The sequence below is a fragment of the Chryseobacterium sp. GQ58 genome, assembly GCF_059758895.1.
Genome location: NZ_JCAXEH010000005.1, coordinates 57672 through 115342, shown reverse-complemented (window position 1 = coordinate 115342; position 57671 = coordinate 57672). Strand labels below are relative to the sequence as shown.

The window sequence follows — 57671 nt, the reverse complement described above, 5'->3', positions numbered from 1 at the left end:
TTCGGATTGATTGATTTTCTTTAAAATATTCAATCTTTTTTGCCTGATTTTTTCTTCAAACGACAAGTCATTTCTCAGCACACCGGAAATTTTATCGTTTATATAACATTGATAAAAAATATTTTTCCGATGCAAATACCTCGCATAATCAAACTGAAAATCATGTTCGGGCGATTGAGGTTTTCCGACATAGGCTTTTGCTTTGTAATAATGCTCAAAATCAAGCTCTTCATGATCTTTGGGAATATACAAAACAGCATCGAATACGTTTTTCCCTGCTTGAACAACAGTTTCGTATTTTTTATTTTTCTCGTTAGAATTCAATTTTTTTGAAATCTTAAAAACAATTGTTTCGTTGGGTTGAAAAGAAAAATCAGGCTTAACAGAATCGTTTAAATAATGCAGACAAACTCCTACGCCAAAAAAGAAAAGCGACAAAAAAACTGATCTTAATTTAGATAAAACAAAAGATTTGAAAATTGCAGAAACAACAATTAAAGAACAAAGGAAAATTATACTAAAAATTACATTTTCCCGAAAAGAAAAATAATCCTGAAACAAAATTCCAAGAATAAAACAACTGGCGAGAACAAAAAGCGGCTGGCGATTCAATTTATTTCAACAAAACACCAAATTACAAAATAATTTACAGTAAAAATGAAATAAAAATTAATAAATTAACTGGTAATTCGTAAAATTATATTCGCTGCATTGTCACTTGCTCCTTTTCCGCCAAGCTTTGATTTTAGAACATCATATTCTTGCAAGATCTGATCTCGTTTCGAACCTTTGATAATTAAATTAAGTTCTTCAACAAGATTTTTTGTATTTAATTCACTTTGAATCAATTCCTTAACCACTTCTTTATTCATGATAAGATTTACAAGTGAAATGTATTTTATATGTTTTACAAGTCTTTTGGCAATTGCGTAAGAAATTTTGCTTCCTCGGTAACAAACCACTTCCGGAACGTTAAGCAAAGCGGTTTCGAGCGTTGCAGTTCCCGAAGTTACCAAAGCCGCTTTTGAGCACCTCAGCAAATCGTACGTTTTATTGGATACAAAATGCACATTTTCGTCAACATATTTTTGATAAAAATCTTTTTCAAGACTCGGCGCTCCGGCTATAACAAACTGATAATCTTCAAAATAAGGTCTTACGGAAAGCATAATTTCCAACATTTTTTCAACTTCCTGTTTTCTGGAGCCTGGTAAAAGTGCTATAATTTCTTTTTCGTTTAAGTCATTTTCCTTTTTAAAACCCTCAACGTCAATATTTTCAAGACTTGAAATAGCATCAAGCAACGGATGACCGACAAAGTGAGATTTTACCTGATGCTTTTTATAAAATTCTTCTTCAAAAGGAAGAATTACCATCATTTCGTCAACATATTTTTTGACAATCTCAACCCGTCCTTCCTTCCATGCCCAAAGTTGAGGCGAAATATAATAAACGACCTTAATGCCGAGTTCTTTGGCAAATTTTGCTATTCTTAAATTAAAGCCCGGATAATCAACCAAAATTAATACATCGGGTTTATTATTTTTAATATCTGTTTTGCAGAATTTAATATTATTTAAAATGGTTCTTAAATTCATTGCAACTTCAAGAAAACCCATAAAAGCAAGTTCACGGTAATGTTTTACCAAAGTTCCGCCTTGTTTTTCCATGAGATCTCCACCCCAAAACCTGAAATCGGCGTTGGGATCTTTCTTTTTTAAAGCTTTCATTAAATTACTTCCGTGCAAATCTCCGGAAGCTTCACCTGCAATGATGTAATATTTCATGAACGATAATTGATAAACGATGAATGATTTTATCTATTGAAACAACAGTCTCAAACATCAAAATTCAAATTATAATTGAGTAAATTTGCTTCAAAGATAATGATAAAAAATGTCAGAAGAATTTGAAATAAAAAATAAAGTAGCATCAAGCGGTTTGGTCAATTTTGATCTTACCGATCTTGTTCCGAAGGGTGCCAGAAAAGGAATCGACCTGAAAGATTTCCTTTTTGAAGGAATCATTTTAAAAGAAAAAGATTTCAGGGAAAAAGTAGCAGCACTCAATCCTGAAGAATTTCAGGGTGATTATGTTTATATTTATAATTCTGCCGATTCAATTGTTCCGCTTTGGGCCTATTTTTTAATTACAGCAAAATTGACTGATGTTACTAAAAAAATAATTTTCGGAAGCAAAGAAGATCTCGAAGTTATATTGATGCATAATGCAATCCAGACGCATGATTTTGATGAATTGAAAGGCAAAAGAGTTTTGGTAAAAGGCTGTTCCGATAAAGAAATCCCGGAAAATGCTTACATTGAATTGGTAGAACAGCTGAAGCCGATTGTAAAATCTCTGATGTTTGGAGAAGCTTGTTCGAATGTCCCAATTTTTAAAAATTAAAACAAAAACTTACAAATACAAAAGGAGTTTTTTAAGCTAATTCATTTTTTGTGTAATAATTTTCAATAACTTTGAGGTACTAACCAAATATTTAACACAAAATGAATTTAATTGACCTACTTACAGGAAACACAGGAAATCAGGTTGCGGAAAAGGCTGAAAGCAAATTCGGGATCAGTAAAAATCAAATTATTGCACTTTTGGCTGTAGCTGCGCCACTTGTTATTTCTTATCTCAGAAACAAATCGCAGGATGAAAAAGAGGCTGAAGCTCTGAATAATGCTTTAGATAAAGATCACGACGGAAGCATTCTGGATGACACTTCTCAAATTGAATCGAGACAAAACGAAGGAGGTTCTATACTTTCACACATTTTTGGAAATGATAAAAACGTTGTAGAAAACAAATTATCACAAAATACGGGAATTTCTATTGACAAAATAGGACCTATTTTAGCGATGCTTGCTCCTGTAATCATGGGTTATATTGGCAAAGAAAAACAGCAGAATAATGTCGGAGCCGGAGGTTTAGGAGATTTATTGGGTGGAATTTTAGGCGGTGCACAAAATCAGGCTCAACAGCAGCAGTCTAATCCTTTAAACGATATTTTAGGAAGTGTTTTAGGCGGCGGACAATCACAATCTTCGGGCAATCCTTTGAATGATATTTTAGGAAGCGTTTTAAACGGCGGCGGCCAGCAGCAGAAACAACAAGGTGGTCTTGGTGATCTTCTGGGCGGCATTTTTGGAAAATAATTTAAATAAAATAAAAAGACCGAAACTATTTTCGGTCTTTTTTTGTCTAATTTTTTGCTTTTTCAGCAACAGGATGAGATTTTGAAGATTTTCTTGGTCTTCTTTTACCATAACTTCCGTTAGTGATTTTTCCTCTCCTTGATTTTTTGTCTCCCTTTCCCATAGTAAATTATTTTTTGGTTAATGACGAAGTTAAGATTTACTGATTAAAAATCAAAGCATTACCGTTAAAATTTTATATTTAATTCATCAAACCTTTACTTTTTTCCATTTTCCTTTTTTAAATAAAATAAAAGCGACGATTGTAATAACTGTTTCTGCAACCGGTATTGAAATAAATACGCCTTTCGGTCCCATCTCTAAATATTTTGAAAGAAAATAAGCCAAAGGAATCTGAAACATCCAAAAACCGAAAAAATTCAACCAGGTTGGTGTCCAGGTATCGCCCGCACCATTGAAAGCGTTGATGGTAACCATTCCGATTCCGTAAAAAACAAAACCAATGCTCATAATGTGAAGTGCATTTTTAGCAAAACTTTTTATGCTTTCATCTTCAGTAAAAAAGCCCACTAAAAAATCGCCTAAAAGAAAAAATATAAGACTTACACAAAGCATAAAAATCACGTTGTATTTTACTGTTTTCATTACAGATTGTTCGGCACGGATCATTTCACCGGCGCCCATATTCTGGCCTACTAAAGTAGAAGCTGCATTACTCAAACCCCAGGCTGGAAGCATAAAAAACATCATCAATCGAAGTGCGGTCTGATATCCGGCAGAAGCATCTTCACTCCCCGTTGTCGCTACAAGTTGAGCCAGAAAGATCCAGCTGCAGGATGCAATCACAAATTGGAAAATTCCGGGTGTTGCAATTTTTACGATAGCTTTTATTCGCTTGAAATCAGGTTTGAAATAACTTAATTTTATCCTGATATCTGTATTGGCCACCAAAAGATAATATAATTGATACAAAACTCCAATACTTCTGCCGATTGTGGTGGCGATTGCAGCCCCCGTTAAACCCATTGCAGGAACGGGACCAAAACCTTTTATTAAAACCGGACAGAGAATAATATTGGCGATATTGGCGATCCAAAGACTTTTCATAGCAATTGCAGCATTTCCGGCTCCTCTGAAAATTCCGTTAATTAAAAATAAAAGCATGATAATAATACTGCTTCCCATCATGATTCTTGTAAAATCTTTCCCGTAAGCTGCTGCATCCGGTTTAGAACCCATCAAGATCAGGATTTCTTCAGCATAAATTACTCCCAACAAACTTAAAACAGAAGTTATTATCAACGAAACAGCAATAGCCTGCGCAGCACTTCTTGAAGCCTGTTCGGGATTTTTTTCACCTATTCTTCTTGCCACGACAGCCGTAGCAGCCATACTCATTCCAATCGCAATTGAATAAATAATGGTAAGAACAGATTCCGTCAAACCAACAGTTTGTATAGCAAAACTGCTTTCTTTAAGATGGCCTACAAAATATAAATCTACCAATGCAAATACAGATTCCATCGCCATTTCCAGCATCATGGGAATCGCTAAAAGAAGCACAGCACTTCTTATGTTGATTTTGGTATAATCTATATTTTCTCCGCCTAATGCTTTTTTCAGGAAATCAATATATTTGGTCATAATCATTTATCTGTGCCAAAAGTATAACTTCAGAAAAGATAAATAATTATCATATGAAAAGTTTTACAAAAAATTTAGATTAATTTTATTTGTAGATTCTTAGGAAATCAGCTATTAATAGAAAACGGATTAAATTCTTTAAATAAAGTCCAGCATTCATCAATCTTTGTAAAATGATGACCTTTTTCTTTATTGATTTTTGCGATTTGATACATATAATCCCAATGTGTGGTAATTTCTTTTACAGCTGAAAAATACGATCTTTTAGGATCATAAATAAAAGTGGGCTCCGAAGCAGCGCCATTGAGTTCGATAATTTTAAAATTCTCACCATTTTCCAACTCTTCCCACGAATTAAATTTCACATCAAACCTTCCGTAATAAAATCCTTCAATATGAGAACAAACATCATTAAATACTTCTTCTAACTGATTTGATATTTTATGCGAACTATCAAAAAAAGTAGCGCCTCTTGCATGGTTTCCGATACTGCTTAAAAGTATTTTTTCATTTGGTTTAGGAATATACTTTTCATCAAAATCACTGTTAAGAAAAATATTCGGATAAAAGTGGTGATACCTGAAATTGTATTTTACCAGCTCACCCAAATTTTGTTTACCGTCGCCGAAAACCTCAACACCTTTTTTCTCAACAATTCCGCTGATAAAACCTGTTTTATTATTTGGGAATCTGATATAAAAAACACCTATTTCATTATGAAAATTAATATATTCTTCCAATAAAAGATCTTCATTATCAAAGTTTTGCAGGTAATTTTCCAATTGATTTTGGCTTTTGATCAATTCTACATTTCTTCCTCTGCAGCCGCTATTTGGTTTTAAAATAACAGGAAAATTCAGATTATTTTGAGCAATAATATTTAAAGCATCATTTATATCTGTTTTTTTATGCAGAAAAAAAGATTTTGCCCTGAATTTTTGAGGAATAAGCTGATTGACAAAGTTTTTATTTTCTAAAGTCATTCCGCCATGTGGAATTGCTGGATTTACCGCTTTAAAAAAACCGAAAGACCTGGATTTTAAACTAATCCAAAAATAATAAAAGATGCAGGGAAAATAGATTGCCCACATTGGCCAATATTCCCAATGTGTAATTCTGTGCCATTTGTATTTGAGCTTAAACCAAAGTTCTTTTTCCAATTTTCTTGATCTGTTTTGTGTTTACAATCAAATCATTGTAACAAAATTCTATATCCTGATTTGTGATAATAAGTTGTGTAATGCTTACCGTGATAAACTTTTCTTTTATAATTTCTTCAATATTGGGTTCTTTTTCTATCTGATGATTTTTATGGAATTTTAAAATTTCATCTGCATTGATATTTTCTTTTTTTTGAAAATTTTCAAATATATTTTTTCTTTCATTTACAATTTGGTCATTATAAAGCGTTTTGGAAGACAATAAATGGTTTTCATCTTTATTCAAAACAATTTCATGTTTATCTTTTCCATCCCAAAGCAATCTGAACAGTTTTTTTTGAGAAAATACAAGCAGTTGAAAAGGTTCAATTTCGAAAAGGTTATAATATCGGAATTCATCCAGAATATTTTTGCTTTTGGCTAAATCTAAAAGAATAATTCCTCTGCTTTTCCTGTAAGAAGATTTGTTTTCGTGCTTTTGAAAAGCTCCGTTTAAAAGAATAGCGACATCTCCATTTTCATCTGCTACAAACCAGGTTCCGGTGGCTTTTTTATCTTTTGGGAAATACAAGACGTTGTTTTCCAGCGCAAAAATTTCCGGAAAGACAGCCTTTTTTCGATCTTTTTTTTCATCTCTGCTTGACGTGAAAATCAGAGAATTACCGGTATTAAAAAAACTTACTGTGCACATTCCAAACGAAATTTTATTGTAGACGGAGCAACCCCGAAATCATGCGGAATATTTTTCCATTCAAATTCTTTCAAAGCAACTTTTATTAAAGCCTGATGATGAATCCCATGCTCAAAACAGTATAACATTTCCCTGAAATAAGTGGTTTTAAGATGTTCTAATTCTCCGTTATGATTTGAAACCACACACAAAAGTTCCTTATCTTGTTTTTTGATTTCAGAAATAATTTTATTGATCATATTTTGCATTTCCTGTACATTCTCTTCCAGATATTGATTCCTTTCTCTGTGGTCAAACGAAAATTTACCTTCAGAATATCCTGCAAGCAGCACATCATAAATTTCAAGAATATGACGAATATGTTTTCCAATTGTGCTTCCAAAAAGGTAATGACTCTTTCGGCTATATAATTCGTCTGACATTCCGTTTAAAACGCCAGCCATATCTTTCAGATTTTTTTCTATATCGTTTATCATTTAGACGGTAATATCTTTAAGGATTGATAAAAAGGCTTTTTTTGAAAATTTTAAACTGCAAAAACAACACCATAAAGTATCGCAAAAACATGAAGATATGCAAAAATTATTTACTGAAAGTTGATATTTACGAGTTTTTTTTCAAACGTCACTGCTTATCTATTCTTTATTTATAAATGTATAAACATTGTTTTTAAAAAATTTATATAAATTCGTATGAAAATATTATAATGTTCACATTAAAATCTTAATTTTGAAGTTTATTGAATTTTAATTTATATTGCTTTATATACAAAAGAAAAATTATGAAAAGAATAATTACTACAACCTTTATTTTCGGAATATTCGTTTTTTCAAATATTTTATTTGCACAAGAAGTTTCTAAAGAACAGAGAAGAGTTTTCCAAACAGATAACTTAGAGGCCTTCAAAAAAGTTTTTAAGAAAGATGATTTAAATAAATGTCTTTCTATGAAAGAAAATTCTTACGACCTTCTTGCATTAAGCGTAAAATTTGAAAAGAAAAATATCTTTAATTTTATGCTGGCAAATAGCACAGACATCAACCGCGTTTGCAACAATCAATCTCCATTGATGGTTGCGGCCAGATACGGTAAACTGGACATGGCAAAATCTTTACTCAAAAAAGGAGCAAATAAATCATTGAAAAACGCAAACGGCGAAACTGCAAAAGATATAGCCGTTAAAAACCAAAAATCTGATCTTGCAGCAATTCTGTAATAAAAAGATTTCAGATACATTTAAACTTCTTTCGGGAAGTTTTTTTTGTTTTTAAACCCCTCAAAAATCTTATCTTTGCAAACGAAAATTCAAGGCTCAAGACATTGAACCTTAAATATAGAACTTTAAACAAATAATTATGTTTCGATCGCACACCAACGGAGAATTGTCTCTCAAAAATCTTAATGAAGAAGTTACACTTTCAGGATGGGTACAAACCATTCGTGATAAAGGATTTATGATTTGGATAGATCTTCGAGATCGTTACGGGATTACTCAGTTGGTTTTCGACCAAGACCGTTCTTCAGCGGAATTGATGGAAAATGCTAAAAAACTGGGACGTGAATTTGTAATTCAGGTGACAGGAAAAGTCATCGAAAGAGTAAGCAAAAACCCCAATATTCCAACAGGAGAAATTGAAATTTTAGTTGAAAAATTAGGAGTTCTTAATGAATCTCAGCTTCCGCCTTTCACGATTGAAGATGAAACGGACGGTGGTGAAGAATTGAGAATGAAATACCGTTACCTGGATATAAGAAGAGCTCCGGTAAGAGATAAATTAATCTTCCGTCACAAAATGGCGCAGAAAGTGAGAAATTATCTTTCAGACGAAGGATTTATCGAGGTTGAAACTCCGGTTTTAATCAAATCTACTCCGGAAGGAGCAAGAGACTTCGTTGTACCAAGCAGAATGAATCCGGGCCAGTTTTATGCATTACCACAGTCTCCGCAGACTTTCAAACAATTGTTGATGGTAGGTGGAATGGATAAATATTTCCAGATCGTAAAATGTTTCCGTGATGAAGATTTAAGAGCAGACAGACAGCCGGAATTTACACAAATCGACTGTGAAATGGCTTTCGTAGATCAGGAAGATGTGATGAATGTTTTTGAAGGAATGACGAAAACATTGATAAAAGATATCACAGGTCAGGAATTCGGAGCTTTTCCAAGAATGACTTTCGCTGATGCGATGCAGAAATATGGAAACGACAAACCGGATATCCGTTTCGGAATGGAATTCGTGGAGTTGAATGACTTAGTAAAAGGAAAAGATTTCAAAATATTTGACGACGCAGAATTGATTGTCGGAATTAATGTTGAAGGTTGTGCAGATTACACAAGAAAGCAAATCGACGAGCTTGTTGATTGGGTTAAAAGACCTCAAATCGGAGCTTCAGGAATGGTTTGGGTTAAATTCCAGAATGATGGTGTGAAAATTTCTTCTGTAAATAAATTTTACAACGAGGAAGATTTAGCGAAAATCATCGAGAAATTCGGAGCGAAAGAAGGCGATTTAATGTTGATCCTTTCCGGAAACGAGCACAAAGTAAGAACTCAGCTTTCTGCTTTAAGAATGGAACTTGGAAACCGTTTAGGATTAAGAAAAGGAGATGTTTTCGCACCACTTTGGGTTGTTGATTTCCCGTTATTGGAATTTGACGAAGAAAGCGGGCGTTACCACGCAATGCACCACCCTTTCACCTCTCCAAAACCGGAAGACATCCATTTATTGGAAACTGATCCCGGAAAAGCAAGAGCCAACGCTTACGATATGGTTCTTAACGGTAACGAAATCGGCGGAGGTTCAATCAGAATCTTCGATAAAGATCTTCAATCAAGAATGTTTGATTTATTAGGGTTCTCGAAAGAAGAAGCAGAAGCTCAGTTTGGATTCTTAATGAATGCCTTTAAATACGGAGCTCCGCCTCACGGTGGTTTGGCTTTCGGATTTGACCGTTTGGTAGCAATTCTTGACGGAAACGAAGTAATCAGAGATTATATCGCTTTTCCTAAAAATAATTCAGGGCGTGATGTAATGATCGATGCACCAGCTGCAATTGCTGATGAACAGCTCGATGAACTGGAATTGAAATTGAATTTAAAAGCATAAATTAGAAGCGGGGATTTTTTCTCCGCTTTTTTGTTAAGTACAATTCCATAAGTGAGAAGTGGGTTTGAGTTCTCTTTCATGTTCAACTCCTAAGAACTTTTGTAAATATGCAAATCTCTTTGCGGAAACGGGATTTCAATTCCTGCATTATCAAGTGCTCTTTTGCAATTAATGATTAGCTCTTCATTCATTGTCCAGAAATTTTCCAAAGAAGTCGTTGCTCTTATCGATAAATTTATAGCACTATCGCCCAATTCCGTTACTACAACTTGAGGCGCAGGCTCATCAAATGCGTACTCGTTATTTCTAATTACTTTTAAAAGAATGTCTTTCGCTTCATTAAGATTTGCATTATAAGAAACACCGATATTAAACCATGTCCGTCGTGTGCCCAAATGAGTGTAGTTTGTAATGCTGTTATTTGAAACATCACCGTTGGGAATTATAACCATTTGATTTTGTGGGGTAATAAGCCTTGTGTGAAAAATATCAATCATATGTACCGTTCCGGATTCTCCGGATTTTACTTCAATATAATCACCTACTTTGAAAGGTTTGAGCAGTAAAATTAAAATTCCTCCGGCAAAATTAGCCAACGAACCCTGCAAAGCTAAACCAATAGCCAAACCTGCAGCACCAATAATTGCCACAAAAGCGGATGTCTGTACGCCAAGCTGCGTAACCACAATGATGAAAAGCAAAATATTAAAAACCCAAGTAATAACATTTAGCATAAACTTTTGCAAAGAAATTTCTACATCTTTCTTTATGAACGCTTTTTTGATCAGCTTTTTCAGCAAGCTTATAATCCATCTTCCAATTATAAATATAAGAATGGCCGAAATTAAAGCTGTAATAATTCTCGGTGCCATGGCGACAGCCGACGTTATAAAATTTTCCCAATTGTCTTGTACATTTCTTAGATTTAAATCTTTCATTAAAAAAATCTTTAGTATTATTAAAATTCGAATTGCAGATAATTTTCAACATTACTAAAAATAAACGTCGTCGAAAATTTGGCTATTAAAAAGAAGACTGACTTCTTTCAGAAATAGAAAAAACAAAGGTAGTAAATTTTGAAAAACTGAAAGATGATCGCTAATCCAGATATATTAGGCGAACAATTAACTGAAAAAATAAAAATTTTAATTGTAAAATTCTGATCGAAACCAGCTTCATTAATTATGTTAAATCACTCGGCACAATCATTGCAGAATCTTACCCAAAATGTAAGACAATGAAAGCAATTTGGAATGGTGCCATTGGTTTTGGATTAGTTAATATTCCTGTAAAAATTTATTCGGCTGTCGAAACCACAAAACTGGATTTGGATATGCTCGATAAATCTGATTTTTCGAATATAAAATTCAAAAGGGTAAATGAAAATACAGGCAAAGAAGTAAAGTGGGAAAACATTGTAAAAGGTTATCTCATGGACGACAGATACATCATTCTCGAAGATGAAGATTATGAAGCCGCAAGTCCCGAAAAAAGCAAAATTCTTTCTATCGATCAGTTTGTAAAAGAGGATGAAGTTGACAGCGTTTACTTTGAAAACCCCTATTTTCTCGAACCTCAAAAGAATGGTGAAAATGCTTACAGACTTTTATTAAAAGCGTTGTCACAAACAAAAATGGTTGGTGTCGGAACGTTTGTTCTTCGTGAAAGTGAAGCGATCGGAATGATTCGTCCTTATAATGATGAAATCCTTGTTTTAAACCGAATGCGTTTTGCACAAGAAATCAGGGATTATAAAGACTTAAAAATTCCTGCTAAAAAAGCTCCGAAACCTGCTGAACTAAAAATGGCCGTAAGCCTTATTGAACAGCTTTCGCAAGAGTTTGATCCTGAAATGTATAAAGATACTTATTCCGAATCTTTAATGAAAATCATCAAGCAAAAAGCGAAAGGTAAGAATGTAAAAGCTAAAAAAGCTGAGCCTGCAAAAGAAGGTAAAGTGATTGATCTCATGGCGCAATTAAAGGCCAGTTTACAAAGTCCAAAATCTAAAAGTGCATCGTAATGGCTCTCAAAAATTATAACGAAAAACGGAAATTCGACGAAACAAGCGAACCAAAAGGCAAAAAGAAAAAAAGTAAAGACAAACTTATTTTTGTGATTCAGAGGCATGCTGCGTCACGCCTTCATTATGATTTCCGTTTGGAAATGGAAGGAGTTTTAAAAAGTTGGGCAGTTCCGAAAGGTCCGTCTTTAGACCCGAAAGACAAACGTTTGGCTATGATGGTTGAAGATCATCCTTACGATTATAAAGATTTTGAAGGAAATATTCCGGAAGGAAATTACGGAGCCGGACAGGTGGAAATTTGGGACAGCGGAACTTACGAACCTTTAGAAGAAAATTCTAAGCTTTCTGATGAAAAAGAATTACTTAAGGAGCTTCACGCCGGATCTTTAAAATTTATTCTACACGGAAAAAAACTAAAAGGCGAATTTGCTTTGGTAAAAATGAAAAATACCGAAGAAAATTCGTGGCTTTTAATTAAGCATAAAGATGAATTTGCGGTAAGCGGATATGATGCAGAAGAAAATACTTCACCGAAATCATTAGTTACAAAATTTATCGAGGAAAAAAAAAGCCTAAAAAGCGCCAAAAAGAAGCCGTAACGTCTGAAACAAAACCCAGATTCCAAAGATTTAATTCTTTAGTTGACGAAAAGAAACTGAAAAGTTTCATCAAACCAATGCTTGCCAAATTATCCGGAGAAGCATTCGATGATGAAAATTGGGTTTTTGAGATAAAGTGGGACGGTTACCGGGCAATTGCAGATCTTAGCAACGATGAGCCGCTTTTCTATTCCAGAAACGGAATTTCTTTTTTATCAAAATTTGAAAAAGTATCCCAAGATTTTGATAATCAAACCCACAAAATGATTATTGACGGTGAAATTGTAGCTTATGATGAAAACGGGAAACCTAGTTTTCAATTGCTTCAACAAATTGGCGACAATCCAAATTTAGCTTTAGTTTATCAGGTTTTTGATTTGCTTTGGCTGAATGGACATTCGACGGAAGAGCTTCCTCTTTTACAACGAAAAGAACTGTTAAAAGAAGCTTTAATTGAAACCGATGTCATTAAATATTGCGATCATATTCCCAAAAAAGGCATCGATTTTTTTAACCAAATGAAAAAAATGCAGCTTGAAGGCATGATCGCCAAAAAAGCAGACAGTCAGTATATTCAAAATCACAGAACTTCCGATTGGCTGAAAATAAAATTTACCAATACCGAAGAGGTTATTATTTGTGGATTTACGGAGCCAAGAGGTTCAAGAAAAGGTTTTGGAGCTTTAATTTTAGGAAAATATACTGATGGAAAATTAATCTATGCCGGACATACAGGAACCGGTTTTAATAAAGAATCTTTGAATCTGCTTCATCAAAGATTATTAAAATTGGTTGTAAAAACTTCTCCTTTTGAAAAAAGGCCTAAAACCAATATGCCTGTAACATGGACAAAACCTGAATTGGTCTGCGAAATAAAGTTCTCTGAAATTACCAAAGACGGAATCTTCCGACATCCTGTTTTTGTAGCAATTCGTGAAGATAAAGATCCTGAAGAGACTGAAATTACGACGAATGAAAAGAGTCAGATTAATGAAAAACCTAAAGAAATGAAAGCTAAAACTTCTCCAAAAAAAACAGCTAAACCTTCTGAAAAAGAAAAAGAAGTAACTCTAAATCGACATTCTGTAAAATTAACAAATCAGGATAAGATTTATTTTCCGAAAGATGACATTACAAAAGGTGATGTGGTAGAATATTATCAGTCTGTTGCAGAATATATTTTGCCTCATTTGAAAAACCGTCCTCTTTCCTTAAACCGTTTTCCAAATGGAATTGAGGAGCAAAGTTTTTATCAAAAAGATGCAAGTGACAATATTCCGGAGTGGGTAAAAACAACGCAGGTTTATTCGGAATCCAACGATAAATATATTGATTATATTTACTGTAACGACAAAGCTACTTTGGCTTATTTGAATAATTTGGGATGTATTGATCTTAATCCATGGAACAGTTCGCTTCCCGATTTGGATCATCCGGATTTCTTGGTTTTAGATCTTGATCCATCGAAAAAAAATACTTTTGATCATGTAATTGAAACAGCTTTACAAGTGAATGAGGTTTTAAATTCAATTAAAATCAAAGGTTATTGCAAAACTTCGGGAAGTACGGGAATACATGTTTATATTCCGATGGGTGGAAAATATGATTTTGACCAAGTAAAAGATTTTGCGCATATTTTGATGAAGCAGGTTCATGAAAAACTTCCAAAAATCACCACTTTAGAAAGGAGTTTGCAGAAAAGAGATGATAAGAAAATTTATCTCGATTATCTTCAAAACAGGACAGGCCAGACTTTGGCGAGCACATACAGCTTGCGTCCAAAAGAAGGAGCCGCCGTCTCAATGCCTTTGGAATGGGACGAAGTGAAACCCGGTATGAAACCAACTGATTTTAACATTCATAATGCTTTGGAAAGAATTAAAGAAAAAGGAGATTTGTTTAAGCCTGTTCTAGGAAAAGGAATAGATATGATAAAGGCTTTGGAAATGTTGCAGGATTTGGAGTAAATCTATATTTTTGCTCAAAACAAACATGATGAAAAGTACTTTACAAGTATTCATAAATTTTAATGAAAAAATTACAAGGAAGCAGCTTGAAAAATATTATTTTTTTTCATGGAAGAGAAAATTACCATCGCTATTAAAGAATTTTTTCTTTATTACATTATTTCTTGTTATTATTGATAGCTTTTTCAACGAGAATAGAAGTAGAATAGACTTTGTGAAATTTCTCGGATTTTTTTTGGTAATTTGTTGTGTTTTATACTTTATAATATTTTATTTCAACAAAACAACTTATATTTCTAAAATAAATAAACATATATCAGAACTTAAAAAATTTAGTCCGGTTTCAGAGTTATATTTTGATGAAAATTCTTTCTATCTTAAAACTGAGCAGTATGATATTAGAAGTATTTGGAAATATGTTTCGTACGAGATTTCAGGAAAAACACTTTATATTACAGCTAAAATGGGCACACCTTTTAATATATTGTGAATGAAGAGGAGACTGATCAGTATCAAAATATTATAGACTTTTTAAATAAAAAGTCTATAATGAAAAAATAATTATGGCAACTTCGCCACTAAATTTTCCGGTAAAATTTTCAAAATAAAATAAATCAATTTCCATTTAAAATTAGGAACAATGGTGAAAGAATTTCCGGCATTGACAATATGTTTTGCAACATAATCCGGTTCCATGATTAATGATTCGTTCAATTGTAATCCTTCATTAATTTTCGTACGGATATATCCGATTACCAAAGCATTAACGACTATTTTTCTTGAAGCCAATTCCTGTCTTAAGCCTGCTAAATATTGCGTAAAAGCTGCTTTTGTACTTCCGTAAACGAAATTGCTTTTTCGTCCTCTTACTCCTGAAAGTGAAGAAAGTCCAATGATTTTTTCTAAGTTTTTATTGTTTTCGTCCATCGCAATAATATTCAGGATAGAAACTGCGCCCATGTAATTAACTTTCACCATTTGCTGAGCTCCTTTAAAATCTCTCAACGCTTTTTCGTTATCAACTAAAAATCCTGCTGCGTAAACTACAATATTAGGTTTTACCGGAAGTTTATTATAAAATTCTTGATGTGAATCAAAGTCTTCTGCATCAAAATGTAAAACTTCAATTTTTGATTGTCCTAAATTATTTTTATCAATAAAATCTTCCAAAGATTTTGTATTTCGAGAAGCTGCAATTATTGAAAATCCTTTTTCTGAATATTGCTTGATGCATTGTTTTGCAACATCTGAATTTGCGCCCAGAATAAGAACGGTTTTGCTTGTGTATTGACTCATTAGGCAAAGATATTTTATTTAAAAATAAATTTGAACCATTAAGTTTGAAGTTAAGGTATTAAGATTATTAAGTTGTGTTCTTCACTTTGTTCAGAATGACAAATTGATTGAATGATTATTGTTAAAAGACCGGCGCGGTGAACTTCGTTCACCGCGCCGGTCTTTACATCTTAAAACTAAAAAAATTATTTCTTTTCAGTTTCGATTTCTTTTTTCTCTGTAGTTTTTTCGGCAGCTTTTGCTTTATCACCGAAACGCGTATCTGTAAATTCTCTTGAAACAGCCGCTTTTTCGAATTTCAGTTTACCTGATAAAGTTTCAATAACAAAACCATCATCCTGAATCTGAGCAATTCTTCCATGAAGGCCCGAAGTAAGCACTACTCTGCTTCCAACTTTTAATTCTTCCTGGAATTTTTTCTCCTGCTTTTGTTTTCTCATTTGTGGCCTTATCATTAAAAAATAAAAACCGACAAACATTACACCCATCATGATAAGCATCATCGGAGATGAACCTCCGCCAGGTGCAGCCTGTAAAAATATTGTTAACATATTCATTATATTATGGTTGAATGTTAGCTGAGAAAGTTAATTTTATAGGAGCTTTATCTACATTAGCATAAACGTCCGCAAATTTTTGAACACTTCCGTCAAAGTTTGTAGAATCGAAGCTTAAAGTGATCTTCCCTGTTTTACCAGGTAAAATAGGATCTTTTGTAAATTCAGGAGCTGTACAACCGCATCCAGGTTTTACTTCAGAAATCACCAAAGGATTTGTTCCAGTATTAGTTATTTCATACACGTGGTCTACTTTATCTCCTTTTTTAATATTTCCGAAATCGTAATTACTTTGAGATAATGCAATTGTTGTAAGTGGCTGGTTGGAAGCGGCAGGTGTTGTAGCTTCCGAAGATGTCGGAGCCAAAACTGAATCTGAAGGTGTTCTGTCCAGACCTACAGTATCCATCCCAAAAACTTCCTGATTTTGAACTTCTTTATTTTCTTTCTTACAAGAAACTAAACCAAAGCCTATGATAGACAAAGCGATAATTGATAACGTCTTTTTCATGTTATATTTTGTTTATATTCTATTTAAATCTTTACAATATTTATCTAAAATTCCGTTGATGAAAATATTGGATCGGTCTGTAGCAAACACTTTTGAAATCTCAATATATTCATTAATAATGACTCTTGAAGGCGTGAAAGGAAAATTATCAAGTTCCGAAATGGCTGTCGTCAAAATAACTTTATCCATCAAACAAACCCTTTCCAAATCCCAGTTTTCTAATCTTTCTGAAAGTTTTTTCTCGTTGATTTCCCAGTTATTAAGCGTATCTCTTAGCAGCTTGCTTGCAAAGTTTTTATCTTCTTCATCTTTAATCATTTTGATCAAAGTTCTGCTGTCTTCGTTTTCTTTTATAAAACCGATTGTCTTCTGAACCATTGAATTAGCAATATGAATATCATCGGACCAAGTCAATTCCCTGTCGCTGATATAATCATGAAAGTCTTCATTTTCAGCAAGATATCTTAAAAACAATTTCCCGATAAATTTCTGATCTTCTTCAAAAGAATAGCCATCCTCTTTCATAAAATCCTGATATCTTTTTCCGGCCGTCATTCTTTGGAAAGTTTTCACAAGCATATCGTCGTGTAGATCCCACTTCAGATCTTTATGCTGTCCTGTGAAAAAAAGTCTTTCAGGGTTTTCTTCAAGCTTAATTAAAACCTGATTATTAATAAATTTTTGATTGGGATTGATCTCGGAATCTGTTTTCAGGTATTTATTCTTACCAATTTCCATTTGATTTTCGGCAAGATTTTTAAGAGCTACCAAAAAGTTGAGTTCATAAATATAAAGATTATAGATCTTTTCTATTCCTGAAAACATGTTTTTTTCTAAAACATCAAATTTAATAGGATTTTGATAGTAAGAATATACACTTTCTACTACTTTTTCACGGATTTGTCTTCTTCCTAACATTCAAAGAGCTTTTTATGGGTGCAAAGATAAGCAAAATTGTTTGAAGATGGAAGATGTACAATTTGATAATGAACTTAAAAACCAAAAACATCATCTCTATCTGCATGAAATATGAAACATTTTTTCCGTAATTTTGCAGCAGTTTATGAAAGCTTTAAAAACTCTGAACCCTTACTTCTGGAAGCACAAAATATTATTGTTTTGGGGGTTGTTATTTATTATTGCCAGCAATTTTTTCAATACTTATAAAGTTCAGTTTGTCGGGAAATCTGTCGATGAGCTTACTAAAGGCGGACAAATGGGCTTCAATAAACAAGTCCTGATTTATGTGGCTATTATTGTAGGCTGTTCCTTGCTTACCGGCTTTTTTACTTTTATGATGAGACAAACCATTATTGTTGCATCAAGAAGAATTGAATACGAACTAAAAAATAAAATATACAGACATTATCAGGAATTGTCTCTCACCGACTATAAAAAAACCACTATTGGAGACCTTATGAACAGGCTAAGTGAAGACGTTGTTGCGGTAAGAATGTATCTTGGGCCGGGAGTAATGTATGTTGTCAATTTAGTCGTTCTTGTTATCATCACGAGTATTTATATGATAACAACAGATGTATCAATGACGCTTTGGACGTTATTGCCGCTTCCGATCTTATCTTTTATCATTTATAAAGTAAGTTCAATTATCAATAAAAAGTCGAAAATCATGCAGAAAAGCCAATCTGCAATTTCAACTTTTGTACAGGATAGTTTTTCGGGAATCAGGGTTGTGAAATTTTTTGCTAAAGAAAAATACATCAAAAAGAATTACGGAATTAAGGTTACCGATTATCAAAACAAAGCATTAGATTTAGCGAAAACTGAAGCATACTTTTTTACAATTATTTTATTTGTAATTGGATTATTAAACGTAGCAATTATTGTAATTGGCGGACAAAAATATATCGACGGAGAATTAAGCATTGGTAAAATTGCCGATTTTTTCATGTACATCAATACTTTGATCTTTCCATTTTCTATGGTCGGTTGGGTAACATCAATTAATCAACGGGCAGAGGCTTCAATGCAGAGAATTAATGAATTTTTAGATAAAAAGTCTGAAGTCATCAACAAAAGCTCTGAAAATTATCCTATAAAAGGTGATATTGAATTCAGAAATGTTTCATATGTATATCCAAACACGGGAATTAAAGCTTTAAATAATTTAAGTTTTAAAATAGAAGCTGGACAATCACTCGCTATTATGGGAAAAACCGGAAGTGGGAAATCTACAATAGCCCTCCTTCTTTGCAGATTAATCGATCCGACGGAAGGTGAAATTTTGATCGACGGGAAAAATCTTAAAGAACATAATCTCGAAAATTATAGAAAATATATAGGTTATATTCCGCAGGAAAGCTATTTGTTTTCAGATACTATTGAGCATAATATAGGCTTTGCTATCGATAATCCTTCGCACGAAAAAGTTGTCGAATACGCAAAAATTGCAGACGTTCACAAAAACATTGTTGGTTTCAAAGAACAATACAAAACCATGGTTGGCGAGCGCGGAGTGATGCTTTCGGGAGGCCAGAAGCAAAGAATATGCATTGCCAGAGCCTTGATAAAAGACCCGAATATCATTATTTTTGACGATTCTCTATCTGCTTTGGATACAGAAACCGAGCAGAATATTCTGGAAAATATAGATACCAAAATACATAACGCAACCTCTATAATTATCACGCACAGAGAGTCTAGCGCTCAAAGGGCAGATAAGATCATCAACCTTACAGAAATTACCAATTCTGTAACCGCTTAGCCGTTTCTTTTAGAATTGTTAAATAAATCATAAAAAAAATTTTGTGATTAAAAGAAAACTTTTATATTTGTTCTTAACAAGATTAAAAAAATATCTAACAATGAGTGAATACAAGGAACGCCATGAAAATGAAATTTTCACGAAGGTGTTAAAAGCAGGAAGAAGAACTTATTTCTTTGATGTGCGTGAGACGAAAGCGGGGGATTATTATCTTACGATTACCGAAAGTAAAAAGAATTTCGGAGAGAATGGAGAAGCAACATTCGAGAAACATAAAATTTATCTTTATAAAGAAGATTTTAAGAGTTTTCAAGAGATGTTTAATGAATCTACAGATTTTATCATTAATGAAAAAGGCGAAGATGTAATATCTGAAAAGCATGATAAAGACTTTAAAAGCAAAACCTATACGATAGATTCTGACGAAGAAGTTTAAACCTAAAGAACTAAACCGAATATATAGAAAAAAACATAAGCATCTCTTCAGATGCTTTTTTTGGGAAATAAAAAACACATCTTCAAAGAAAATGTGTTTATCTGGGTGAATGAGGGGTCTCGAACCCCCGACCTTCGGAACCACAATCCGACGCTCTAACCAACTGAGCTACAATCACCGTTTTGTGAGTGCAAATATATGGAAGATTTTTTAATTACAAAATAATTCCTTCAAAATTTTTCAGAGCAAGTAACTTTTCCGTGGTAAAGCCCTCTGCAAAGGCAACACCAGACAATCTGCCCAAGTCCTGAGCTCTATAAGTAAGGCTTTCATAAAAGTCTTTTGTAGCAATTGGCGTTACCGGTTCTGTGGACTTAGGATCGTAAAACTGAGTTTTAAAAGCCATACAAGCTTCCAGTTTTTTTTCAAGGTGTTCTGAAATATCAATCACAAATTCAGGCTGAATATTCTTCCATTGAATGTAATGAAAAATCTGCTTTGGCCTCCAGACTTCCTGAACTTCACCTTCCACTACAGTTTCTATTTTTCTTAAGCCTGCCAAAAAGCATGCATCTGATACTAATTTAGCAGCTTTTGCATGATCAGGATGTCTATCATCGATTGCATTGGCTAAAACGATTTCCGGGCGGTATTTACGGATCATTTTTACAATTTCCATTTGATATTCTTCAGAATTGACAAGAAAACCATCTTTCATTCCTAAATTTTCTCTAGCCGAAACTCCCAAAATCTTCATTGCTGCTTCGGCTTCTTCTTTCCGGGTTTCATCTGTTCCACGCGTACCCAATTCTCCTTTCGTGAGATCTACAATTACGCATTTTTTTCCTTCCGAGACCAATTTGGCAATAGTTCCGCCACATCCTAATTCGACATCGTCCGGATGAGCACCAAAAGCAAGAATATCTGTTTTCATAGCTTCAAATATAATGTTTAAAATAAAAACTTCCCAAACATTGTGTATGGGAAGTTTTAATATCTATAATTTAAATTATTTATTGACCTTCTGCAGGTTTGTTGAGTTCTGCAGGTTTGTTGAGTTCTGCATTAAGCTTAACTGCATCCTGATATGTCGGATCAAGCTGTAACGATTTTGCAACATAATCTTTTGCTTTTGCCAAATCTTTATCTTTTTCAAGATATGCAACTGCAAAATAAGCATAGGAAAGTGTTTGCTTGTTTGCTTCAACTTCAGCCGGTTTTACTGTACTGATGTACTTTTCGTAAGAAGTTTTTGCAGCTTCATTGTTTCCTTTTTGTTGGTAAGCGTACCCCTGACTGTAATAAGCCGGCGCCCAATCCGGAAGCAATGTACTCATTTTCTGCCAAGTAACAATAGCTCCATCCCAGTTTTTAACATCCTGATAAGCAGTTGCAAGCTTATACAAAGCGTCAGAATCTTGTGGATTTGCAGCTACTTGCTTTTTCAAAGCTTCAATTTCCGGAGAAGTTGCTCCTGCATCAATAGACGCTTGATTAGCTCCTCCTCCATTAAGTTTTATCAGCTCCATATCCCACTTCAAGGTCTCATCTTTAGCAGCTTTAGCAATAGCAACTTTCTGTTGAGATTCTGTCTGAAGAGCGGCTTTTTTGGCTGCATCAGTTTCAGTTTTGGCTAATCCGGCAGCAATAAGCCCCTGTAAACCTTGATCAGCCGGCAATACTCTTGACTTTTCAGCCTGAGAAACAAAAGTGTCCATATTTTGTTTTGCTTCTGCATATTGACCGTCTGCATAATTTATATAAGCTCTTAATTTAAACTTGATAGGATCATTTATCTTATCAAAGATTTTATCTAAAGTTGCTTTTGAATTGGCATAATCTTCATTTGTAAAATAAAGTTTTGCGATTTCCAATTGTGTATACGGATCTTCATCAGCATATTTTGTATAATTGATCAAATCCTGAGTTGCTTTAGCATTTTCCTGATACTTTATGTCGTAAGCCGCTAATGCTTTGTAAGCAGGTGCATAAGTCGGATCAGTCGCAATTGCTTTATCTATACTTGTTTTAGCCTGTTGCCATTGTTGTGCAGCCATCCAAAGTGTTCCGATCCTTGTGTATACAGATGCTTTATTTTTAGCCAAAGGTAATGCTTTATCGTAAGCTGACATTGCATCACCAGGCATTCTCTTTAATCTGTAAGCATCTCCAAGCGTATAATAATAATAAGCAGGAACATCTTTTTTAGCTCTTTCAATCGCTTTATTCAAATACTGAATTGCTAAATCCGGAGAATTATTCTTTTCAAATAACGTTAATGCTTCTGCAGCTCTGAATAGCACTTCAGCATCTTTTTCACGAGAATCTGACACAATTGCCTGAATTTCAGCGATAGCGCTTTTGTCTCCTTTACCTAGCTTTACAGTAGCTAAACCTAACTTATTTAAATAACTTTTTCTGTCTGCTGCAAGTCCTTTATTAAAGCTTTCAGTTGCTGTAGCAAAATCTGGATCTGCTTGTCTTAAATATGTATTTCCTAAATAAAAATGGTTTTCCGCAGTATTGTCTTTAGCAACCATTTGAGTGAAATTATTTTTTGCCTGAGCGTATTTATCACTATCAATACTGTTTATTCCATCCTGCAATGTCTGCGCAATCGCAAAATTGCTAAAAAAAACAACCGACGCTCCGAGAGCAATCTTCTTTACATTCATAATCATCATATCTTTCATTATATATTTCTAAAAATTGAATTATTCTAAATTGAATTAATCTAAACACAATTTCTGGACCAAAATAAAAAAAATATTTCGGGATAAAGATTAATTTAATATTATTTAACGTATTTGAACTTCTCTTCTGTAAATATTATAAGGCTGAAGTCCCTCTTTCTGAACAATCATCTGTCCCAATTGTGTGCATGAATATCTTATAAAGCCATTAGCAATGTTAAAATTTCCTTCATTTGTTAAGAAATAGAGAACTCTTGTAAAAGGATATTTCATCTCACGTAAACCATCAAAGTTTGGAGAATACAATTTTCCATCTTTTTGCACAGGTAAGATCTTTATTAATTCTCTCAATTGTTCTGACTTTTTATCATAAGGCCGGCTTATTGTGTTTAAACCAATAACTCCGATTTTATTCGGGTATTTACTTAGCTCTTCAATCACATTTGCACTTCCGGGAATAATTGAAAATTTCAAGTCTTTTGGAAGCTTGTTTAGTTTTTGAGCTACAAAATTCAAATTACTGGAATTGGCTCCGTCAAAAATAAAATTTTTGTCTTCAGATTGCATTCCTGCTTTTATTTCATCCATTGTAATGCTTGTTTTGGATGAACTTTTAGGAACAACAAAAACTACGGCGTCAGCAGCAAATTTCGCAGGTAAAAATTTCAAATCAACTTGTTCTTCATAAGCTTTTATCTCTTCAGCAGACAAATCTTTAGACATTACTGCAATACTTGTTTTTTTATTCAGTAGATCCAAAAACCCTAAATCCTCCTTTTTGGTAACTACATTAATTTTTGTTTCGGGATAAGTAATCATATATCCGTCAGCTAAGGCATCTGTAACACTTTTGAAAGATTCGTCTGTTAAAATCGTAAGTTCTCCTTTATGATAAGAAGGAGTTACATTTTCTTTTTTCGAACAGCTTACAATGACAGCAAACAAAAGAGTGAATATGTATTTAAAATTATTCATTATCTCCTGTATTTTTAATTTTTGAAATCGCTCTCCAAATTCTAAATACACCATAAAGCATTACCAACGCACCAAGTGGGTAAGCAACTGTAGGCTCCAGAATAGTAAAAAAGAATTTGTAAACAATAATTACTACTCCCAAAACTATATAAAACAATCCTGTAACTAAGGATAACCAATTGAACATCATACAACAAAAGTATTAAAAAAAATAAAAAGAGAAGCATGAGCTTCTCTTTATTAATTATTATTTAAAGATAAATTAGCCTTCAAAATTCATCGTTAACGGTAATCTAAATCTATAACGAACAGATTTACCATTGATTTTTGCCGGAGTCCATTTATTTTTAATTGACTTAATCGTTCTAATAGCTTCAGAATTAAAGTCTGAATTTTTACCATTAGCTTTTATATCTGTAATCGATCCGTCTCTTTCAACTACGAAAGTTACTTCAGTTTTTACAGTTCCTTCATCACCATTCATTGCTGAACCATCAAAGTTACTAGAAACTTTATTTCTAAAGGCATTGATTCCTCCAGGGAATTCTGCTGTCTGCTCAACTTCTGTATAAACCTGAGTTTCACTTACCTGAGGTTTTACTTCAGCTGTAGAAGTTTTAGTCCCTGTAGATGGCGGTGGTGGCGGTGGTACATAAGCCGGAGCTTTTACCCCTTCCTGATTTACCAACCCTGTTGTAGTTTCAATTTGTTTAGAAATTGGCGGTGGCGGTGTCTCAATTTTCGGAGCTTTCACCGGTTCCGGTACAACATTCTGGATAATCTCAATTTTTTCCTCTTCCTTTGGTGGAGGTGGTGGAGGTGGTTCATCTGGTTTAACCTCTTCTATAATTTTATCCTCTTCTAATATTTCTACTAAATCTGCCTTAACCTCTTGTGGAGGTGGAGCATTTAACTTTTTAATAGTGATATAAATTAAAGGTGATAAAGCAGCCAATAAGAATATTGAAGTTCCGATAAGAAAAGACTTGGTCAGCATTCTAGGATACTGATGTCTTATATCATACGCACCATATTCTTTGTTTCTATTCTCAAATACAATCTCATCTAATTTAAGACTTTGATTGTAAACATTTTCATCTGCCATTGTTTGCAAATTTTTAGTTAATTTACTTTGTTGCAGGAGTCGGAGTACCGGAATTTCCTACTTTCTTGTCGTAAATAGCTTTTTCATAAGGCTTAAGATCGGTTACCCCGTATCTTTCACTTTTTGTAATTGCCATTTCATCAAGAATATCTACAAAGTTTTTATATACTGCATCATCAGTAGGCTTAATAATCACTGTAAACAGATCTTTCTTTTTAGCCCTTGTTTTTGCTTGCTTAATAATCTCTCTAATGCCCTCTCTATCTAAGGTTGTTTCAATCAAAGTTTGGTCATTAAGACCTGCTTGGTCTTGCTGATGCCAAAAAATTCTATTGTCTTTACCCAATAACAAAGTTACTGAATTTGAAAGGTCTATCTCTGTTGGAGGTGGTTTTGGAGCATTAGGATCCGGTTTTGCCGGAAGCCCTAAATCCATCACATTTGGTTTGCTAAATGTCGTCGTGAACATAAAGAAGGTAATCAATAGAAAACCCAAGTCCACCATCGGAGTCATATCAACTCTGGTACTCTGTTTCTTGGAGCGTACCTTGCCGCCTTTGGCGCCTTTTTCCTGTACTTGTACTTCTGCCATTTCTAAACGATCTTATTCATTAGGGTTACCTTCTTGTGACGTTATCAACCAAAAGTTTAGAAATTTGATATCTCTTAAACCTTCAAATAAACTTTTAACTTTAGGGTATTCTGTCGTAACGTCTCCTTTAATAGCTAACTTGTAGTCAGGATTTACGCTTAAACTTTGTTGTACCCAATCGATTAATTGTCTATTTACACTATCCATCGGAATCCCTGTAGGACTCTTAAAATTTTTCTGCTCATCTTCAGGTAAAGCAAGATAGCTTTTCAACTGGTTCATAGGAACTCCAATTGCCTGAACTCTCTGAAATGCAGCTTTCTGATTGTTGTCAAAAGTAACGTTGTACTTTTCACCCATTTTATCCAAAAGCTGTACTCTTTCTGATGCATTATCTACGGGCTGGAAATAAAATTTTCCGTCCGGTGTAGCGTTGATAGTCATTAAACTAGCATCAGGAAGTATTTTTTCTGAGATTGAAGATGGCGGTTTGATCTGTTCCACATCAGGTTTTTTAAACTGAGTGGTCAATATAAAGAACGTAAGTAGTAGGAATGCAACGTCACACATTGCCGTCATATCCGTCACTACCCCGTGTCTTTTTGGTTTGACTCTCGCCATTATTTTTATTTATTTTTAATTAAACTTCTTTTACAATGCAAATATCTTGCTACAAAATTCTTAGTTGAATTCTGCAAAAGACTGCTGGATGCTCATTGCGATCTCGTCGATCTTATAAGTCAATCCATCAATTTTAGATGTAAAATAGTTATAAAGCATAATCGCAATTGCTGAAGTACCAATACCTAATGCCGTGTTGATCAAGGCTTCTGAGATACCGATTGATAAAGCTGCAGCATCCGGAGTACCACCACCAGAACCTAAAGCGAAGAATGCTTTAATCATCCCGATTACCGTTCCAAGAAGTGCAATTAGCGTAGCAACTGTACCTAAAGTTGAAAGAATCATCATGTTTTTCTCTAGCATTGGCATCTCAAGAGTTGTAGCCTCTTCGATAGCTTTGTTTAGAGCAACCATTTTTTGTTCTTTGTTTAAAGTAGTATCATTAGATAAAGCCTTGTAAGTTGTAAGACCTTCTTTTACTACATTTCCTACAGAACCTTCCTGTCTGTCGCACTCTTCCAATGCTTCTTCAATTCTGTTCTGATTAAGTAAGCTTCTTACTTTTACCACGAAATTATCTAAGTTACCTTTTCCAGAAGCTTTCCCTAAAATAAAGAACCTCTCTATAGAGAAAACGATTACAGTAATCATAAACAAAACCAAAATGTGAACTACAGGACCTCCCATATAAATAATTCCCATAAATGATTCCGGATGCAATTCTTTAGAATCTAGATCTGCAAAGGCAACAGACGGACCTGTAATTCTAGGATCATCTTTAAAATTACCTGGATTACCAAATATAAATAAATAAATTGCTACTGCAACCACATATAGAATTGGTAAAATAATTGCAGGGTTTAATCCTCCTGCTTTTTTAGCAACTACTTGCTCATCATTTTTTGAAACATTCATTTCCATATTTAACTAAATTATATTGTTTTAAAATTTTAAGGTTGTAAAATAAAGGCAAAATTAATTAAAATCCAATAGTCTCAAATAAACATTTCGCCTTTTTTTGATAAGAGAAATTTGATACGATTTTGATATTGTAATTATATCTAAAATAATTGATGATATTTATCAGTTTTATAAAATATATTGAAAAATCAAAAAAATTAAGGCTCTGAAATTTGGAAATCACCAATGTTAATTTTTTTTTAAATTACAATATTTACAATTCTTTGAGGCACAACAATGATTTTTTTAGGGGTTTTGCCTTCCAGAATCTGCTGGGTCTTTGCATCATTTATCACTAATTCTTCCACTTCCTGCGCTGATAACGCTGCTGAAAGTGGAATTTTAAATTTCATTTTACCATTAAAACTTACCGGATACTCAATTTCGTCTTCTACCAAATATTCCTCATTCAAAACAGGGAATGGCTCAAATTCGATTGACGTATTATGACCAAGCAAATTCCATACCTCTTCACAAATGTGCGGAGCGTAAGGGGAGATAATAACGGCTAAAGGTTCTAAAATATTGCGTTTGTTGCATTTTATTTTCTGTAACTCGTTGACAGCGATCATAAAAGAAGAAACTGACGTATTGAAAGAAAAATTTTCAATATCGTAAACCACCTTCTTTATTAAGGTATGCAAAACTTTATATTCGGCTTTTGTAGGTTCTTCGTCTGAAACTTCGAAAGTATCGCCATCAAAATACAAGTTCCAGAATTTCTTCAGGAAGCTATAAACTCCGCTCAGACCTTGTGTATTCCAAGGCTTAGATTGCTCTAAAGGACCTAAAAACATTTCGTACAATCTTAAACCGTCTGCTCCGTATTCTTCACAGATATCGTCCGGGTTTACAACATTATAAGTTCTTTTAGACATTTTGTCGACTTCTCTATCGGTAATCAATTTTCCGTCTTCAAGTATAAATTCTGCATTGTTGAATTCTGGTCGCCAGTTTCTAAGTTTATCAACATCCAATTCATCTGTAGTTCCAACTAACATTGAAATGTCAACTGGGATTCTTTGAGTTTGATAGTTTGATGCAAGATTTTTAGAAACAATTTTATTAGTTCCATCAATTCTATGAATCAACGCACTCATTCCCAAAATCATTCCCTGATTAATCAACTTCTGGAAAGGCTCGTCATGATTAATATACCCTCTGTCTTTTAAAAACATATTCCAGAAACGGGAATATAATAAATGGCCGGTCGCGTGTTCGCTGCCTCCAATATATAAATCTACTTGTCCCCAATAATCGGTCAATTCTTTTTGAACAAAAACCTCATCATTATTCGGATCCATATATCGAAGGAAATACCAAGAACTTCCCGCCCAACCCGGCATTGTAGACAATTCTAAAGGAAATACCGTTTTATCGTCAATTAAATCTGTCGCAACCACTTTTTGGTTTGCTTCGTCCCACGCAAAAGTTTTTGCATTTCCTAATGGCGGATCTCCATCTTCTGTTGGCAAATATTTTTCAACTTCAGGAAGTTCCAAAGGCAAAGCAGAAGCTGGCAACGTGTAAGGCATTCCATCCTTATAATATATAGGAACCGGCTCGCCCCAATAACGTTGTCTTGAGAAAATTGCATCACGTTGTCTGTAATTTGTAGTTCCCTGGCCAATTCCTTTTTTCTCAATTGCAGTTATGATTAAAGCTTTTGCTTCGTCATAAGTTAAGCCATTTAAGAAATCTGAATTGACGCAAACACTTGTTTTGGAATCAAAAGATTTTTCCTGAACGTCTTCTTCAGTTTCTACAACTTTTTTAATTTCTAAATTAAATTTCTTTGCAAATCTGTGATCACGCTCGTCATGCGCAGGAACAGCCATTACAGCTCCCGTTCCGTAGCCCATTAAAACATAATCTGAAATATAGATCGGCATCTTTTCATTGCTGAAAGGATTGATCGCATAGCTTCCCGTGAAAGCACCTGAAACGTTTTTCACGTCAGACATTCTGTCTCTTTCGGTTTTTTTGGAAGTTTCTTCAATATAAGTATCAACTTCAGCTTTCTGTTCTTCTGTGGTGATTGTTTCAACCAAAGGATTTTCCGGAGCCAAAACCATAAAAGTAGCTCCAAAAATGGTGTCGGGCCTTGTCGTGAAAACTTCAACGATTTCATTATGACCGTCAACATCAAATTTAACCTGCGCGCCTTGAGATTTTCCGATCCAATATTCTTGTGAATCTTTTAAAGGCTGCGGCCAGTCAAGAGTTTTTAATCCCTGCAATAATCTTTCCGAATATGCAGAGATTCTCATGCTCCATTGCATCATTTTCTTTTGAAAAACAGGGAAACCACCTCTTTCGGATTTTCCGTCTTTCACTTCATCGTTGGCTAAAACTGTTCCTAAAGCCGGACACCAGTTTACCGTTGTTTCGGCTCTGTAGGCCAAACGATAATTTAATAATATATCTTCTTTATCAATATCAGGAGCGTTTTTCCATTCTTCTGCAGTGAAATTTAATGTGTCGTTTTGATTGGCATTTAAATCTATCGTTCCTTTTTCTTCAAAATGATTGATTAAAGTTGATATTGATTCTGCCTTGTCTGTATTTTTATTATACCAAGAATGGAACAATTCAATGAAAATCCATTGTGTCCATTTATAATAGGAGGCATCAGAAGTTCTCACTTCCCTGCTCCAATCGAATGAAAAACCAATTTTTCTTAATTGCTCTTCGTATCTTGTAATGTTTTGCTCAGTTGTAATTGCGGGATGTTGCCCTGTCTGAATCGCATATTGCTCAGCAGGAAGCCCGAAACTGTCGTAACCAACCGGATGGAGAACATTGAAGCCCTGATGCCTTTTATATCTCGCGTAAATATCGGAGGCAATATATCCAAGCGGATGACCTACATGAAGCCCTGCTCCCGATGGATAAGGAAACATATCGAGAACATAAAATTTAGGCTTGTCGGTTTTATCGGAAGTTTTGTATGTTTGGTTTTCTTCCCAATATTTCTGCCACTTTTTTTCTATCTGCTGATGATCGTAAAACACTTTATTTTAAATATTAGATGTTATATTTTAGATATTAAATTTTAATTCTAAATCAAGATTCGCAAAAATAATGATTTTAAAAGAATTGTAAATTTAATTTTTGATTAATTACAATGATGTGCTTAACAAAAAATCTCATCCGAAGATGAGATCTGTATATGTTGTCAATATCTTATGATCGAATTATTGAGTAATTCTCTTAAAAGTATATGTTGTAGACTTATATAAAGCAGGATCTGTCATATCCTCGATTTTAAGATTTAGAGTTTCTGCATCCAGCAAAACTATTTTTCCTTTGTCTGAAACTACCGTCCCTTGATATTTGATTTCAAAATCTTTGCTGCTGCTGTTGTAAATGTAAGTGAAATTACGCTCAGAAATTGTTGAGCATGTCGCAGGTACACCCGCTTCTTCTTTATCACTTCTTTTTCCTGAGTTGTTTTCATTAAAAACCCATCTGGATTCCTGCTGACAAGTTGTATAATCGATTTCGTCGCTCACACCTGCACCTGCACTGTCGACCACTGTTCTCACTTCTTTTATGGGTTTCCAAGTTCCTACAAGAGGAAATTCCTGCACTTTTTTATCATCGTCATCATTACATCCTGTAGCTATCATTAATGACAAACATGCAAATATTAATGCTAATTTCTTCATATATCAAATTTTTCAAGGCTTAAAATTATGATTTTTTTTAAAAAGACAATCATTTTTTTTCAATTTTGGAATCATAATTTATATTTTCTTATAAATAATGCTTTTAAAGAGTGTTTCCAAAGCCTTATATTTGCGAAAAATAGGTATGCCGGAAGTTTCTATTATCACGCCTTGCTACAATTCTTCAAAATTTTTGGAAGAAACCATTAATTCTGTGAAAAACCAGACTTTTACAGATTGGGAATGGCTGATAACGGATGATCATTCTTCCGACAACTCTGTGGAAATTATTAAAAATATTAAAGATCCGCGAATAAAACTTAGTATTACCGAAAAAAATGGCGGCGCGGGACACGCAAGAAATATTTCGTTACAAAATGCGACCGGAAGATATATTACATTTCTGGATGCTGATGATTTTTGGGAACCTGATTTTCTGGAAGAAATGATCGGTTTTATGAAGAAAGAAAATGCCGAAATTGCCTATTCCAATTACGCAAGGTGTGATGAAAATTTAGTTCCGAAAATTGAAGATTTTAAGGCTGATAAAGAAGTAAATTTTAATAATTTATTAAAAACATGCCGCCTTTCTTTACTTTCATCAATGTACGATTCTCAAAGGGTTGGTAAAGAATATTTTCCGGAAGGCAGCAAACGTGAAGATCATGTAATGTGGCTTAATCTGTTAAAAAAAATACCAACCGGAAAACCGCTTCCGAAAACAATGGCAAAATACAGAATGCATGCAACCAGCGTATCAAGAAAGAAACAAAATATCATAAAAGATCAGTATTTAGTTTATAAAAACTTTATGAAATTCTCAACACTAAAATCTTTATATTACACAGCCAATTGGGCTTTTAACGGTTTTTTAAAATACTCTAAAATATTTAATTGATGGAATATTCAAAAGAATTTAAAGCTGCGTTGAGCAATTTTTCATCCATAGAAAAGGACCGTTTGATTTTCAGATTATTGAGAAAAGACAAGCTTTTGTCTAAAAAATTATACTTCGAATTGATCGATACAGAAACCGTTGACCAAAAAAGAAGTCAAATGGAGGAAAATATTGATGAGAAAGTACTTTTAGCTTCGAAATATATTGGCAATCCGAAATATTTTCTCGTCATTATCCGTAGAATAAGCGCAGAAATCACCGAACACGTAAAAATTACTACCGATAAATTTGGAGACGTTTCGCTTAATCTTTTTCTGGTCAATAAGATTCTGGAAAACAATGATAAACTCAATCAGCAAAGATTCGACAATATTTATAAACTTTACATTTATCTGATCAATAAAATCCTGAAGGCTTTAATTTTAGTAAAAAAAATTGATGAAGATTATTGGATTGAAATTGATGAATTGCTTGAAGATTTAGACTTGAAAATTCATGAAAATATTTATCTGGAAAAACTCTGCATCAACAATAGTTTCGATTTTAATTGGCTGAAATGCGAAAATATTCCCGATCATTTGGATTTAATTGTAAAGGAAATAAAAAATGAAGGTTTTTTAAAATGATAAGATTTTCCGGAGAATCAGTTCGGCAGAATTAGGCTGTTTTATAATAAAGCTACTTGCGTTTTCAGACATTTCTTTAAGGGTTTCTTCATTATTTAAAAGATAAGAAATAAAAATTGCTGCCGCATTTTCGTTTTCAAAAGATTTTGCGCCTTTTGCTTTGATCAAATCATCCGCTTCGGGATTTTTCTTGTAATGATTTCCAAAAACCACAGGCACGCCAAAAGTCGCCGCTTCAAGAATATTGTGAAGTCCCGAATCGTGAAATCCTCCGCCAACAACCGCAATATCTGCATAAGAATAAAGTTTTGACAATAATCCGATGCTGTCGATGATCATTATGTTGGAAGCGGGAAGTTGGAAGTTGGAAGTTTGCATTTCGCTGTACAGAATAGAATTTGGAAAGATTTGCTTTAAAATTTCCACTCTTTTTAGATCGTGTGGCGCAATGATAATTTTTGCATTCGGATTGTTTTCAGAAACTATTTTAGCAATTTTTTCTTCAGCCTGCCACGAACTTCCAAATACAATTGTCTTTTTTTCTTCAATAAATTCTTTAACGAAACCAACATTATTATCACGCATTCTCAAATGTTTTACACGGTCAAATCTTGTATCGCCAGTTACCGACGAATTTTGTAAACCAATACTTTTAGCCAAAAGATAAGAATGCTGCGTCTGATGAAAAAACCAGTCTACATTTTTTTTCAGCTGCTTTACAAACCATTTTCCGTAAGATGTAAAAAAAGATTGTCTTTCATAAAATAAAGCTGAAATCACAAAAGTTTTTACCTTATTCTTTTTCAGCTCATCGAGAAGATTATACCAATAATCATATTTCACCGTAAAAAATAGTTCAGCAGAAAATTCGTTGATAAATTCTTTTACGTTTTGCCTTGTATCAAATGGTAAATAGCAAACTGCATCGGCAATATTTTTCTTTTTAACTACATTCTCATAACCTGATGGCGAAAAGAAAGTAACTAAAATTTTATGTTGAGGAAATTGTTGTTTCAGCCGCTCCAAAACAGGTAATCCCTGCTCATATTCGCCTAAGCTTGCCGCATGCATCCAAATTACTTTATCTGTTTTTGAAAGCTTGGATTTAATAATATCTAAAGATTGTTTTCTTCCTTCAACGCCTTTTTTAGTTTTATCATTAAACAACGAAAAAACCTTCATTCCGAAAATGAATAAATAGATAAATATATTGTAAAGGAGTTTCAATTTCTAATTTTAGAGATTTCCGTTTTGCTTTCTTTAAGCATTTTAAAAATGTGTAAACCTAAAATGGCAAACAATAATCCTAATAATATAAATGCGGCAATGCTCATTTCCTGTAATTTCCCTTGTGCTATCAATACGCTTTCTACAATTGTATCAGCCAATAAAAGCAGCGCAGGAAGCAATATGCTGTACATTAAAACCTTCAAGCTTTCTTTATTTCGATAATTTTGAGGAACATTCAGCAAAGGCGAATCGGGATTTTTAGGAATACCAACAAGAAGTAAGAACAAAAATGTCGCAATTGCCGGCAAAAACCAGACTGCTCTCTTTTCACTTTCTCCGTCAACAGTTCCATTTACTGCAAAATGTGAAGGAACAATTTCCGGTAATTCCGCATAAGTTGTCGCAGTAAAAACCCAGATAAAAATGAGAAGTAAAATATTGATAGCCAATAACAAACCAGAAAATTTCATTATTAAATTATGCTTTTAATTACTCTTAATTTATGCGTATGCTTATTCATTTCTTTATTAAAAATCCCGGTAGAATCCAACGTATCAATTCTCACTTTTCCTGAAGCATGAATGATTTTCTGGTTTTCGAGCATGATTCCAACATGAATAATTTTACCTTCGGAGTTTTCGAAAAAAGCAAGATCTCCGGGTTGGCTTTCTTCCACGAAACTTAAAACTTCGCCCACTTCAGCCTGTTGATAAGCATCTCTCGGAAGCTTTATATTATGAATTTTATAAACCAATTGCGTAAATCCCGAACAATCTACCGCAAAAAAGCTTTTTCCACCCCATAAATAAGGAACATTCAGGAATTCTTTGGCCGTCAAAGCAATACTTTCGCGCACATCATGACTGCGACGGGAAGCAACAGCGGGATATTCCACTTCAGAACCCATCGAAAGCAAAGTGCGCCCGTCATTGGTCATTATAGAAGAAAAATCTTCTGTAATCATTGTTGTTTTGCGGTTTACCAAATATTCCTCGGCGACAGGTTTTATCTGTTTGATATCCATCCAGCCTTCATATCCGTCGTAATGCATTTTTATTTTGGTCCAGTTTTTATTCACTTCCAAAATATCTGCGCTTTCTCCAAACAAAATTTCCGTTACAATTTCTGCTTTGTCAGAATTTTCTGCACGTACAGGCGCCACAGTAACAACACAAATTCCTTTATTCATTAATTTTAAATTAAAGTTATAGCTTTAGGCTAAGTCTAAATAATTGTAAAAATATCAATCTTAAGCCAGCTTTACTTACTTTCTTCGAAGCAAATTGACTCCGTCTCGCAAAGGTAAAATAAGATTTTCAAAATCGTCATCTTTCGCAACCAAATCATTCAGCTCTTTAATAATCTGAGTAGACTTTTGCTTTGGGTTTTCTTCCAAAACTTTTCCGTACCAAAGAACGTTGTCAAATAGTATAACAGATCCTGATTTCGTTTTGGGCTTGATCAGTCTAAAATATTCGGCGTAATTTTCTTTATCTGCATCAATAAAAACCAGATTAAAAACTTCATCAGTTTCCTTTAAAAACTCTTTCGCATCCTGAAGCTTGAAATTGATCTGATCTGAATAATCACTTTCGGTAAAATATTTTTCAGGCAGATAAGCCAAATCTTCATTGACGTCTAAAGTAGTGATTTTACCGCCTTTTGCCAATCCTTCAGCCATACATAATGTTGCATAGCCGGTAAAAGTACCAATTTCTAAAACATTTTGAGGCTGCAGGATTTTTGAAATAATGGTAAGCAATCTTCCCTGCTGATACCCCGAAATCATATGTGGCTGCGTGGTTTTCTGAAAGGTTTCTTTTCTCAGTTTCCTGAGAATTTCAGGCTCCGAGGAAGCATGATTTTCCAGATAACGGTCCATTTCAGGGTTTTCTTCTTCAAAAAAGCTCATATTAATGATTATTTTAAATTTTACTTAAATATAAAAAATCCCGATAAATTTATCGGGATTCTGTATGAATATTTTTTATGATATTATTTCTTAGGCGTAATATCCATCAACTTCATGAATTCATCAAGTTTTGGCATGATGATAATCTCGGTTCTTCTGTTTTCTGCTCTTCCGGAAACACTCATGTTTGTAGCTTTAGGATTGTATTCTGAACGTCCGCCTGCTGTAATTCTTGAAGGATCAACTCCAAACTGAGTCTGCAAAACTTTAGCAACCGCAGTTCCTCTCAAAGCCGAAAGATCCCAGTTGTCTTTTGGTAAATTAGGCGAGTTTAGAGGCGCATTATCTGTATTTCCTTCAATCAGCACAGAATATTTATCATAATCATTGATTACTTTAGCCACTTTACCCAAAACTTCCTGAGCAGCCGGCAACACGTTGTAATCTCCTGTTTTATAAAGCATTTTATCGGAAAGCGAAATCATCACCACTCCTTTCAGTACTTTTACCTGAACATCGTCATCTGTTACGTTATCCAATGATCTTTTAAGCTTGTTTGACAATGCTAAATTTAAACTGTCATTCTTCGCATTTGCTGAAATAAGCTGCTTGATATAAGAGTTTGAAGAATTGATCTCTCCTACCAATTTATCAATATTTGCAGAGCTTTTTCCTGTATTTGAAAGACATGCATCCAAAGACGATTTCAGAGCGTCATGCTGACTTTTCAACAAATTATTCTCTGCAGTCAAAGAAGAGTTTTGACCTTTCAGATCCTGAATTTCTCTTTGTCTTTCGCCAATATTTTCGATACACTGTTTGTAGTTACCGCTCAGAGCGTCATACTGTTTTTTACTTACACAAGATGTTACACCCAACACCATTGCAGAAACTGCTAGAATTTTAAATATCTTCATAAATAATGTATTTTAAACGGTTTCAAAGTTAGCAAAATTCATTTTAATTATAAGGTTTATCTTTGTATAAAAGAAATTCTAAGCATTATGCTTGAAAAATCAAACTTCAAAAAACAGCTTCAAAATATTATAAAATCACCCGAAAACAGCACTTATCTTTTGGCGGTAAGCGGAGGCGTAGATTCTATGGTTTTGGCAGCGTTATTCAGTGATTTTGAGTTCAAATTCCAAGTTGCGCACATTAATTATAAGCTTCGCGGAAAAGATTCTGATCTGGATCAAAAACTGGTGGAAAATTTCTGCAAAAAAAATAATATTAAATTTCATTTATATACAGTTTCGGAAAAAGATAACAAACCCGAAAATTCTATTCAGCTTTGGGCAAGAGACTTGAGATATCGATTTTTCAGAGAAATTCAAAAAAAAGAAAAGCTGGATTATTTGGTAACGGCTCATCATCTGAATGATCAATTGGAAACGTTTGTCATTAACCTTTCAAAAGCTTCAGGAATAAAAGGCTTAAGCGGAATTCCTGCAAATGAAAACCAAATTCTCCGACCTCTTTTACAGTTTTCCAAAGATCAAATTTATGATTTTGCTAAAAAAAATGATATTGAATTTCGTGAAGATCTTTCGAATAAAAAAAGTGATTATTTAAGAAATAAAATCAGAAACCAAATAGTTCCAAAACTTCTGGAAACAAATGATCATTTTCTTGAAAATTTTAAAAAAAGCTTATCTTTTTTGAATGAAACTAAAGATTTTGTACAAAAGCAAATTGGTGATATCGAAAAAAAAATCTCCACTTTTCATTCGGATCAAATCGTTTTAAACAAAGAAAAACTAAATATCGAAAGTGATTTTGTAAAATTTGAAATCTTAAAAAAATACGGATTTTCGCAAACAGAAGAAATTCCAAAAATTTTCAAAGCCAAAACCGGAAGTTCTTTTTTTTCAGAAAATTACCATTTGACAATCAACCGAAATCAGCTTATTATCAAAGAAATAAAACAAAATAAAGAATCCGTTGAGGAAATTATTCTAACAAATCCTTCGGATTTCCATTTAAATCTAACAAAAATTGATCTTTCAGAAATGATTGAAGTCGATGAATTTAATTGGGATTTTGATGCCGAAAAAATAACTTTGCCTTTAAAATTAAGAAAAAAAGCGGAAGGCGATCTCTTTTTTCCAATCGGATTTTCGGGAAAAAAGAAAATTTCAAAATTTTTTAAGGACGAAAAATTATCTCTTTTCGATAAAGAAAAAACGTGGTTGCTTTGTGATGCAGAAAACCAGATTTTAGGAATCATTCCTTACAGACAAGACCGGAGATTTTCGGCAGATAAAAACACAACAAAAGTGCTGAAAATATTATGGATAAAAGAAAAACAAATGCTTTAGCAATAGATGATTTTAAACAAAACAGCAATATTGCCTTCGGCATTTTGTATCAAAAGTATTTCGTATATACAAAAAAATTCGTTCTTAATAACAGCGGAAATATCGAAGATGCTGAAGACATTTTTCAGGATGCTCTGATTATTTTATACGAAAAATTACACGCCGATAATTTCGTAGCTTACACTTGCCTTGCCAATTATGTTTCAGGAATTTCTAAAAACCTTTGGCTGAAAAAATTAAAAAACAGAAAATTTTTAAATGATATTCCAGACAATTATTATCTGAAAAATCAGGAAGAGATTGATCTGGCGATAGAAAACGAGCGCGATCATTGGGATAAACTGAATGATTATATGAATTCTATTTCGCATCATTGCAAAAATCTCATCAGCGATATCTTTATGAAGAATAAAAATATTGACGAAATTCAAAGTAAATATCAATATTCCAGCAGACATAATGCGCAAAACCAAAAATACAAATGTATTGAGCAAATAAGGAAGATAAAGGATAAACGTGATTAACTTTAATTCATTATTAAAAAAAAAAAAAAAAACATTAAAAATTAAAATATTTGGGTGATTTTTATGGTTATTTTGTAATTAATAGTAAGATTTATAAATATTTTACGTAATTTTAAAAAAATACCATTATGAAACGATTAATTTTTCCAACCTTATTTTTGATGTTAATAACATCATTTTTAATACAATGTAAAGACGATTTTCCAATAATGCCCGAACCCAGCTATGAAGAAATTGTAGCAGTAGCCAACAAAGGAGCAGGAAGTGTAAGCTTTATCAATTCACAAAACAACGAGCTGATAAAAACGCTTTCCATTCCCAATTCTGAACCCATGTACGTTGTCTATGTAGCAAAAAACGACCGCCTTTATGTGGGAGACAGAGCCGGGAAAAAGATAGATGTGATAAACCCTGCTTCAAAAACTGTTGAAACTTCAATTCCGGTCGGAACCGGAGTTTTCCATATGTGGGCGGGAGGAAACGGAAGCCAGCTTTGGGTAAATAATGACATTGACAATACCATATCTGTAATCAATATCAGCACAAATACTGTTGTAAAAACAATTGATGTCGGAATGAAACCTCACGATGTTTTTGTAACACAAGACGGCAGCAAAGCTTTTGTATCGGTTTTCAGTCCCGATCCTGCAACACCGGATAAAATTTTCATGTATTCTACTGCCAACTTCAATAAAACAGCAGAAATGAACGTAGGAAAAGATCCGCATCTGTATCATATTCCAAGTACAAACAAGCTATATGTACCGTGTCAATCCGGCGAACTTTTTGTTTTAGACGGAAACAACCTCAATATACTTGAAGAAAAAAACTTTCTGGGAGCGCATGGGATTTTCCCTTCTCCTGATAATAAATATCTTTTTGTAACCAATCTTCCGGGAAGCCAAATCTACACGATCAAAACTTCAGATGTTTCACAATTGGGAATGCCTACTTCTACAACAACCGCCGTACCTCACAATGTAGTTGTAAACGAAATGGGAAACAAGCTTTTTGTAACACATTCCGGAGCTACTGCGGATAAAGTAAGTATTTATGCAATTAATAATGGATTATTAAGCTTACAATCTACAATTACTACAGCTACCAATCCTTTTGGAATAGCGTATTATAAAAGAGAGATAAAATAATTGATTATTAAAATATAAACTGCAAAGATTAACAACCATTAAAATAATAATTTAATCATTAAAAACCAATCAATTACAAATAATCACTCACAACTTGGGTGATTATTTTTGCTTTTGGGGACTTAATTATAAATATCAATATTATGTTTAAAACAATTGTATACGGTTTATGTTTGTTTTTTGGAACTTTCATCAATGCACAAAATAAAAACGGAATTCATTTTCAAGAAATCGATCTGGAAGCAGCAAAAAAAATCGCTCAGAAAGAAAATAAATTAATTTTTATTGACATGTACACAACTTGGTGCGGACCATGTAAACTGATGAAGAAAAAAACTTTCACTGATGAAAAGCTTGGCGAAATATTTAATAAAAACTTCGTAAATCTTGCCATTGACGCAGAAAAAGAAGGAAAAGAGCTGGCAAAAAAATTCAAGATTGTTAATTATCCTTCCTTTTTATTTTTAGACAAAAATGGCGAACTGGTTCAATATGATTTTGGGTATTACAATGCCGAACAGTTTTCCAGAGTCGGAATGGCTGTTTTAAACAAAGCTTCCTCTTCAAAAAACAGCGTTAAAAGCATCAGCGATGTAAAAGGGAAAATGGTTGGGGATAAAATTGAAGACTTTTCAGCGAAAGATCAGCTGGGAAATACATTTACTTTATCTGAACAAAAACAGAAAATCGTTTTGGTTTTTATCCGCGGGCAATGGTGTCCGTATTGTAATAAATATATCGAAAAACTTCAGGATTTGTCTCCGGAACTTAAAGCTAAAAACGCAAGATTGGTCATTGTATCACCAGAAAAGCCTGAATTTATAGAAAAAACTATTCAAAAGACAAAAACCAATTACACTGTTTTGTATGACGAAGGATATAAAATCGCCGAAGCTTTTGATGTGCTTTACACTCCCGACACCAAAATTTTGGATTTCTACAATTCCAGACTGAAAGATGATTTTGCAAAAAGCAGATCCGACAATTCGGGAAGACTGCCGGTTTCGGCGACATTCATTATCAATGAAAACAAGGAAATCAAATGGAGACATTTTGATCCGGATTATAAACAAAGAGCTTCGGTTGAAGACATTCTGAAGAATTTATAATATTAATTTAAAAAAATTCACAAATGAAAAAAAAATATATACACTATTTCTGCGTCGTTTTTCTATTTGCAGCTGCCAACATTTTTCAGGCTCAAGGTTGCAGCGATGCAGGATTTTGCACCGTAAATAGTCTAAAACCGCATCAGAATGATTCTATTTCTGCATACAAAAACCAATTGAAAGTTGGCTTTTCTGCCGGAAGCGCCGATCACGACATTTCGGTTTTCGGACAATATGCAGAATACGGCAGACAAATCAATTCTAAGTTTGGAATAAATGCTAAAGTTACCTCTCTTTCACAAGCTGGAAATGACATAAGCACGTTTGGTTTGTCGGATATTTATTTAAGCACAAATTATCGTGCCGATAAAAATCTAACATTTACGTTAGGCACAAAAATCCCTTTAACGAACGGAAATGAAACTAAAAACGGAGAAGCTTTACCAATGGACTATCAATCCAGTTTAGGAACTTTTGACCTTATTGTCGGAGCAGGATATCAAATTAAAAAACTACAATTGGTTGCGGCTTTACAACAACCTTTGTCGCAAAACAGCAATCAGTTTGTTGCTGAAAATTATCCTGTAAATTCGCCGTTGAGAAGTTTTCATACAACCAAAGATTTCAAAAGAAGCGGTGATGTTTTGTTAAGAGCTTCGTATCCTTTCAAAATTACCGACAAACTTCAAATTACCCCAGGTTTATTAAACATTTACCATCTTTCCAATGATAAATTCACAAACCTTTCGGGGACAGAACAGGAAATTGAAGAATCTCAAGGCTTGACCATTAATGGAAATCTGTTTTTAGATTACAACATCAACCAAACCAGTGCTCTTCAACTAAATGTAGGAGCGCCATTTTTGATTCGGGATATCCGTCCGGATGGTTTGACGCGTAGTTTCATCGCAACTTTGGAATACAGCTTTAAGTTTTGATATGAAACCTTCGTAAATAATTTCAAAAACTCTATTTTTGTAAACTTTCTTAATTAAATATAAGTCTCAATATGTGGTTTAAATCAGTCAATAAAATATTCCTGCTGTTTTTTCTAACGCTTTTTGTAGGAATTTCAGCACAAATAAAAAACCCTGTAAAGTTCAAATTCACTGTTAATGATTTAGGCAACAATCAATATGAGGCCGTTCTGAACGCAACTTTGGAAAGCGGCTGGCATATTTATTCAAGAGATATTCCCGAAGATACAGGAATTCCGACCGAATATATTGTATCCGGAAAAAACATAGAACTGATCGGAAAATTCCAGGAAGTCGGAAAAAAACATGAAGAGTTTTCTGAAGCTTTTGGCGGAACAATTGTGTATTATTCCAATTCGGCAGGTTTTAAGCAGAAATTTAAACTAAAAGATCCTGCAAAACCCGGTGATGTTGTTGCAGAAATCACTTATCAGACTTGTGACGACAGAGTTTGTCTGGCTCCGAATACATTAGAGTTTAATCAAAAAATTACTCCAAAAGGCATTTCTGAAGAAGCTGTAACTGAGCAAACACCGGAAATAACAAAAGACACGGCAAAAACTACAGAAGTCACTGTTGTTGCGCCTGTCAACTCAACAATTACTGTTACAGAAACTTCTCAACTTGACCCAAAACAGTTGAAAATAGCATCAATAGATTTCAAAAAACCTTTGACAGATTGCGGAACAGCAGCAGTTGAGGCTTCAGAAAATTATTGGACTTATTTATTTTTAGGTTTCATTGGAGGATTGATCGCCTTGCTCACGCCTTGCGTTTTCCCGATGATTCCGCTCACGGTTTCTTTCTTTACGAAAGGAAATAAAAATAAAGCAAAAGGTAAAAGAGACGCATTGATTTATGGGTTTTTCATTTTATTGATTTTTATTTTATTAAGTATTCCTTTCCATATTATTGATGGAATTGCAGGAAATATTTTCAACGAAATCTCCACAAGCGTTTGGCTGAATATTGTATTTTTCATCATATTCATTTTCTTCGCGGGAAGTTTCTTCGGATATTACGACATTACATTACCAAGTTCGATTGCCAACAAATCTTCAAAAGCAGAAGAAGCCGGCGGAATTATCGGTATTTTCTTTATGGCTTTGACTTTGGTAATAGTCTCTTTTTCGTGTACAGGACCAATTTTAGGAAGCTTATTGGGAAGTGCGGTTACAGGATCGGCAAACGTTCCGATGTTGCTGACTTTTGCTTTGGCAGGTTTCGGATTGGCTTGGGCGATTATTTTCGGACTTTTGGCATTATTCCCGCAAGCTTTGCAAAGCCTTCCAAAATCTGGTGGCTGGATGAATACCGTGAAAGTAGTTTTAGGATTTGTGGAATTGGCTTTAGCTTTAAAATTCTTATCAAAAGCAGATTTAGTTTCAAAAACCTTCCTTATCAAACGTGAACTTTTCATTGCAATCTGGATTGTGATTGCGATTGGTTTAGTATTATATTTATTCGGATTGATAAGATTTCCGCATGACGATAAAAAACCGAAAATTTCTGTTACAAGAAAGATTTTAGGCGTTTTAGGAATTGGTTTTGTGATTTATTTAATTCAGGGATTAATTCCTGCCGAACGTCCGAAACTTCAATTATTAAGCGGAATTTTACCTCCACTGAACGTAAGTTATTTCCATGACGAAAAAGACGGAATTCTTGGAATGCACCCGGAACATGATTTCTTTAAAGCTATTGAATTAGCCAAAAAAGAAAACAAACCAATCCTGATTGACTTCACGGGTTATGGTTGTGAAAACTGCAGAAAAATGGAGGAATTCGTTTGGAGCGAGCCCGATATTTTACCAATTCTTCAAAACGACATTGTTCTCGCTTCGCTTTATGTGGACGACAAAGAAGAACTTCCCGAAGATCAACAAACTAAAATTGATTTGGGAGAAGGACAAGTAAAAAAAGTAAAAACAATTGGTGACAGATGGAGTTTGTTCCAACAAGTGAATTTTAATAACAATTCGCAGCCGCATTATGTTTTGATCACTCCGGACGGAAAAGTAATCAATACGCCGGTTTCAGGATATATGCCGAAAGAGGATTTCAAAAAATTCTTGGAATGTGGCGTCAATTATTATAAACAAAATAAATAATAACAACAATAATATTTATAAAGCTCACTTCGAAAGTTGTGAGCTTTTTTTTGTTTTAAAATATTAATCATAATTTTTCATAAAAAAGATTGAATAATAAATTTATCAATAATAATTTATGCTAAACATTTAATCAAATACAAAAATTATTGTTGATTATTAAATTCAGGTATGCATTTTGTATTGATTTTTAAACCGGCATCTATATATTAGAAAATGCCAATTGTTTAACCTTAAAAATTAATATCATGGCTGAAATTATCGCACAAGAGCAGAAAGAAAAAAAGACACGGCAGAGAAAGAAACTAATCCGTATTGATATGACTCCGATGGTAGATTTGGGATTTCTGTTGATTACATTCTTTATGTTTACAACCAATTTTACCAAACCTAATGTGATGGATTTGGGATTGCCGGCAAAAGATCAAAAACCAGCGCCAATCAACGATAACGTGATACACGAAAAAAATCAAGTTACATTTATTCTTGGGAAAAACGACCGGGTTTTTTATCATCAAAGCAATGAAAAAGATCTGACTAAAAACAATTTAGAAGAAACCGATTTTAGCGGAGTGAAAATTTCGAAAATCATTTCCGAAGCGTACAATAAAGCGCCGGTTAAAAAGAATTTCACGGTTATCATAAAACCAACCGATGAAGCGAATTACAAAAATTTCGTCGACATTCTTGATAATATTGCGATTTCAAAAAAAGAACGATACGGAATTACAGACATAAAACCATGGGAAACGAAAGTTTATGAAGAATTGACAAAATAAGAAGAAAGGGCATTTTAAAATGCTCTTTTTTATTTAAATTTGAGAGTAATAATTTATTTGTTAATGAAAAATCTAATCGCCGCCTTTACTTTGGTAATTCTAATAACGTCATGTTCTAAAAAAGAAACGCAACCATCATCAAACCAAGCCGACAGCACAAGAATTGTAGATTCCATCAACGCTGCAAGAACAAAAATAAACGACAGCATAAAATCTCTGAATAGCAAAAACCGTTTTAAAGATTTCAGCGGAAGTCATCAATTCACACATAATCTGATCAAAAACCCTGGCAAAGTTGAATTTAAAAAAATAGAAGATGAAAGAGATCATTACAACGTTTCGGGGAATATAAAATCAGGCGAAAATTTTGTTAAGATAAATGGTTTTATGGCTGTAGTTACCGACAAACACATGAATTTTACAGGCGAAATTTCGCAAAGTATTTCTGAAAACGACAACGGAAAAACATACACCAGAAAAGGAACAAAAACTTTTTTGTCAAAAGACGGCGGCAAAACATGGAGGCTTCAGGATATGGTAAATGGTTCGGGTTTTGTAGACTATATTGACATTCATTTTTAATTTTTAAACTATGCTCAATTTCGAAAAAAAGGGAAACGGAAAAGAAACTTTGGTTCTGCTTCATGGTTTCATGGAAAATGTCAGTATTTGGAACGATATGGAACCTCATCTTTCGGGAGATTTTTCCTTGCTAAAGATCGATCTTCCCGGTCATGGAAAATCTGATATTTTAGCAGAAACCCACACAATGGAATTGATGGCGGAAGAAGTAAAAAAGGTAATTGATCATGAAAAATTAGACAAAATACATCTTCTTGGCCATTCAATGGGCGGCTATACTTCGTTGGCTTTTGCTGAAAAGTATCCTGAATTACTGAAAAGTTTAACTTTATTTTTTTCGACTTATTTTGCAGACGATGAAGAGAAAAAAAATCAACGTATCAAAAGCTACAGAATTATTAAAGAAGCTTATTCGAATTATGCAAGAGCCGGAATTCCAAACTTATTTAATCAAAATGAAAGAAACGTTTTGGAAGGAAAAATAGAAACCGCTCTCGAAATTGCACTTTCTACGAACAATTTAGGCGCTTTAGCATGTGTAAAAGGCATGGTTGAAAGAACCGATAAAAAGCATATTCTGGAAAACCTTGAAGCTAAAATTTTAGTTTTAGCAGGAAAACACGACAACGCCGTGAAAACAGAAAATACAATTAATAATCTTCCGGACAGAACCAATATAAAATCTTATGTTTTAGATTGCGGACATAACGGACATTGGGAAAAACCCAGCATTTGCGCAGAAATCATCAATACCGAACTTCTTCATCATCTCCCGAAAAAATTGCTTCTTTAATATGCAATTAATTAAAATCTTGTATATTAGTAAAGCTTAAATTTTTCAATGGGTTTATTCTCTTTTAAAAAAAAGAAACCAATTATCGGTCTTACTTTATCCGGCGGCGGTATGCGCGGAATCGCACACATTGCCGTTCTTAAAGCTTTGGAAGAATACGGACTGAAACCACATATCATTTCCGGAACCAGCGCCGGATCTATCATTGCTGCTTTTTATTCGTTTGGGAAAACTCCGGATGAAATGATGAAAATCGTAAAAGAAACCACTTTTTTCTCGCGTTCTTATCTGAAACTTTCGAGAAACGGGATTTTTAGTTCAAAGTTTATCCTGAAATTATTTAATGACCATTTTCCGGAAGATGATTTTAAAATTTTAAAGATTCCGGTAATTGTTGCCGCGACGGAAATGACTCACGGTATTGTAGATTTTTTCTCGGAAGGTGAATTATTCGGTCCTCTTTTGGCTTCATCAAGCGTCCCTTTTGTGCTGCCACCCGTAAGAATTGGCGAAAAAGTGTATGTTGACGGCGGTGTTTTAGATAACCTTCCAATTGAGCCTATTTTAGATAAATGTGATTTCCTTATCGGCTCGCATGTGAACTCGATAAGTTATGATCCTTTAGAAAATCTGAGTTTAATGAAAGAGTTTGACAGGATTTTACATTTGGCAATTGCTAAATCAGTTTATTCAAAAGCTAAATCCTGTGATATATTTTTAGATCCTCCGAAAATGACAAAATTCAGCTTATTCAATAAAAAATTCCTTGATGAAATGTTTTCCGAGGTTTATGAATATACCTGTAAAGAGCTTGAAGAAAAGGGTTATAAGAAGTTATGAGTTGTTAGTTATAAATTATGAGTTGAAAAAATCTTTTTTATCTAAACTTTAACTTATTAACTATTAATTAATTACTATTCAACTGATTAACCTTTAACTACAAATTCTCCGCTTCTGTTCTAGCTTTAAATATTTCAAGTGTTTCAGGTAAGGACTCCATGGATTTTCCACCGGCTGCATTGATGTGACCGCCGCCATTGAAATATTTCCTGGAAAACTGATTAACATCCACATCATCTTTACTTCTGAAAGAAATTTTAATAAAATCCTCGTAAAGATCTTCCATGAAAAAAGCCGCCATTTTCACACCGACAATACTCAATCCGTAATTTACAAAACCTTCCGTATCGCCTTTCTGGAAACCGTATTCCTGAAGTTCTTTTCTTGTAAGATATAAAACAGCAACTTTTCCGTCATTTACCACTTCAATTCTTCCTAAAATTAAAGCTAATAAATGCAAACGTGAAACCGTGTTTGTATCCCAAGTATTTGATGTAATAATCGATGGATCGGCTCCTTTTTCAATTAAATTAGCTACAATTCTGTGCGTCGTTGCGCTTGTAGAACGGAAACGGAAGCCTCCGGTATCGGTCATGATTCCTGTATACAAACATTCTGCAATCTCTTTGTTAACCAGCTTTTCGTCATCCATCGCTTCGATAAAATGATAAATCATCTGACAAGTCGCAGGAATTACCGTATCGGAATAGACAAAGTCGAAATCTTCCGGCTGCTGATGATGATCGATAAGAATTTTTTTGGCTTTAGCTCTCATCAGCCAATCTCCCAAAATACCAATTCGCGCTGGAGAATTAAAGTCAAGACAAAAAATAACATCTGCAGCATTGATCAGATCAAAAGCTATTTTTCTTTTATATTCTCCAATGATATTTTTCTTTGCTTCGGGCATCCATTTCAGAAACTTCGGAAAATCGTTGGGAACAACAACTTCTGCTTCAATACCTTTTGCGCGCAAATAATGCTTTAAACCTAAACTAGAACCAATGGCATCGCCATCCGGATTGTAATGGGTAAGGATTACTATTTTATTTTCCGGTACAAGAAGCGTATTGATCTCTAAAAGTTCTACAGGTGTAAACATTGGGTTTCTTTAAAATTTGAAGATTCAAAGATAAAGTTTTTATACGGATGAGTATAGATTCTCAGTATTTAATTCTAATATAAAGTATTACAAACTCAGATAAAAAATATAATTTATATTTGCACTTTATAAAAATATCCCTATATTTGCAACCTGAAAATTAATAGATAATTACGACTAAAATATATAGTAATGAGTAAAAGAACGTTCCAGCCATCAGAAAGAAAGAAAAGAAACAAACACGGTTTCAGAGAAAGAATGTCTACGCCAAACGGAAGAAGAGTTTTGGCTGCGAGAAGAGCTAAAGGCAGAAAAAGCCTTACAGTTAGTTCTGCAAGAGCTAAGAGATAATTCTTAACTTACAATATACAAATCATGCTTGAAAAGAAGTTTTTCAGGCATTTTTTGTTGTTAAAATTTCCTAAAATATAGGTTTGTAAAGCTTCTTTTTTCTAATTTTAAAAATTGAAAAAATACTTTTAGAAAAAGCCTCTAAAAATTGAATTTATGCCACATACAAATATCTCCGGAGACAGCATCATCAGCCTGCAACATGCAAAAATTGCCCAGAAAAATTTCACTGTGCTTTCTGATGTTAACTTAAATATCAAAAAAGGCAGATTCTGCTATCTTATCGGGAAAACCGGCTCCGGGAAAAGTTCACTTTTAAAAACACTTTACGGACACATTCCGTTGGTTGCAGGAAAAGGTGAAGTGGTAGGTTTTGATCTAGCTAAATTAAAAGCTTCGGAAGTACCCAATTTAAGAAGAAAGCTAGGAATTGTTTTCCAAGATTTCCAATTGCTTCCGGACAGAACGGTAGAGAAAAACCTGAAATTTGTTTTGGAAGCCACAGGCTGGACTGATAAAGTAAAAATTGATGAACGTATCAACGAAGTCCTTTCGAGTGTAAACATGAAAGGCAAAAAACATAAAATGCCGCACGAGCTTTCGGGAGGTGAACAACAGCGTATTGCAATTGCAAGAGCATTACTAAATCATCCGGATCTGATCTTAGCCGATGAGCCTACAGGAAATCTTGACCCTGAAACGTCCAACGAAATTATGACTTTGCTGAAAAAGGTTGCCGCTGATAACGGAGCTGCTGTGGTAATGGCAACGCATGATTATCACATGATTCAGAATTTTCCCGGAGAAGCAATAAGATGTGAGGACGGAAAAGTTTCTGTGCTGGATACGGCAGAATTGTTTGAGTAAGATAAAAATAATGAAAGCATTAAAAACTAATTCTAAACTCTAGTTTCTAACTTCTTTATTAAAAACATGAAACTCCTTTGTGAGTTCAAGATATTGGTCCGAGTATTTTCTCGGACTTTTTTCTATGATAAATTCAGATTCTTCAGTTACTTTTTCATTCAAAGAAAATTCGAGAATCAATCTCTTTATTTTTGAATTTTCTATTCCTTTAATATTAATTTTTCGGCTTAAAAACAATTGGTTTTCTATTGCAATTGCAATAAAATCTCTTCCGGCTTCAGCAGGAATTATGACAGAAAAAACACCGTTTTCGGAAAGCAATTGTGATGATTTAGAAATTAATTGTCTGAAATTTAACTCAACTCTTTGCCGCGCAATTTTATCTTTTTCAGAAGTAGTTTCTTCAAAATAAGGCGGATTTGAAACAATTAAATCAAATTTATTTTCGGTTTTAAAAGTTTTAAAATCCTGAAGAATATTTTTTAACCTTGAGCTAAATACAGAATTCTCAAAATTGAGTTTTGTAATATTCGAAGCTTCTTCATTAATATCAATTCCTAAAAACTCAGCCTTCGAGTTTCTCTGAGCGAGCATTAAAGAAATCAAGCCGGTTCCTGTTCCTATTTCCAACACTTTTGAAGCATTGGCAACATCTGCCATTGCGCCCAGCAAAACTCCGTCTGTGCCTACACGAAAGACTTTTTCAGACTGTTGAATTTCAAACTGCTTAAATTTAAAAGATTTCACTATAAATTGGTAGGCAAAGTAATGGTAAATGTAGATCCTTTCCCGACTTCAGACTTTACAGAAATCTGGCCTTTGTAATCTTCCACCATCTTTCTCACCATCGATAAGCCAAGTCCCATTCCGCTGTTTTTTGAAGTAAAATTGGGCTCAAAAATTCTTTCGTACATATTTTCCGGAATTCCAATTCCATTATCCTGAACAGAAATAACAACCCTTCTCTGATGCTGCTCAACATCTACATTTACCAGCAAATTTCGGTCGTCACTTTTTGCCTGCTTGGCATTGGTCACCAAATTGGTAATAATCCTGGAAAGATAGATACGATCCATATTGACCATGATATTTGTTTTATTGGCATGAATAAAAATCTGATCATCATTAAAAACCCTTAAAATATCTGTAATCTCGGCATTTAAATTAATTACTTCATTATTTTTTTCGGGAAGCTTGGCAAATTCTGAAAATGCGGAAGCCACGGTAGCAATCAAATCAATCTGATCGACCATTGTTTTGCTCATTTGCTTCACTTTTTCTGTAACATTTGGATCTTGCGGATCAAATTTTCTTTCAAAATTCTGAATCGTAAGCTTCATGGGCGTCAAAGGATTTTTCACCTCATGCGCCACCTGCTTTGCCATCTCGCGCCAGGCTTCTTCAGATGCTTTAAATCTTAAGCGCTCCTTTTGATCGGCAATTTGAAGGATCATTCTGTTATAAGCTCTTGCCAAAGCGTTCAGCTCATCATTTTTATAGTATTTGATGGGACGCATTTCGTTTTCAAACAATGTGATTCTTGTAATCATATCTGAAAACTTAGTGATATTTTTTGCCAGATTATTTGAAGTGACCCAACTGAGCCAAATGCTGAAACAGATGAGTAAAATATCTACAATTAAAATATAGACCACATATTTGTGCAGCACGTCCAGATAAGCAGATTCGTTATGATAAAGCGGAATATAAATAATCCCGACAGGCTCAAGAACATTGTTTTTTAAAACTAAATAAGAAGACGTGAAAACAGCGTCTTTGGCAGCATCATATCCGCGGATATCATATCTTGCGCCATTGGAAAGGATTTTATTGACAATTTGAAGCGGAACTTTTTTGTGTTCAACAAGATTTTCATCTTTATTAGACAGCAGATAATTACCTTTCAGATCATATATTATAATGTCATGCTGATTAATATCTGCAATTTCAAAAATTTTGTTTCTTAAAACTTTTGGAAGATCATCGGTCTGTATGGTAGAAAAACTGACTGCATAATCCAAAAATCTGATGACAGCATTGGTTTTCTCCTGCATGTCAATTTTGCTCTGCTTCAGAGAATTATTTCTTAAAACAAAATAAGGAACCAGGGAAGATGCGGCAACACTCAAAAGGCAAACGAATAAGAAACCAAAAAAAACCCGGTTTCTTAAACTATATCCTTTGTATTTTTTAAACAACATTCTGCCTGTTAATTAGTTTTGCTATGTATTTACCAATAATATCAAATTCAAGGTTGACTTTATCCCCGATTTTAAGATTTTTCATATTGGTAAATTCCCATGTATAAGGAATGATAGCAACTGAAAACTGAAAATCATCACTCTTGGCTACTGTAAGGCTAATTCCGTTCAAAGTGATCGAACCTTGAGGAACCGTTACAAAATTACCTTCTGAATTATATCTTACAGTAACAAAATAGCTGCCATCTTTGTTCTCAATATCAATTATTTCTCCGGTTTTATCTACATGTCCCTGTACAATATGTCCGTCTAGCCTTCCATCCATCTTCATGCAGCGCTCCAAATTCACAACACTTCCTACCTTCCAGCTTCCTAAACTGGTTTTTTCTAAAGTCTCATCTATTGCAGTAACAACATATTGGCTATCGCTGATCTCAACAACCGTAAGACAACATCCGTTATGAGCGAGACTTTGATCGATTTTTAATTCCTGGGTAAATGGACAGCTTAAAGTAAAATTGATATTGCTGCCGGTTTGTTCGATTTTTTCAATAACTCCTACTGCTTCAATAATTCCTGTGAACATATTATTTTTTGCTAAATTTGTAAAATTATAATCTTCAAAGATAATCAAAATGAGCCCAAAAAACCATAAAGTACGAGTAGGAATTTCAATTGGCGATTTCAACGGCATCGGCCCGGAAATCATCATGAAATCTCTGAAAGACAAAACCATTACAGACTTTTTTACTCCAATTATTTTCGGCTCAGGTAAACTTTTTACTTATCAGAAAAATATTTTTAAGCTTAATCTGAACTTCAATTATATTACAGAAACTTCGCAGGCTCAAAACGGAAAACTCAACATGCTTAATTTGGTGAAAGATAATTCTAATGTAGAATTGGGCAAACCAACAGAAGAATCTACAAAAATGGCGATCGATTCTTTAGAAGCTGCAACTGAAGCCTTGATGAAAGGTGAAATTGATGTTTTGGTAACCGCACCGATCAACAAAGACGAAATGGTAAAGATGGGCTTCAAGCATGCGGGACATACAGGTTACTTTGAAGAAAAATTCAATAAAAAAGGGTTGATGTTTTTGGTAACAGATGATTTAAAAGTAGCCGTTTCCACTCATCACATTCCTATTTCTGAAGTTGCTGAAAATATTTCGAAAGAAAAGATAAAGAAGCAGATCAAAGCATTAAATCAAACTTTAATTGAGGACTTTTCTATTTCAAAACCAAAAATTGCTGTTTTGGGGCTTAATCCTCATTCGGGAGACGGTGGCGTGATTGGCAAGGAAGAAATAGAAATCATTTCTCCGGCAATTAAAGAGGCTTCAGATAACGGGATTCTGGCTTTCGGGCCATTTCCGGCAGACAGCTTTTTTCAGCCAAATAAGTACAAAAACTTCGATGCAGTTTTAGCGATGTATCACGATCAGGGTTTGGCACCTTTCAAAACATTGGCTTATGAAGAAGGAGTAAACTATACCGCAGGGCTTCCTTTTATCAGAACCTCGCCCGATCACGGTGTTGCTTACGATATTGCAGGGAAAAATATAGCCGACGAACAGAGCTTTATGGAAGCAATTTTTACCGCTATTAAAATTTTTAAAAACAGAAATGATTACAACGAGCTTATGAGCAATCGTCTACAGCCAAGAAGAATGCCTGCCGACAATGGTATTGATGAAGATCTTCCTGTGGAAAGCGAGATGTAACAGCAAAATAAATTAAAAGTAATTTGTTATAAATTTTATTTGTAATATTAAAAAAAATGCATATTTTTGCACACTCATTTTATGGACAAGTTAAGAAACTATGATGTAAGCTTTTCCGGACTAAAAAACGGAAAACACGAGTTCAAGTTTGAGATAGAAAACGCGTTCTTTCAATTATTTGACACTGAGCAAGAATTTACAAATCCTAAAATACAGGCAGATGTTTTTTTAGATAAGCATACTACTTTTTTAGAATTTGTGATAAAGATAAACGGAACCATCGAGTTGGTTTGTGACATCACAAACGAAGAATTTGATTATCCGATAGAGAATGAAATTAAAGTTTTGGTAAAATTTGGCGAAGAGTATGATGACAGCGAAGAAGATGTGATCACCATTCCGTCCAAAGATCACGCTTTCAATGTAGCACAGCTGATTTATGAGAATGTGGCGCTTTCAGTTCCGATGAAAAAGATTTCGCCCAACGTAAGTGATGAAGATTTAAAAATTCTTGAAAAATTCAGTCCGAAAGAAGAGGAACCCGATAGCGACCCGAGATGGGATGCTTTGAGAAAATTAAAAGATAAAAATTAAAAATAATTATAATATGATGAGATGATGAAAGATCTCATCGCTCATCAAATTAAAAAAGTTATTACAAAATGGCACATCCAAAGAGAAGACAATCGTCCACAAGAAGAGATAAGAGAAGAACTCATTACAAAGCAGTAGTTCCTCAATTGGCAAAAGATGCAACTACAGGAGAAATGCACTTGTACCACAGAGCTCACTGGCATGAAGGAAAACTATACTACAGAGGAAAAGTAGTATTGGAAAAAACAGTTGAAACTACTGAAGAAAACTAAGAGCGTTTTTCTAAAAACAACTCTAAATAATATAAAAACCACTCAATTTTAATAAAAATGAGTGGTTTTTTGTTACTTTTTAGGTTTTTTTGGTATCTTTGGCCCATAATCAAATATCTAATTTATGGACATTAAAGACATACAAAATCTTATTAAGTTTGTATCTAAAGCTGAGGTTTCAGAAGTAAAATATAAAACTAAAGATTTCGAAATTACTATTAAAACTCCGCTTGGAGGTAACGAAGTAAGCTATGTTGCACAACCTGCGATGTATCATTCTGCTCCTCAGCAAGCTGCCCCTGCACAAGCTCCGGCTGCTGCACCAGCTTCTACAGACAAAGCAGATGCTGCTTCTGATGATAGTAAATATGTAACAATTAAATCTCCAATGATCGGAACTTTCTACAGAAAACCATCTCCTGATAAAGACGTTTTTGTAAATGTAGGTGATGAAGTTTCAAACGGAAAAGTAGTTTGCGTAATTGAAGCAATGAAATTATTCAACCAAATCGAGTCTGAAGTAAGCGGTAAAATCGTTAAAATATTAGTAGACGATGCTACACCTGTTGAATATGACCAACCTTTATTCTTAGTAGATCCATCTTAAGGAATTTTAGATTAAAGATTATAAATTTTAGATGAATAATTTCATTTAAAATAATTTAAAATTCAAAATTTAAAATTTAAAATTTTCGGAGAGATGTTCAAAAAAATATTAATTGCCAATCGTGGCGAGATTGCGATGCGTATTTTACGTACTTGCAAAGAAATGGGAATCAAAACTGTTGCGGTTTATTCAACTGCCGATAAAGACAGCCTTCATGTAAGATTTGCTGATGAAGCTGTTTGTATTGGACCTCCAATGAGTAAAGATTCCTATCTTAAAATTTCTAATATTATTGCAGCGGCGGAAATCACAAACGCAGACGCAATTCACCCTGGTTACGGTTTCTTGTCTGAAAATGCCAACTTTTCAAGAATCTGTCAGAAAAACGGCATCAAGTTTATTGGTGCTTCTCCTGAACAGATCGAAAAAATGGGAGACAAAGCAAACGCTAAAGCGACAATGAAAGCTGCAGGTGTACCTTGTGTACCCGGTTCAGAAGGCTTAATTGAATCTTACGAGCACGCTGTAAAAGTTGCTGAAGAAACAGGTTATCCTGTCATGATTAAAGCAACTGCAGGCGGCGGCGGAAAAGGAATGAGAGCTGTTTGGAAAGCCGAAGACCTTAAAGATCATTGGGAATCTGCAATTCAGGAGGCTGTTGCCGCTTTTGGAAACGGAGGAATGTATATGGAAAAGCTGATTGAAGAGCCGAGACATATTGAAATTCAGGTTGCCGGAGACCAATTTGGTAAAGCTTGTCACCTTTCTGAAAGAGACTGTTCTGTACAGAGAAGAAATCAAAAATTAACGGAAGAAACTCCTTCTCCGTTTATGACCGACGAACTTCGTGAGAAAATGGGCGAAGCAGCAGTAAAAGCAGCGGAATTCATCAGTTATGAAGGCGTAGGAACAATCGAATTCCTGGTTGATAAGCACAGAAATTTCTACTTCATGGAAATGAATACCAGAATTCAGGTGGAACATCCAATCACTGAGCAGGTAATTGATTATGACCTTATCAGAGAGCAAATTCTATTGGCAGCCGGAACTCCTATTTCAGGAATTAATTATTATCCAAAACTCCATTCAATCGAATGTAGAATCAATGCTGAAGATCCTTACGCGGATTTCAGACCTTCTCCTGGAAAAATCACCGGATTAAATATTCCGGGCGGACACGGAATCAGAGTTGATACACACGTTTATTCAGGATATACAATTCCATCCAACTACGATTCTATGATTGCGAAACTGATTACAACGGCTCAAACCCGTGAAGAGGCCATTGCAAAAATGAAACGTGCTTTGGAAGAATTCTACGTAGAGGGCGTAAAAACAACCATTCCTTTCCACAGACAACTGATGGATGATGAAGATTATCTTTCAGGAAATTATACAACAAAATTCATGGAGAGTTTTGTAATGGATAAAAAATATGATAATCACTAAGATTATTTTTAAATAAAATTTCAAACTGCTTCATTTTGAGGCAGTTTTTACTTTTTTATCTCTTCGTATTAAATTATTAACTTTGTAAAAAATCAAAATATGTCAACAGCAGCACAAACAAAAAATTCACAATATTTCATCGACCTTGAAGAAAAGCATGGCGCTCACAATTATCATCCGCTTCCTGTAGTTTTGGATCGTGGTGAAGGCGTTTTTGTTTGGGATGTTGAAGGTAAAAAATATTATGATTTTCTTTCTGCTTATTCTGCTGTGAATCAAGGGCATTCTCACCCTAAAATTGTAGAAGCTTTAGTTGAGCAGGCTAAAAAATTGGCTTTGACTTCAAGGGCATTTTACAATTCCAATTTGGGAGAATACGAAAAGAAGATCACTACCCTATTTGGTTTTGATAAGGTTTTACCGATGAATTCCGGAGCTGAAGCTGTGGAAACAGCTGTAAAATTAGCTAGGAAATGGAGCTACGAAGTAAAAGGAATTTCTGAAAACGCAGCAAAAATCATCGTTTGCGAAAATAATTTCCACGGAAGAACAACAACCATTGTTTCGTTCTCAAATGATCCTGACGCCAATAAAAATTACGGTCCTTTTACTCCTGGATTTATTAAGATTCCCTACAACGATATTGCAGCTTTAGAAGAAACGTTAAAAAATGATGCTCAAAATATTGCCGCATTTTTGGTTGAGCCAATTCAAGGTGAAGCGGGAGTTTACGTTCCTGATGAAAACTTTTTGAAAAACGCTTCTGAACTTTGTAAAAAATACAATGTTCTTTTCATTGCTGACGAAGTGCAGACAGGAATTGCAAGAACAGGAAAATTAATTGCCTGTCATCATGAAAATGTACAGCCTGATATTTTAATTTTAGGAAAAGCACTTTCCGGTGGAATGTATCCGGTTTCAGCTGTTTTGGCCAATGATAATATTATGAATGTAATTAAGCCGGGACAACACGGTTCAACTTTCGGAGGAAACCCGATTGCCTGCGCTGTTGCCGTTGCAGCTTTGGATGTTGTTGCTGATGAAAACTTGTCTGAAAGAGCTGAAGAATTAGGAAAACTATTCAGATCTGAAATTGAAAAAGTAATAGAAAAGTCTGATTTAATAACAAAAGTAAGAGGAAAAGGTTTATTAAACGCAATTTTGATAAACGATACTCCGGAAAGCTCAACAGCGTGGAATATTTGTTTAAGATTAAAAGAAAACGGTTTACTGGCCAAACCAACTCATGGAAATATCATCAGACTGGCTCCACCTTTGGTAATCACCGAAGAGCAATTACTGGATTGTGTGAAAATTATTGAAAAAACGATCATGGAGTTTGGCAGCTAAAATGAAAATTTTAATTATTCAAAAAAAATTCATGGGTGACGTGCTTGTGACAAGTACAACTTTGCCATTATTGAAAAAAAAATATCCTGATGCAGAAATCAGCATTCTTTTAGAACAGAAACATGCTCAAATTTTAATTGGAAATCCTTATGTAAATAACGTTATTTTTTTTAAAGATGGCTTATTTAAAACAGTGGCAGAGATAAAACGTCAAAATTTTGATTTGGTAATTGATGCTTATTCAAAGGTAGAAACAGGAATTATTAGCATATTTTCAGGAGCAAAAACACGTATTGGTTTTTTTAAAAAATACAGTCAATTTTTTTATAATTTTCCTGTAAAAAGGAAAAAAACTGCATCTTCAAAAAATACAACTTTAGGAATCGAACATCGCTTGCAGTTGTTGGAACCGTTGAAAATTCCTTTTGAAGAAACTTTTCCAAAGACCTATATTTTGGAGGAAGAGTTGGAAAATGCGCGTAAAATCCTATCAGAAAACGGTTTGTCTGAAAAAGACAACCTGATTATGATAAGTACTTTTGGCAGCATCGCGGAAAAAACTTATCCTATAAAATACATGGCGAAAGTTTTGGATTACATCGTTGATTTTCAGCCGAATTCTAAAATATTATGTAATTATCTTCCCTCTCAAAAAGAACTTTTCTCGGAAATTTATCATTTGGTTTCTACAAAAACACAAAAAGCAATTGTAAAAGATTTTGACACCAAAAACCTGAGAGAGTTTGCTGCTGTCACAAGCCTTTGCAAATGTCTGATCGGAAATGAAGGCGGAGCAAC

General features: G+C 34.0%; 61 protein-coding genes and 1 tRNA gene (2 of these 62 cut by a window edge). 30 read left to right on the top strand and 32 right to left on the bottom strand.

The window, feature by feature from the left end:
• Positions 1-561, bottom strand: partial view of a ComEC/Rec2 family competence protein gene (locus tag AC6CHK_RS13850; RefSeq protein WP_498097121.1) — the start only. 1158 nt of this gene lie to the left of the window's left edge; the window shows 561 of its 1719 coding nt (coding positions 1-561); it begins with the start codon at positions 559-561; its stop codon lies beyond the left edge, outside the window.
• A gap of 116 nt (positions 562-677) precedes the next feature.
• Positions 678-1787, bottom strand: a complete 1110-nt coding sequence (gene lpxB, locus AC6CHK_RS13845) for a lipid-A-disaccharide synthase (RefSeq protein WP_498097119.1) — start codon at positions 1785-1787, stop codon at positions 678-680.
• 109 nt (positions 1788-1896) lie between these two features.
• Between lpxB and AC6CHK_RS13840 the strand changes: the two genes are divergently transcribed.
• The gene (locus AC6CHK_RS13840; protein ID WP_498097117.1) at positions 1897-2406 is read left to right on the top strand and encodes a DUF2480 family protein; all 510 of its coding nucleotides are present in this window, start codon (positions 1897-1899) and stop codon (positions 2404-2406) included.
• Positions 2407-2507: 101 nt separating this feature from the next.
• Positions 2508-3161 (top strand): DUF937 domain-containing protein, encoded by a 654-nt coding sequence (locus tag AC6CHK_RS13835; RefSeq protein WP_498097115.1) that lies wholly within the window; start codon positions 2508-2510, stop codon positions 3159-3161.
• A 46-nt stretch (positions 3162-3207) separates the two neighbouring features.
• Here the strand turns inward: AC6CHK_RS13835 and AC6CHK_RS13830 are convergent, their stop codons facing one another.
• From AC6CHK_RS13830 to AC6CHK_RS13810, 5 genes are all read right to left on the bottom strand, one after another.
• Entirely contained in the window at positions 3208-3324 is a 117-nt protein-coding gene (locus AC6CHK_RS13830; RefSeq protein WP_498097113.1) for a 30S ribosomal protein THX, read from the bottom strand.
• An 86-nt stretch (positions 3325-3410) separates the two neighbouring features.
• On the bottom strand, positions 3411-4805 hold the full coding sequence (locus AC6CHK_RS13825) for an MATE family efflux transporter (RefSeq protein WP_498097111.1): 1395 nt from the start codon (positions 4803-4805) through the stop codon (positions 3411-3413).
• A 107-nt stretch (positions 4806-4912) separates the two neighbouring features.
• Entirely contained in the window at positions 4913-5965 is a 1053-nt protein-coding gene (locus AC6CHK_RS13820) for an ATP-grasp domain-containing protein (RefSeq protein ID WP_498097109.1), read from the bottom strand.
• Positions 5943-6656, bottom strand: coding sequence for an NRDE family protein (locus tag AC6CHK_RS13815; RefSeq protein ID WP_498097107.1), 714 nt, complete (start codon positions 6654-6656; stop codon positions 5943-5945). Before AC6CHK_RS13815 ends, AC6CHK_RS13820 begins: the two co-directional genes overlap by 23 nt.
• Complete coding sequence (locus AC6CHK_RS13810; protein ID WP_498097105.1) at positions 6644-7132, bottom strand: DinB family protein; 489 nt, start codon at positions 7130-7132, stop codon at positions 6644-6646. Before AC6CHK_RS13810 ends, AC6CHK_RS13815 begins: the two co-directional genes overlap by 13 nt.
• A gap of 305 nt (positions 7133-7437) precedes the next feature.
• Between AC6CHK_RS13810 and AC6CHK_RS13805 the strand changes: the two genes are divergently transcribed.
• Positions 7438-7872 carry an ankyrin repeat domain-containing protein gene (locus tag AC6CHK_RS13805; RefSeq protein WP_498097103.1) on the top strand — a complete coding sequence of 145 codons (435 nt, stop codon included), beginning with the start codon at positions 7438-7440 and terminating at the stop codon, positions 7870-7872.
• A 139-nt stretch (positions 7873-8011) separates the two neighbouring features.
• Positions 8012-9766, top strand: coding sequence for an aspartate--tRNA ligase (gene aspS / locus AC6CHK_RS13800; protein WP_498097101.1), 1755 nt, complete (start codon positions 8012-8014; stop codon positions 9764-9766).
• A gap of 89 nt (positions 9767-9855) precedes the next feature.
• On the opposite strand, the gene AC6CHK_RS13795 is transcribed toward aspS, so the two are convergent.
• Positions 9856-10704 (bottom strand): mechanosensitive ion channel family protein, encoded by an 849-nt coding sequence (locus tag AC6CHK_RS13795; protein ID WP_498097099.1) that lies wholly within the window; start codon positions 10702-10704, stop codon positions 9856-9858.
• Positions 10705-11003: 299 nt separating this feature from the next.
• Between AC6CHK_RS13795 and ku the strand changes: the two genes are divergently transcribed.
• The 3 genes from ku (at position 11004) to ligD (ending at position 14358) form a co-directional block, all read left to right on the top strand.
• Positions 11004-11789, top strand: coding sequence for a non-homologous end joining protein Ku (gene ku / locus AC6CHK_RS13790; protein WP_498097097.1), 786 nt, complete (start codon positions 11004-11006; stop codon positions 11787-11789).
• Positions 11789-12391: a DNA polymerase ligase N-terminal domain-containing protein gene (locus AC6CHK_RS13785; protein ID WP_498097095.1), complete on the top strand. Its 603-nt coding sequence runs from the start codon at positions 11789-11791 to the stop codon at positions 12389-12391. Before ku ends, AC6CHK_RS13785 begins: the two co-directional genes overlap by 1 nt.
• Before the next feature lie 77 nt (positions 12392-12468).
• Entirely contained in the window at positions 12469-14358 is a 1890-nt protein-coding gene (ligD, locus tag AC6CHK_RS13780; protein ID WP_498097093.1) for a DNA ligase D, read from the top strand.
• A gap of 561 nt (positions 14359-14919) precedes the next feature.
• Here the strand turns inward: ligD and AC6CHK_RS13775 are convergent.
• The 4 genes from AC6CHK_RS13775 to AC6CHK_RS13760 form a co-directional block, all read right to left on the bottom strand.
• Positions 14920-15654, bottom strand: a complete 735-nt coding sequence (locus AC6CHK_RS13775; RefSeq protein WP_498097091.1) for an SDR family NAD(P)-dependent oxidoreductase — start codon at positions 15652-15654, stop codon at positions 14920-14922.
• Between the two features lie 185 nt (positions 15655-15839).
• Positions 15840-16205 carry a preprotein translocase subunit YajC gene (gene yajC / locus AC6CHK_RS13770; protein WP_498097089.1) on the bottom strand — a complete coding sequence of 122 codons (366 nt, stop codon included), beginning with the start codon at positions 16203-16205 and terminating at the stop codon, positions 15840-15842.
• 10 nt (positions 16206-16215) lie between these two features.
• Positions 16216-16722 carry a DUF1573 domain-containing protein gene (locus AC6CHK_RS13765; RefSeq protein ID WP_498097087.1) on the bottom strand — a complete coding sequence of 169 codons (507 nt, stop codon included), beginning with the start codon at positions 16720-16722 and terminating at the stop codon, positions 16216-16218.
• A 12-nt stretch (positions 16723-16734) separates the two neighbouring features.
• Positions 16735-17640, bottom strand: a complete 906-nt coding sequence (locus tag AC6CHK_RS13760) for a transcription antitermination protein NusB (protein ID WP_498097085.1) — start codon at positions 17638-17640, stop codon at positions 16735-16737.
• 145 nt (positions 17641-17785) lie between these two features.
• Here AC6CHK_RS13760 and AC6CHK_RS13755 point away from each other — a divergent pair, with 145 nt between their 5' ends.
• A complete protein-coding gene (locus AC6CHK_RS13755) occupies positions 17786-19447 on the top strand; it encodes an ABC transporter ATP-binding protein (RefSeq protein WP_498097083.1) in 1662 nt (553 codons plus the stop codon).
• Positions 19448-19547: 100 nt separating this feature from the next.
• Positions 19548-19883, top strand: coding sequence for a DUF3276 family protein (locus AC6CHK_RS13750; RefSeq protein ID WP_498097081.1), 336 nt, complete (start codon positions 19548-19550; stop codon positions 19881-19883).
• Between the two features lie 103 nt (positions 19884-19986).
• Here AC6CHK_RS13750 and AC6CHK_RS13745 read toward each other — a convergent pair.
• From AC6CHK_RS13745 to AC6CHK_RS13695, 11 genes are all read right to left on the bottom strand, one after another.
• A tRNA-His gene (locus AC6CHK_RS13745) sits at positions 19987-20062 on the bottom strand.
• 35 nt (positions 20063-20097) lie between these two features.
• On the bottom strand, positions 20098-20817 hold the full coding sequence (gene bshB1 / locus AC6CHK_RS13740; RefSeq protein WP_498097079.1) for a bacillithiol biosynthesis deacetylase BshB1: 720 nt from the start codon (positions 20815-20817) through the stop codon (positions 20098-20100).
• A gap of 79 nt (positions 20818-20896) precedes the next feature.
• Positions 20897-22576, bottom strand: a complete 1680-nt coding sequence (locus AC6CHK_RS13735; protein WP_498097077.1) for a tetratricopeptide repeat protein — start codon at positions 22574-22576, stop codon at positions 20897-20899.
• A 105-nt stretch (positions 22577-22681) separates the two neighbouring features.
• A complete protein-coding gene (locus AC6CHK_RS13730) occupies positions 22682-23554 on the bottom strand; it encodes a PstS family phosphate ABC transporter substrate-binding protein (protein ID WP_498097157.1) in 873 nt (290 codons plus the stop codon).
• A complete protein-coding gene (locus tag AC6CHK_RS13725) occupies positions 23544-23741 on the bottom strand; it encodes a C4-dicarboxylate ABC transporter (protein ID WP_498097075.1) in 198 nt (65 codons plus the stop codon). Before AC6CHK_RS13725 ends, AC6CHK_RS13730 begins: the two co-directional genes overlap by 11 nt.
• A gap of 72 nt (positions 23742-23813) precedes the next feature.
• A complete protein-coding gene (locus AC6CHK_RS13720) occupies positions 23814-24656 on the bottom strand; it encodes an energy transducer TonB (RefSeq protein ID WP_498097073.1) in 843 nt (280 codons plus the stop codon).
• 22 nt (positions 24657-24678) lie between these two features.
• On the bottom strand, positions 24679-25248 hold the full coding sequence (locus tag AC6CHK_RS13715; protein WP_498097071.1) for an ExbD/TolR family protein: 570 nt from the start codon (positions 25246-25248) through the stop codon (positions 24679-24681).
• Positions 25249-25260: 12 nt separating this feature from the next.
• The gene (locus AC6CHK_RS13710; RefSeq protein WP_498097069.1) at positions 25261-25869 is read right to left on the bottom strand and encodes an ExbD/TolR family protein; all 609 of its coding nucleotides are present in this window, start codon (positions 25867-25869) and stop codon (positions 25261-25263) included.
• Positions 25870-25929: 60 nt separating this feature from the next.
• Positions 25930-26793: a MotA/TolQ/ExbB proton channel family protein gene (locus tag AC6CHK_RS13705; protein WP_498097067.1), complete on the bottom strand. Its 864-nt coding sequence runs from the start codon at positions 26791-26793 to the stop codon at positions 25930-25932.
• A gap of 239 nt (positions 26794-27032) precedes the next feature.
• Positions 27033-29846, bottom strand: coding sequence for a leucine--tRNA ligase (gene leuS, locus AC6CHK_RS13700; RefSeq protein WP_498097065.1), 2814 nt, complete (start codon positions 29844-29846; stop codon positions 27033-27035).
• Positions 29847-30029: 183 nt separating this feature from the next.
• Entirely contained in the window at positions 30030-30503 is a 474-nt protein-coding gene (locus tag AC6CHK_RS13695; RefSeq protein ID WP_498097063.1) for a lipocalin-like domain-containing protein, read from the bottom strand.
• 145 nt (positions 30504-30648) lie between these two features.
• On the opposite strand from AC6CHK_RS13695, the gene AC6CHK_RS13690 reads away from it, so the two are divergent.
• A complete protein-coding gene (locus AC6CHK_RS13690) occupies positions 30649-31401 on the top strand; it encodes a glycosyltransferase family 2 protein (protein WP_498097155.1) in 753 nt (250 codons plus the stop codon).
• The gene (locus AC6CHK_RS13685; RefSeq protein WP_498097061.1) at positions 31401-32027 is read left to right on the top strand and encodes a deoxyuridine 5'-triphosphate nucleotidohydrolase; all 627 of its coding nucleotides are present in this window, start codon (positions 31401-31403) and stop codon (positions 32025-32027) included. Before AC6CHK_RS13690 ends, AC6CHK_RS13685 begins: the two co-directional genes overlap by 1 nt.
• Here AC6CHK_RS13685 and AC6CHK_RS13680 read toward each other — a convergent pair.
• The 5 genes from AC6CHK_RS13680 to AC6CHK_RS13660 all read right to left on the bottom strand — a co-directional run bounded on the left by AC6CHK_RS13680 (position 32019) and on the right by AC6CHK_RS13660 (position 36086).
• A complete protein-coding gene (locus tag AC6CHK_RS13680) occupies positions 32019-33254 on the bottom strand; it encodes a 3-deoxy-D-manno-octulosonic acid transferase (protein WP_498097059.1) in 1236 nt (411 codons plus the stop codon). The two genes, AC6CHK_RS13685 and AC6CHK_RS13680, sit on opposite strands and share 9 nt — an antisense overlap.
• Positions 33251-33727, bottom strand: a complete 477-nt coding sequence (locus tag AC6CHK_RS13675; RefSeq protein ID WP_498097057.1) for a DUF1648 domain-containing protein — start codon at positions 33725-33727, stop codon at positions 33251-33253. Before AC6CHK_RS13675 ends, AC6CHK_RS13680 begins: the two co-directional genes overlap by 4 nt.
• Positions 33728-33729: 2 nt before the next feature.
• The gene (locus tag AC6CHK_RS13670) at positions 33730-34446 is read right to left on the bottom strand and encodes a C40 family peptidase (protein WP_498097055.1); all 717 of its coding nucleotides are present in this window, start codon (positions 34444-34446) and stop codon (positions 33730-33732) included.
• Positions 34447-34521: 75 nt separating this feature from the next.
• Complete coding sequence (locus AC6CHK_RS13665) at positions 34522-35169, bottom strand: O-methyltransferase (protein WP_498097053.1); 648 nt, start codon at positions 35167-35169, stop codon at positions 34522-34524.
• Positions 35170-35252: 83 nt separating this feature from the next.
• Complete coding sequence (locus AC6CHK_RS13660; RefSeq protein ID WP_498097051.1) at positions 35253-36086, bottom strand: OmpA family protein; 834 nt, start codon at positions 36084-36086, stop codon at positions 35253-35255.
• An 87-nt stretch (positions 36087-36173) separates the two neighbouring features.
• Between AC6CHK_RS13660 and tilS the strand changes: the two genes are divergently transcribed.
• From tilS to AC6CHK_RS13610, 10 genes are all read left to right on the top strand, one after another.
• A complete protein-coding gene (gene tilS / locus AC6CHK_RS13655) occupies positions 36174-37490 on the top strand; it encodes a tRNA lysidine(34) synthetase TilS (RefSeq protein ID WP_498097049.1) in 1317 nt (438 codons plus the stop codon).
• Positions 37463-38014 carry an RNA polymerase sigma factor gene (locus tag AC6CHK_RS13650; RefSeq protein ID WP_498097047.1) on the top strand — a complete coding sequence of 184 codons (552 nt, stop codon included), beginning with the start codon at positions 37463-37465 and terminating at the stop codon, positions 38012-38014. Before tilS ends, AC6CHK_RS13650 begins: the two co-directional genes overlap by 28 nt.
• 128 nt (positions 38015-38142) lie before the next feature.
• A complete protein-coding gene (locus AC6CHK_RS13645; RefSeq protein ID WP_498097045.1) occupies positions 38143-39162 on the top strand; it encodes a YncE family protein in 1020 nt (339 codons plus the stop codon).
• 143 nt (positions 39163-39305) lie between these two features.
• Complete coding sequence (locus tag AC6CHK_RS13640) at positions 39306-40271, top strand: redoxin domain-containing protein (RefSeq protein ID WP_498097044.1); 966 nt, start codon at positions 39306-39308, stop codon at positions 40269-40271.
• 23 nt (positions 40272-40294) lie between these two features.
• Positions 40295-41209 carry a hypothetical protein gene (locus tag AC6CHK_RS13635; protein WP_498097042.1) on the top strand — a complete coding sequence of 305 codons (915 nt, stop codon included), beginning with the start codon at positions 40295-40297 and terminating at the stop codon, positions 41207-41209.
• A gap of 71 nt (positions 41210-41280) precedes the next feature.
• The gene (locus AC6CHK_RS13630) at positions 41281-43359 is read left to right on the top strand and encodes a protein-disulfide reductase DsbD family protein (RefSeq protein ID WP_498097040.1); all 2079 of its coding nucleotides are present in this window, start codon (positions 41281-41283) and stop codon (positions 43357-43359) included.
• A gap of 248 nt (positions 43360-43607) precedes the next feature.
• Positions 43608-44138 (top strand): biopolymer transporter ExbD, encoded by a 531-nt coding sequence (locus AC6CHK_RS13625; protein ID WP_498097038.1) that lies wholly within the window; start codon positions 43608-43610, stop codon positions 44136-44138.
• Between the two features lie 63 nt (positions 44139-44201).
• Positions 44202-44720, top strand: a complete 519-nt coding sequence (locus AC6CHK_RS13620) for a hypothetical protein (RefSeq protein WP_498097036.1) — start codon at positions 44202-44204, stop codon at positions 44718-44720.
• Positions 44721-44730: 10 nt separating this feature from the next.
• Entirely contained in the window at positions 44731-45513 is a 783-nt protein-coding gene (locus tag AC6CHK_RS13615; protein ID WP_498097034.1) for an alpha/beta fold hydrolase, read from the top strand.
• Between the two features lie 48 nt (positions 45514-45561).
• Positions 45562-46353, top strand: coding sequence for a patatin-like phospholipase family protein (locus AC6CHK_RS13610; RefSeq protein ID WP_498097032.1), 792 nt, complete (start codon positions 45562-45564; stop codon positions 46351-46353).
• Between the two features lie 97 nt (positions 46354-46450).
• Here the strand turns inward: AC6CHK_RS13610 and AC6CHK_RS13605 are convergent, their stop codons facing one another.
• Positions 46451-47455: a DHH family phosphoesterase gene (locus tag AC6CHK_RS13605; protein WP_498097030.1), complete on the bottom strand. Its 1005-nt coding sequence runs from the start codon at positions 47453-47455 to the stop codon at positions 46451-46453.
• 192 nt (positions 47456-47647) lie between these two features.
• Here AC6CHK_RS13605 and rpmH point away from each other — a divergent pair, with 192 nt between their 5' ends.
• Together rpmH and AC6CHK_RS13595 are read left to right on the top strand one after the other, a co-directional pair.
• A complete protein-coding gene (gene rpmH / locus AC6CHK_RS13600; RefSeq protein ID WP_034679005.1) occupies positions 47648-47806 on the top strand; it encodes a 50S ribosomal protein L34 in 159 nt (52 codons plus the stop codon).
• Between the two features lie 156 nt (positions 47807-47962).
• A complete protein-coding gene (locus tag AC6CHK_RS13595) occupies positions 47963-48673 on the top strand; it encodes a cell division ATP-binding protein FtsE (protein WP_498097028.1) in 711 nt (236 codons plus the stop codon).
• Positions 48674-48712: 39 nt separating this feature from the next.
• Here AC6CHK_RS13595 and AC6CHK_RS13590 read toward each other — a convergent pair whose 3' ends face one another.
• From AC6CHK_RS13590 to AC6CHK_RS13580, 3 genes are read right to left on the bottom strand one after another with little or no spacing between them, the layout of a single operon-like run.
• A complete protein-coding gene (locus AC6CHK_RS13590) occupies positions 48713-49420 on the bottom strand; it encodes a tRNA1(Val) (adenine(37)-N6)-methyltransferase (protein WP_498097026.1) in 708 nt (235 codons plus the stop codon).
• The gene (locus AC6CHK_RS13585) at positions 49420-50874 is read right to left on the bottom strand and encodes a sensor histidine kinase (RefSeq protein WP_498097024.1); all 1455 of its coding nucleotides are present in this window, start codon (positions 50872-50874) and stop codon (positions 49420-49422) included. Before AC6CHK_RS13585 ends, AC6CHK_RS13590 begins: the two co-directional genes overlap by 1 nt.
• Positions 50864-51460: a riboflavin synthase gene (locus AC6CHK_RS13580; RefSeq protein WP_498097022.1), complete on the bottom strand. Its 597-nt coding sequence runs from the start codon at positions 51458-51460 to the stop codon at positions 50864-50866. The genes AC6CHK_RS13585 and AC6CHK_RS13580 overlap by 11 nt, the downstream gene beginning before the upstream one ends.
• Positions 51461-51509: 49 nt before the next feature.
• Between AC6CHK_RS13580 and pdxA the strand changes: the two genes are divergently transcribed.
• The 7 genes from pdxA to AC6CHK_RS13545 form a co-directional block, all read left to right on the top strand.
• Positions 51510-52601, top strand: coding sequence for a 4-hydroxythreonine-4-phosphate dehydrogenase PdxA (pdxA, locus tag AC6CHK_RS13575; RefSeq protein ID WP_498097020.1), 1092 nt, complete (start codon positions 51510-51512; stop codon positions 52599-52601).
• A gap of 81 nt (positions 52602-52682) precedes the next feature.
• Positions 52683-53195 (top strand): YceD family protein, encoded by a 513-nt coding sequence (locus AC6CHK_RS13570; RefSeq protein ID WP_498097019.1) that lies wholly within the window; start codon positions 52683-52685, stop codon positions 53193-53195.
• 68 nt (positions 53196-53263) lie between these two features.
• Positions 53264-53467: a 50S ribosomal protein L32 gene (gene rpmF, locus AC6CHK_RS13565; RefSeq protein WP_498097017.1), complete on the top strand. Its 204-nt coding sequence runs from the start codon at positions 53264-53266 to the stop codon at positions 53465-53467.
• Positions 53468-53591: 124 nt separating this feature from the next.
• Positions 53592-54074: an acetyl-CoA carboxylase biotin carboxyl carrier protein gene (gene accB, locus AC6CHK_RS13560; RefSeq protein WP_498097015.1), complete on the top strand. Its 483-nt coding sequence runs from the start codon at positions 53592-53594 to the stop codon at positions 54072-54074.
• 93 nt (positions 54075-54167) lie between these two features.
• Positions 54168-55523 (top strand): acetyl-CoA carboxylase biotin carboxylase subunit, encoded by a 1356-nt coding sequence (gene accC / locus AC6CHK_RS13555; protein ID WP_498097013.1) that lies wholly within the window; start codon positions 54168-54170, stop codon positions 55521-55523.
• A 99-nt stretch (positions 55524-55622) separates the two neighbouring features.
• Positions 55623-56873 (top strand): ornithine--oxo-acid transaminase, encoded by a 1251-nt coding sequence (gene rocD / locus AC6CHK_RS13550; protein ID WP_498097011.1) that lies wholly within the window; start codon positions 55623-55625, stop codon positions 56871-56873.
• Positions 56874-56904: 31 nt separating this feature from the next.
• Positions 56905-57671, top strand: the 5' portion of a protein-coding gene (locus AC6CHK_RS13545; protein WP_498097009.1) for a glycosyltransferase family 9 protein. The gene runs 202 nt beyond the window's last position; the window shows 767 of its 969 coding nt (coding positions 1-767); the start codon lies at positions 56905-56907; the stop codon falls past the right edge of the window.

Coding starts and splice junctions, on each gene's coding strand:
- pdxA (WP_498097020.1), top strand. CDS start 51,510: ATGAGCCCAAAAAACCATAAAGTACGAGTAGGAATTTCAATTGGCGAT.
- AC6CHK_RS13825 (WP_498097111.1), bottom strand. CDS start 4,805: ATGACCAAATATATTGATTTCCTGAAAAAAGCATTAGGCGGAGAAAAT.
- AC6CHK_RS13645 (WP_498097045.1), top strand. CDS start 38,143: ATGAAACGATTAATTTTTCCAACCTTATTTTTGATGTTAATAACATCA.
- rocD (WP_498097011.1), top strand. CDS start 55,623: ATGTCAACAGCAGCACAAACAAAAAATTCACAATATTTCATCGACCTT.
- AC6CHK_RS13690 (WP_498097155.1), top strand. CDS start 30,649: ATGCCGGAAGTTTCTATTATCACGCCTTGCTACAATTCTTCAAAATTT.
- rpmH (WP_034679005.1), top strand. CDS start 47,648: ATGAGTAAAAGAACGTTCCAGCCATCAGAAAGAAAGAAAAGAAACAAA.
- ku (WP_498097097.1), top strand. CDS start 11,004: ATGAAAGCAATTTGGAATGGTGCCATTGGTTTTGGATTAGTTAATATT.
- AC6CHK_RS13640 (WP_498097044.1), top strand. CDS start 39,306: ATGTTTAAAACAATTGTATACGGTTTATGTTTGTTTTTTGGAACTTTC.
- AC6CHK_RS13705 (WP_498097067.1), bottom strand. CDS start 26,793: ATGGAAATGAATGTTTCAAAAAATGATGAGCAAGTAGTTGCTAAAAAA.
- AC6CHK_RS13835 (WP_498097115.1), top strand. CDS start 2,508: ATGAATTTAATTGACCTACTTACAGGAAACACAGGAAATCAGGTTGCG.
- AC6CHK_RS13785 (WP_498097095.1), top strand. CDS start 11,789: ATGGCTCTCAAAAATTATAACGAAAAACGGAAATTCGACGAAACAAGC.
- AC6CHK_RS13765 (WP_498097087.1), bottom strand. CDS start 16,722: ATGAAAAAGACGTTATCAATTATCGCTTTGTCTATCATAGGCTTTGGT.
- AC6CHK_RS13685 (WP_498097061.1), top strand. CDS start 31,401: ATGGAATATTCAAAAGAATTTAAAGCTGCGTTGAGCAATTTTTCATCC.
- AC6CHK_RS13630 (WP_498097040.1), top strand. CDS start 41,281: ATGTGGTTTAAATCAGTCAATAAAATATTCCTGCTGTTTTTTCTAACG.
- accC (WP_498097013.1), top strand. CDS start 54,168: ATGTTCAAAAAAATATTAATTGCCAATCGTGGCGAGATTGCGATGCGT.
- AC6CHK_RS13635 (WP_498097042.1), top strand. CDS start 40,295: ATGAAAAAAAAATATATACACTATTTCTGCGTCGTTTTTCTATTTGCA.
- accB (WP_498097015.1), top strand. CDS start 53,592: ATGGACATTAAAGACATACAAAATCTTATTAAGTTTGTATCTAAAGCT.
- AC6CHK_RS13670 (WP_498097055.1), bottom strand. CDS start 34,446: ATGAATAAAGGAATTTGTGTTGTTACTGTGGCGCCTGTACGTGCAGAA.
- AC6CHK_RS13710 (WP_498097069.1), bottom strand. CDS start 25,869: ATGGCGAGAGTCAAACCAAAAAGACACGGGGTAGTGACGGATATGACG.
- AC6CHK_RS13715 (WP_498097071.1), bottom strand. CDS start 25,248: ATGGCAGAAGTACAAGTACAGGAAAAAGGCGCCAAAGGCGGCAAGGTA.
- tilS (WP_498097049.1), top strand. CDS start 36,174: ATGCTTGAAAAATCAAACTTCAAAAAACAGCTTCAAAATATTATAAAA.
- AC6CHK_RS13760 (WP_498097085.1), bottom strand. CDS start 17,640: ATGTTAGGAAGAAGACAAATCCGTGAAAAAGTAGTAGAAAGTGTATAT.
- AC6CHK_RS13660 (WP_498097051.1), bottom strand. CDS start 36,086: ATGAAGATATTTAAAATTCTAGCAGTTTCTGCAATGGTGTTGGGTGTA.
- AC6CHK_RS13795 (WP_498097099.1), bottom strand. CDS start 10,704: ATGAAAGATTTAAATCTAAGAAATGTACAAGACAATTGGGAAAATTTT.
- AC6CHK_RS13805 (WP_498097103.1), top strand. CDS start 7,438: ATGAAAAGAATAATTACTACAACCTTTATTTTCGGAATATTCGTTTTT.
- AC6CHK_RS13720 (WP_498097073.1), bottom strand. CDS start 24,656: ATGGCAGATGAAAATGTTTACAATCAAAGTCTTAAATTAGATGAGATT.
- AC6CHK_RS13650 (WP_498097047.1), top strand. CDS start 37,463: ATGGATAAAAGAAAAACAAATGCTTTAGCAATAGATGATTTTAAACAA.
- yajC (WP_498097089.1), bottom strand. CDS start 16,205: ATGTTAACAATATTTTTACAGGCTGCACCTGGCGGAGGTTCATCTCCG.
- AC6CHK_RS13675 (WP_498097057.1), bottom strand. CDS start 33,727: ATGAAATTTTCTGGTTTGTTATTGGCTATCAATATTTTACTTCTCATT.
- AC6CHK_RS13615 (WP_498097034.1), top strand. CDS start 44,731: ATGCTCAATTTCGAAAAAAAGGGAAACGGAAAAGAAACTTTGGTTCTG.
- AC6CHK_RS13830 (WP_498097113.1), bottom strand. CDS start 3,324: ATGGGAAAGGGAGACAAAAAATCAAGGAGAGGAAAAATCACTAACGGA.
- AC6CHK_RS13580 (WP_498097022.1), bottom strand. CDS start 51,460: ATGTTCACAGGAATTATTGAAGCAGTAGGAGTTATTGAAAAAATCGAA.
- AC6CHK_RS13585 (WP_498097024.1), bottom strand. CDS start 50,874: ATGTTGTTTAAAAAATACAAAGGATATAGTTTAAGAAACCGGGTTTTT.
- AC6CHK_RS13665 (WP_498097053.1), bottom strand. CDS start 35,169: ATGAGCTTTTTTGAAGAAGAAAACCCTGAAATGGACCGTTATCTGGAA.
- AC6CHK_RS13750 (WP_498097081.1), top strand. CDS start 19,548: ATGAGTGAATACAAGGAACGCCATGAAAATGAAATTTTCACGAAGGTG.
- AC6CHK_RS13840 (WP_498097117.1), top strand. CDS start 1,897: ATGTCAGAAGAATTTGAAATAAAAAATAAAGTAGCATCAAGCGGTTTG.
- AC6CHK_RS13725 (WP_498097075.1), bottom strand. CDS start 23,741: ATGATGTTCAATTGGTTATCCTTAGTTACAGGATTGTTTTATATAGTT.
- aspS (WP_498097101.1), top strand. CDS start 8,012: ATGTTTCGATCGCACACCAACGGAGAATTGTCTCTCAAAAATCTTAAT.
- AC6CHK_RS13605 (WP_498097030.1), bottom strand. CDS start 47,455: ATGTTTACACCTGTAGAACTTTTAGAGATCAATACGCTTCTTGTACCG.
- AC6CHK_RS13610 (WP_498097032.1), top strand. CDS start 45,562: ATGGGTTTATTCTCTTTTAAAAAAAAGAAACCAATTATCGGTCTTACT.
- AC6CHK_RS13755 (WP_498097083.1), top strand. CDS start 17,786: ATGAAAGCTTTAAAAACTCTGAACCCTTACTTCTGGAAGCACAAAATA.
- rpmF (WP_498097017.1), top strand. CDS start 53,264: ATGGCACATCCAAAGAGAAGACAATCGTCCACAAGAAGAGATAAGAGA.
- AC6CHK_RS13595 (WP_498097028.1), top strand. CDS start 47,963: ATGCCACATACAAATATCTCCGGAGACAGCATCATCAGCCTGCAACAT.
- AC6CHK_RS13625 (WP_498097038.1), top strand. CDS start 43,608: ATGGCTGAAATTATCGCACAAGAGCAGAAAGAAAAAAAGACACGGCAG.
- AC6CHK_RS13735 (WP_498097077.1), bottom strand. CDS start 22,576: ATGAAAGATATGATGATTATGAATGTAAAGAAGATTGCTCTCGGAGCG.
- AC6CHK_RS13570 (WP_498097019.1), top strand. CDS start 52,683: ATGGACAAGTTAAGAAACTATGATGTAAGCTTTTCCGGACTAAAAAAC.
- AC6CHK_RS13810 (WP_498097105.1), bottom strand. CDS start 7,132: ATGATAAACGATATAGAAAAAAATCTGAAAGATATGGCTGGCGTTTTA.
- AC6CHK_RS13775 (WP_498097091.1), bottom strand. CDS start 15,654: ATGAGTCAATACACAAGCAAAACCGTTCTTATTCTGGGCGCAAATTCA.
- AC6CHK_RS13620 (WP_498097036.1), top strand. CDS start 44,202: ATGAAAAATCTAATCGCCGCCTTTACTTTGGTAATTCTAATAACGTCA.
- bshB1 (WP_498097079.1), bottom strand. CDS start 20,817: ATGAAAACAGATATTCTTGCTTTTGGTGCTCATCCGGACGATGTCGAA.
- AC6CHK_RS13815 (WP_498097107.1), bottom strand. CDS start 6,656: ATGTGCACAGTAAGTTTTTTTAATACCGGTAATTCTCTGATTTTCACG.
- lpxB (WP_498097119.1), bottom strand. CDS start 1,787: ATGAAATATTACATCATTGCAGGTGAAGCTTCCGGAGATTTGCACGGA.
- ligD (WP_498097093.1), top strand. CDS start 12,469: ATGCTTGCCAAATTATCCGGAGAAGCATTCGATGATGAAAATTGGGTT.
- AC6CHK_RS13695 (WP_498097063.1), bottom strand. CDS start 30,503: ATGAAGAAATTAGCATTAATATTTGCATGTTTGTCATTAATGATAGCT.